Below are 57671 nucleotides of genomic sequence, written 5' to 3'. Positions count from 1 at the left end.
CGTCCTGCGCACAATGCGCGAGGCCAATGGCCATGCTTTTTTCATGATCCCACCTGGGATCGAGGAAGTACGGATCATGTCACGCACGGGCCGCCCGTCAGATATGGTTGGTCCTTATGTGGATGACCGCCGCCATCTGGGTGTATTGGTCAGGAGCATCAAACTGTTTGAAGGCAATATCGCCCGTCCCGTTACGTCCCACCTCGCACCCGACGCACCGGCGGGATGGCATGATGGGGGATATATGCCCTGCAAGGAGCCTTGCCGCTGGACAGATGGGCAGGCCACGCTGCCACTTGGGCACCGGCATCCCACATTGATGGGGCTATTGTGCCTCGAAATCATTGCGGGTGGGCCTTATAATGTCGAAAAAGACAATATTCCCCAAAATGATACGCGCCTGACAGCCTGAACAGGACGCCCCCTGTGTTCTGCCACAGGGGGCGATTCACACGATCATGAAGCCTTCATTTACCCTAAAACCCGGACAGACCTGGACCGGTGCCCCCCCACGCAGCGAAGTGCGTGTCATTGGCAGTGTTGAAAAAAACCATGTCGTCTTTCGCAGGAAAGGAAAACGACGTGCCTTTCTGACCTTGCAGGAAACAACCATCATGGGTTTCCGCAAATGGATCCAGCAAAGTCAGGCCATTTCCAATGATGGGCTGAGCGCAACCGATCTGCACGGTTTTTCACCTTCACGCGAAATCGGGCAACGTATTCAGTTATTGCGCAAGGCTGCGGGATTAAGCCAGAAAGCATTTGCCGAAATGTTGGGTATGTCGCGTGCCGCCGTCTGTTTCTGGGAAACAGGACGTTCCAGCCATATCAGCGAACATGTACCCCGCATTGCGGAAATATTTGGTATCAGCGAAGAAGTTTTCCTAAATGGACAGAATAACGAAACAATACCGATCGAACTTACAAAAGATGAAGAAAATATTATAAAGCTCTATAGATCCCTTTCCATCGAGAACCGTCTTCAGGCGATAAAACGTATGGAAATGCTATATATAAAGGGATAATATCAGGAATTCATAAAATAAATTGAATGTTTTTGAAAAATTTCCATCAAAAAACATTACAATCCCAATATGCGCGGTTCTGTGTTTTTAAAATCATTAGGCAATGACTACCGCCCTTCCAGCTTCTTTCCTCTGGTCACACCAAAAACGATTCCCAGCAAGTTTTGAAACAATATCCGGCGGAAGGACTGGGCGCCGACGCGGAACTTCAACGCGCGCCCTGACTGTATGCAGGCCGGGGGAATTCAGACTTTCATCAAATTTGACAGGTTCTTCGAAATATACATTTTCGAAATCATAGTTGCATGCAGGAAGGTTTAATACATCGCCCAGAATACTCAATGTCCTGGCAGGTTCATGAACCAGGACATCGTAATCTACGACAATGAGGTTATGAGCAAAATCGCTGTAAAATGCTTCGGTAAAGGCACGCCAACAAAACCCGAATGCCCCATTGGCTGAAAGCAGGGAATCCACGCGGCTGTGCAAATTCCCCCTGTGTTCGATCGGGACGATTTTTGAACTTAAAAGAGGGTTTTGCTGCATCACACGTTCAAATGAATCAATAATCCAGACAGGGTCCCTGACACAGCAAATAATCTTTGCTTCTGGGAAAATAGCATTGATCAAACCAAGCCTGGTACACCACAGACGGCTATTATCAATAATCACTGACAGATTATTGGCATTCAGGCATGAATCCCCGCCATAATAATTGAACAATATCCCCCGCAGGAGACGATGCCTTGTGTCCCTGTCAAATTCGGTTTGATACTCCCCCTCCACCATAACGGAACTTAATTTTAACATCATGGGAGCAACAGGAGAAATATGCCCTGCTTTGATGATCGTAGGATTCTGTCGAAGCAATGCCGCAAGCAATGTTGAGCCTGAGCGCGGTAATCCAGACATGAAATGCACAGTAGGGACGAGCATGCACATAAAGGCCATTACAGTTGAACCAAGCCTTTATCGTAGTAAAGTCAGTCTTTAAGATCCTCCTACCTGAACAGGTGGCGCACATATTACATGATGTTACATATGCATCAGGGATGAATCAGGCCCAGGTTGATTGCCTGAACAACAGCCTGAATGCGATTATGGGCCCCCAATTTCTGCATGATATTTTTCAGATGATATTTGACCGTATTGTCACTGATATTAAGGATGGAACTGATTTCCAGAGTATTTTTTCCTTGCGCGACCCACAGCAGGCATTCACGTTCCCTGTCTGAAAGGGAACAGTCTTCTTTAGATGTCCCACCATTGGTAATTTGCATGTAGCAGGCGTGATATTGGTTAATCGCGATTTGCAGTATCGTTCGGTCACGAAAATTGATTTCTTTATCATTAGATGCCATTCCGACTAATAACAGCATAGAAGGGGATACCGGCAGGGGAACTGCATATCCGCTTCTAAAGCCGATATCCTGAAATTCTTGCATCATATTTTTTTGGCTTTTATTACGGACACCTACAGATCCCCAGCCATAGGGCAGGAATTCATGCCTGGCTGTTGCGATTACGGGATCTATATTTTGATAACAATTGTCAATATAATGTTGCATCCAGTCATCAGGATACGTACTGTCAATCAGATAGCATTCCGTAACACGGGTTTTATGCACCAGCCCGGCTGTATGAACAAAATGTTTCAGTTTCGTCAATATACTCCGAAATTCCGCATTCAATTGATTTATATTTTCAGAATTCTGCATACTTTCTACTGAATTCAGGGCATCTTCAAACAGGTGTAACATGCGTAATTTCTTTTTGTCGGGACAACACGGAATCAGGCGTGAAATTATACATGATGCGCATTTATCATTTAAAGAAGGATATGCATAAATATTCCAAAAATATCAAAAATGCCCGTTACAATTTGTCGAAGATGAACATCCATATTTCTGCACTGGACGGACACCGTATTTCGCAATGCACGCACCATGATCCCCACAGGCAGGCTGACACGGGCCTTGAACCACAAGAACACCTGTTCCAGCGCAACCATCTGGCCCGCCTGCCTTGATGACTCCAGACCAAGCACGCGGCCCAGGGCGTCTTTCAGACCAGATCCCATGTATCTGGAACGCGGAGGCGTGATCTGGAGGTCCTTCTTCCGTCGGTTACAGATTTCACCCAGCCCCATCGCTGAGTAAGCTGCCATCCATATGGCTATCCGGAAAATATGCTCTGATGCCACGAGGCTGTATCGTGAACAGGCAACCTGCACAGCCGGTTCTGTGATCGTCCAGTCCCCGCATGGAGTACGTGGAACCTGTCCGCTGAAATGCTTTTTTCGTGTCGGCACTAACATGAGGGATCTCCGGCACAAAACGTTTCAAGGCACCAGAACGCATCAGAAACTGCTATTTTGGAAGCTTCCGTTTGATTTTTTGTCCTCCGGGGGATGGCATTGATACCGCCATTGGCACGTATCCCCGTTCCAGGAGACTGTATTTAAAAGACAGGATCAATAATATATTAAAAATAGAAAAGTTTTAGGTGAAGTTCGTTGCAACAGTCTGACAAGAATATCGCCTTTTAGGGAAAGATACCCCAAAAACTTTTCTATTTTTTTATCAACAGGCTACTTTCAAACAGTATCTGGACGCATGCGGCCCAGCCAGCACGGAACGAACCTGCATGCGATAAAGCCTCCCTGCCTGCTGGCCTTATACCAGTCGCCAGGACTGCGGCCACGGCGCAGGAACCCATCAGGGCAAAACCGTCTTTACCCCGGTGTTGCCGAACCACCCTTCATCACACAGGGCACCTGTGGTGCGAGCTGCGGGACTCGAACCCGCACGCCCTGTTAACGGGCGCAAGATTTTAAGTCTCGTGCGTCTACCATTCCGCCAAGCTCGCATTAAGCGCATCTTCTAGCACACACACCATCCACGACAACTCAACCCGTCGCGGTTTAAGGATATTTTCACACAAAAAATATCCCTCTGCCCCTCCGGGTCATTCCTGCATATCGCGCAACAGGGTGGCCCCTTCGCGGCGTAGCCATAGCTCGGCCATACGCCGATGCGGGGTCAGGCAATCCACCAGCATCCAGAAATCCGGCCCATGGTTCATGTGCCGCAAATGCGCCAGTTCATGGGCCATCACGTAATGCTGCACCTCTGGTGGGGCCATGATCAGACGCCAGCACAGCATGATTGCCCCATCGGCAGTACAACTGCCCCACCGGCTGCGTGTATCGCGCACCGTCAGCCGCGTGGGGCGCAATCCCGCCTGCCGTGACAGCGCGTCCAGCCCCGCCCCAAGGCGGGTCCGCGCCTCCTCCCGCAGGAAAGCCAGCAGGCGTCTTACCAGAAACGCGGCTTCCCCACTGACATGTATCACCTCGCCCTCTATCCACACGCCACGCCGGGCCTGCGGACAATGGCGAATGGCATGGGGCCGTCCATCAATCAGCACCTGCCCCCCATCATGCCATCGCGGGGCCTGCGGTATGCGGGCAAGATTGGCCACCACCCACGCCGAATGTGACCGCAACAACGCCAGTGCATCATCACGCCGGGCGCGTGGCGGCAGGGTCAGGATGACATGACCGCTGCGTGCATCAATCCGCATGGAAATGCGCCGCGCCCGCGCCGAACGACGCCAGCATACCGTGACCTGCCTGCTGGCGATGGCCACGGTTTCGGGGCCATCGGACATCATTCGCGCGACGGAATGTCCGGGGCCTGCGTGCCGTCGGCACCGGGGGGACATTCACCCGGCCATTCAACGACATGATCCTCCAACGCACCGGCACGACGTTCGCTAATGACACGCCCGCTGACCGAAACCCCGGCCTCATGCACCGTATCGGCCCGTCCCGAAACCAGCGGATGCCACCATGGCAGGGGCCGTCCCTCCTGTATCAGACGGTATCCACAGGTGGGAGGAAGCCAGTCGATATCCTTCAGCATGTCCGGCGTCAGGCTGATACAATCCTGAACCTTGCGCTGTCGATGCGGATAATCCTTACACAGGCACGTCGTGGTATCCAGCAGACGACAGGCAACATCGGTAAAGACGATCTCCTCCGTCTCATCATCACGCAGTTTGTGCAGGCAGCACCGGCCACACCCGTCACACAGCGATTCCCATTGCTGGCGCGTCATACGTGACAGCGGAACCGTCATCCAGAACGGACGGTCCCCTCCGTCATTACGGCTATCCATGCCCATTGCCTCCTGTCCCCGTCCCGTCATGTCCCGAGGGTCGCCCCCATATCCACCATGGCGGCCAACACCCCCATCCCCAGTCCCGCGCAGGCAGACAGCACCAGTGACGGCCCAAGCAACGGCAACCACAACAGACGCGCACGCATCCATGGCCCCGCCCCCAGCCCCCATGCCGTGCGCGACACGCTCGCAGGCACGCGCATCAGCGCTCGCAACGGCAGCACCGTCACAAGAGGGCACACAAACACGCCCTGCAATACCGGCCACAGGGCCACATTCCCCGCCCCGCCCCAATGCGGCAGCCACAACACACCGGCCATCCCCGGCACCAGCACCAGCAGCAGCAACACCTGCACCACGGCAGGTCCCCATGGCATGCGACGCCGCATGAACATGCATGCCCCCATGACCACCACCGCCATGATGAACGCCGTCATGGCGCATTCCGCCATATCAGGAAGCAACATCATACCGCCACCACCGCGAACAAAAGACACGTGGCATCACGCGGGTCCACGCAGCCAGTCGGCAAAACGCTGTGACAGGTCCGGCAGGTGCGCACCCCAGAACTCCAGATCCATGGGCAGGTCGACCGAGGGTTCGCCCGCCGGCGACCCGGCGGCAACCTGCCCCATGGGATAAAGGGCGGCAAAACGATCCTGCTGTTCAGGCTGCACTATATAATGCAGCAGATCGCGCGCCTGTCCCGCCATGGCGGGGGATACCCCCTGCACCAGCGCCCATGACAGACATTCGCCCAGGCTCTGCGCCCACTGCACGCCGATATCATGACGACGCGCGGGCAGGCGGGCGATTTCATTGCTGAAGACACTGCCCATCAGCACACTGCCATTTTCAATGATGCGGGCTGATTCCTCTGGCGTGGACCACCATGTAATATACGGGCGCAACTGCGTCAGCTTACGAAATGCCCGGTCGATGCCCGGCCCGGTGGACAGCACGTCATATACGTCATGCGGTGGCACGCCATCGGCCATCAATGCGATTTCCAGCGTCGAGCGCGGGTCACGTCGCAGCCCCCGTTTGCCGGGAAAGCGCACCACATCCCAGAAATCGGCCCAACGTGGGGATGCAGGACGCCACCCGCGATCCCATGCCAGGACGATGGCCGGATGCAGCGCGGCGACACCACATCCGTCGGGATTGTCCGCACTGCCCGCCAGGCGCACCAGGGTGCCCTGTATGCACGATGTACGAATTGCACTGTCTTCGCCAAAGACGACCGCCCATGTGGCGGGCGTGGATTCTGTCGCGGCATGCGCCGCCAGCGTCGTCGCCTGCCCATCCCATGTCCGACGCACGACACGTATCCCCGCCTTCCTTGCAAAAGGCTGGAAATAGGCACGGTCCTGCACCCTGCCCAATGTATCGTCCTGTGTCGCGACGCTCAGGACGGCAAGGCGGTGGTGATGGACGGTGGACACCAGACGGGCGGCCCGCACTTCAGACGCACACACGATGTTCCCCGCCAGCGCCATGATGATGAAAAGACACGACACGCGACGCGGCGACAGGCGGGGCAAAAGGCACGCACTGCTCAACGGAAAGGACAACAGGGAAAACAGCGGGAAAGACCTTCACAAGACGGCATGACCGCCGGTGCGGCCACAGGGATACGGAACATCGGACGCTAGCGCATTTCATGACGGAACGGAAAGGCAATCGCCTGCCCCGCCTGCCACGCCAGCAACGCCGGACGACCGGGTTCCACCCCGCACACGATCTGCAACGGGGGACGGCGCACCAGCAGCTCATCGCCATTCGACAGCCTCATGCGCATGCGGATGTATGTGCCCATGTGACGCATGTCCACCAGGACCGCGGGCAGCATCGCGGATTCGCCATCATCGGTAGCAAGGCTGCCCATCGCCCCCGGTCGCGCGGGAAACAGGGTCGCAATGCGGTCAGGACGCACGCATACGGTGCAAAGGCTGTCTTCCGCCAGGCCGGGCGCCGCCATGGCCTGCACCGTCAACCCGTCGGGCAGGCGGATGACGGCGACATCCTCCTCGATATAGGACACGCGCCCGGTCAGGGCATTCGCCCCGGCAAAACCGGTGGCCACGCGGTCGCATGCCGGACGGTCGAACAGGTCCGCCGCCGCCCCGGTCTGCAAATGTTCTGCACCGTCAAAGAACGCAATACGGTCCCCCACCACCAGCGCATCATCACGATCACAGGTGGCCATCACCACACACAGGTCACGCGCACGGATCAGGCGGCCAAGGAAATTGCGCATCATCCCCCGCCGGTCCGCCGGCAGCGGGGCGAAGGGATCATCCAGCACGATGACCGGCGGCGCGCAGACCATGACCCGCGCCAGTCCGGCGCGCAGGACCTGTTCCGCATCCAGCGCGGCAGGCCGCACATGGCCCAGCCCCTCCAGCCCCAGCAAAGCCATGGCCTGACGCGCACGGTCCGCCGCCTCCGCCCGGGCAATACCACGGACACGCAGCGGAAACAGCAGGTTGTGGAAAACCGTCAGGTGCGCGAACAGCGGATCGCGCGCCCCCCACAGGCCACACATCCGCGTGAGCGGTGGGCGACCCGACACATCGATCCCCCCCACCATGACGTTACCGTCAAGCAATGGCCGCTGCCCCACCAGTGCGTCGGCCACCGCCGACAGGTCCGCACCGCGGTTTCCCAGCAGGGCAAGGCATTCCCCCGCCCCGACACCAAAGGAAAACGGGGCGGTATCGGCAGTTGTGACCAGATTGCGGACAACCAGTCGTGAGGAGAAAGGTGGCATGCGATAACAGAAACCTGACTATCCAAAGAAAGGGTTATAAGTGTTTCCTTCCTCCTTACCAGAGGATCATCGGACCCGCCCCTTTGCAAGGACAAGAAAATGACAAAGACAGACATCAAGCACGTCACGCACGAAGACCTTCAGGCACTGAAGTCCCACGTCGAAAACCTGCTGCAGACGCATGGCAAGCAGGCCCTGCACACCGCCGTCGAAAAGGCGGAACACCTGGCCACCAACGCGCGTGAACTGGCCGAAGCCCCGACCAAGACCCGCTCGCGCGGACGTTCCTTTCTGGCTATCGCCATTTTCTCGGCAATCGGCTACTTTCTTGGCCGCGCCACGAAATAAGGCTTGGTAGCCTGACGAAACCAGAGGACACGCGACAGCAATGAGAATAGGCGAAATCGGCAAGACCATCATTGATGGGGAACTCACCCTACGCAAATTGATGGCCATCCGCCTTGGCCGCCAGGCTGCCTTTCTGGTTGTCGCGGCCGTTTTTGGTGGTTTCGCGACCATAACGGGCCATGGCCTGCTGTGGGCTTTCTGTTACCAGACCCTTGGCCTCAGCGTTCTTGGCGCGTCATGCGCGGTCTTTGCGGTGGATATCATCGCCGCGTGCATGTTCGCCTTCATGGGACGGCGGTCCTATATGACGGCCGAAGAAATCCGTGTCCGCTTCGCCCGCGAACATGCCCTTAATGAACTGCGTCAGACGGTGGCGCTGTCCGCCGTGGTGGGCACCGTCGCCGGGCCGGTGACACGTCACACCGGGCGCGCAATCTGGAACCTGTTCCAGACCGTGACAGGACGCCGCCCCCGCTCCTGATGTGACCATCGGGGGCCGCCGCCCCCGCCGTCATGCATACCATCATGATTGATGCACATCATTGTCAGATGGTATCCATGACGAAATTGCATTGGCTCCCGGACACTTTTTCTGGAAACGTGCGACTGCACGCAATCGTAAGCAGGCAAATAGTTTGCATGCTCATGATTTTTTCCAACCCGGCTGGCAGGATGCAATGGCCGATACCGAGCGCCTTGAACGAGAACGGTCCTTCAGACGCAGGCTGGCGCGCCTTGGCACGGCATGGCGGCGACAGGTGGACCATGACCTGCGCGATTACGGCCTGACCGAAGCCACCTGGCGGCCTGTCCTGTATCTGGGCCTTCTGATGCCGCCGGTACGGCAGACCGACCTTGCCCGCGCCCTTGAGATCGAGGCCCCATCGGTCGCCCGCCTTCTTGATGTGCTTGAACGCCGCGGACTCGTCTTCCGTTCCCGCGACGAGGAAGATCGCCGCTCCAAGCTGGTACGCCTGACGCAGGAGGGGGAGCGGATCGAACGTCAGGTGCGTGACGCGGTGGACGCCGTCTCGCATCGCCTGCTGTCGGGCATTTCGGATTCCGAACTGACGGCGTGCTATTCCGTCTTCGACCGGATTGAGGCCAACCTGTACACGGATCGCATGGCGACCGGGGCCTCCGTCCGTTCATGAGGCTGATCCCCCCCCACGGCGCGCTGTCGCGGCCCCTGCTCCGGCTGGGAACCTTTGTTTTCCCCGACTGGAAAACGGTGCGCCCCACGATTGCCTACAGCATCCGTACGTTGCTGGCGGTGGGGCTTGCACTGTTCCTGGCCTTCGACCTGCAACTCCAGACACCGATGTCTTCGGTCACGACGGTGTTGATCGTCGCCAATCCCGTCGTGGGCGCAATGGTGTCGAAAAGCGTGTGGCGTATTTTCGGCACGATCATCGGCGCGACCTCCGCCATCGCGCTGATGGCGCTTTTTCCACAATCGCCCGTGCTGTATTTCATGGGGCTGTCGTTCATCATCGGGCTGGCATGCTGCGTGTCCACCCTGCTGCGCTTTTACAAGGCGTATGCAGCAGTGCTGACGGGTTATACCATCATCCTGATTTCCGTTTCCGCCTTCAGCGAACCGGACCATATCTTCATGGCCGCGATGTCACGCCTGTCGGCGGTGACGGTGGGCATCCTGAGTACCGCATTCGTCTTCCTGCTGACAAATATCAGCCATCCTGAAAAGGTCATACGCCAGATCGACCAGGTGTTGCGCAACATCACCTCCCATTTCGCGCAGCCAAGCGATCCGTCATGGAATGACGCAACCTCCATGCCCGATGACGCGGGACAGCCCCTGTCCTTCCGCGCCATGTCGATCACATCATATGACCAGCGTGCGCGCCTGCTGTCGCAGGCCAACGCCCTGGTGGAGGCCATCGAATACGCCGCAGCCGACAATTACAGCGTCAGCCTGCGCGCGCGTGGCCTGCGTGGGGGGGTGGCGCGTCTTTTGGGGTTGCTGAGCGCGCATCATCCCATCTGGCAGGATGAACCGCCGATGACCCGGCAGGCGCGGACGGCGCGGCATATCCGCCAGGAGATCATGCGGCATTTCGCGACCCTGCCGCCAGAGGACCTGCATCTGGAAGCGCGCGACAACATGCGCCCCATCCGTCGGCGCATCCGCGCGGCGATGACAGAACTCGACGAACTCGGCGAACAGACGCAGGACCTGCCGACCATCGCCTTCATCGACAATGAACGCGACGTACTGGCGCAGCTCTGTGCGGCGCTTGATGATTTCATGGGACCACAGGAACATGTCCGCGCCATCGGCCTGAAACTGTATTTCGACTGGCCCGCCGCCCTGCGCAACGGTACGCGCGGCGCGTTCGTCACCCTGCTGGGTTGCATGTTCTGGTATATCTGCCGCTGGACACACGGGGCGAACATGCTGACCTACCTGATCCCGGCATCATGCCTGCTGGCGACAAGCCCGCTGGCGTCACGTGCCAGCGTCATGTTCGCAAGCGGCACATTCGCGGCCATTCCCGCCGCCTTCATCTGCCAGACCTTTTTGTTGCCGCGCATCGACGGCTACCCGCTGCTGTGGCTGTCGCTGTCACTGTGCCTGCTGCCGGGGATATGGTTGCAGTTCCATCCACGCCACGCCATGCGCGGATTCGGCTATGCGGTGTTCTTCAACGCCATGGTACAGGTGCGCAACCCCATCACCTATGACGACCTGTCGCTGATGAATACATGGATGGCCTTCGCGCTGGGCGTGGTGTCCATCGCACTGGTGTTCCGCGTCATCCTGCCCGCCAACCACCGCCTCGACTCGGGGCGGCTGGTGGCCTCCATCGCACGCGCGACCGAACATCTGGCCCGCCAGCCACTGGGCCAGCATGTCGAATGGCCGGTGTGGGAAAACCTGCAGATGCAAAAAATACTGCGCATCATACAACGCTTCTCCCTCGTATCGTCACCGGGGCGGGTCTATGAACTGACGGATGCGGCGTTCATGGCCGTATCGCTGGGCCGGGTGCTGGTCCGGTTGCGCACCCTTGTCACGTCCCCTGCAATTCACGCAGAAGACCGCGAACGCGTGACGCAGGCGCTTGGCGCGTTCCGTTACCTGCGTTCCGACCCGGCGCTTACGGTCCAGACGTTGCGCGCAACCGCGCTGACGCTTCTGTCCCACCTTGAACGCCGGGGGATGCCGGCACATACGCCCACACGCCGTATCGCCGCCTGCCTGGAACAGGCATCGCTGCTGATTGGGGCAATCCCCGGTTTCTTCCATCGCCATGGTCCGCTACAGATGGCGGCGGATATGCCCGGCGCCAATAACCGCCTGACCCTTCCCGTATTGTCCACGACTGGCCCGTTCGGAATGAGAACCGCCTGATGCTGACCGAATTCAATCTCTTCGGTGTCTTCATGGCACCGATTGTCGTCTATGCCATTGCGGCGCTGCCTGTGACCATGCTGCTGCGCTCCCTTTTATGGTGGAGCGGCATCATGAAATGGTTCTGGCATCTCGCCCTGTTCGAGGTCGCGCTCTACACTTGCGTCCTCTGCCTGATGATCCTGTACATCTGACTGTCGCCGAAAAGGTTCGAGAATCCACCATGCCTCTCTTGCGCACCCTGATCCGTGTGGTACTGACCCTGGCGGTCGTGGCGATGGCCATCGTCATGGGCGTCACCTTATGGGACACCTACATGATTGCCCCGTGGACACGTGACGGACGTGTGCGCGTCTATGTGGTCGATGTTGCCCCCGAAGTTTCCGGCACGGTGGTCCAGCTACCGGTGGTGGACAACCAGTATGTCCACAAGGGCGACCCGCTGTTCGTGCTTGACCCGGTCCGCTTCCACCTGGCCATCCGCGAGGCGCAGGCCCGCCTTGACGGTGCGCTCGAAGACCTGAAGCTCAAGCAGAATGACGCCCGGCGCCGCATGGGCCTTGGCGGTATCGTCTCTGCCGAAGAACAGGAGGTTTTCAACTCCAACGTGGCGACGCAGATCGCGTCGGTGGATGCGGCCCGTGCGGCCCTTGATCTGGCCAAGCTGAACCTCCAGCGCTCCATCCTGTATTCGCCGGTCAATGGCAACATCACCAACCTGAACCTGCGGGTGGGCGATTACGTCACGGCCGGGCATGCCCGCCTTGCGGTGATTGACTCCGACTCCTACTGGGTCAACGGGTATTTCGAGGAAACGAAGATGTGGGGCGTCCATGTCGGGGACGAAGCACGCGTCAAGCTGATGGGATACAAGGACATCCTGCCTGGCCATGTCGTCAGTATCGCACGTGGCATCAATGACCAGAACGGCAAGCCCGATGGCCTGGGCCTGCAGGACGTCAGCCCGATCTTCACCTGGGTCCGTCTGGCACAGCGTATCCCGGTGCGCATCCATCTGGACCATGTTCCCGACAGCATCACCCTTGCCGCAGGCATGACGGCGACCATCAGCGTCGGCCCGCAGTCCCGTACCCAACGCGGCCATCTGACGACGTGGTTGCAAGACCACCTGTAAGGCGCCAGGCACAACAATGAATATCACCACGATCACCCGCAAGACCGGCCTGTTCCTGAGCGCCGCCCTGGTGCTGGCCGGTTGCACGGTCGGACCGCGTTACCAGCCCGACCGCATGAAGCTGCCCGCCCGCTTCACCGAGGATGACCATCCCGCCACCAAGGAAGAGATCGAGGACACCGACCGGGAGCTGAAACAGTGGTGGCACCTGTTCAAGGACCCCGAGCTGGACAAGCTGGTCGATAAGGCGATCACAGGGAATTATGACCTGCAGGCGGCGGGGCAGCACATCCTTGCGGAACGCGCGATCCGCGATGTGCAGGCGTCGCAATGGTATCCACAGATGGATGCCGATGCGGGTGGTGGTAATGTCCGGTATTCGATCAACATCGAGAACTGGCCGATACGTCCAGGCAACCCGGCCAACCACCCGGATGCGAATTACCTGACCTATGGCATGGCAGGCAGTTGGCAACTTGACGTTTTCGGGCGTATCCGCCGCAGTGTGGAGGCGCAGAAATACGCCGTCGAAGCCACGATTGAGGAACGTCGCGCCCTGATGGTCATGATCCTGTCCGAAGTGGCCAGCGATTACATGATGCTGCGCGACCAGCAATTGCGGCTGGAAATTGCGAACAATAACATCCGTGTGGCCCAGGATGCCTATGACCTGACCAACCGCCTCTACCTCGAAGGGGTGGGCAACACCATGCAGATCGCGCAGGCCAAGGCAGAGCTGGATTCCCAGACCGCCGCGCGCGAACCGCTCAAGACCCATATCTCCCAGATCACGCATGCGCTTGATGTTCTGATGGGGCAGATGCCCGGGACTTCCGAAATCGAACTGAAGGTGGCCAGGCCCCTGCCCAAGGTGCCAGAATTCCCGGCCACCCTGCCATCCATCGTCCTGGCCAACCGCCCGGACATCCGCACGGCCGAACGCCAGTATGCGGAGGCCACGGCACGGATCGGCATGGCCGTGTCACAGCTTTATCCCAATTTCAGCATCCCCATCAGCTTCAACCCGAATGCCTCGGTCATGTCGCAGATGACAGAAGCTGCGACCATGAGCTGGCAGTTCCTGATGATGGCTTCGCTGCCGCTGATGCATGGGGGCAAGCTGACTTCGCAGGTGCGCGCGACACAGGCCGCGGCCGAAGCAAGCCGCCTGAATTACCGCCAGACCGTCCTCAAGGGCTTTAAGGAAGTCGAAGACGCAATGGCCGCCTGGCATGATGATGAGGAACATACCGAACTGCTGGCCAAGGCCGCCGAAGACAGTACACTGGCAAGTGAGCGCGCGCGCAAGCTGTATGGCGCGGGACTGGTCGGCTTCCTCGAAGTCCTGACTACGGAACGCACCACCCTGAACGCGCAAAATGCCGAAGCCATGGCACGGCTGGAACGGTTGCAGGATGCGATCAACCTGTATACCGCCATCGGCGCAGGCTGGCAGGGTGTGGCACTGACCAACACCACGCTGCCGATCTCGCTGGAGAAACAGAACTTCCTTGCGCACCTGTTCCAGCAGTAATCCACACGGGATTACATGGGTCACGAACTGATTATGATGCCCGTTTCCAGTTGCATGAAAATAACTGGAAACGGGTATTTTTATATTATGCAGGACGTGTCTTCTTGTTTGCAGAAACAATGAAAAAAGACGTTCATGTCATAACCACAAGAAGATTTCAGGAAATATTTCCATAAGAACTTTGAAAATATTTCCTGTTTTCAAAATTGGTCATGACAGGAAAATACCGCCCGAAAAAAATACCGGCAGCAAGCCATGCTCACTGCCGGTACCAGAAGATCACAGCCGGATCAGATGATCCGGGTCAGCGCCGACAAACCTTATGACCAGCGCCAGTTCCGCACTTCCGGCAGGTCCTGCCCGTATTGCGCGACATAACGCTTATGCTCGTTCAGCTTGTCATTGATCAACTGGTTGGCATAGGCCGCCTTGACCGCAAGGGCGGGCACGCGGCGGATCACGTTCTGCACCAGATGGAACCGGTCCAGATTGTTGCGCACCGTCATGTCGAACGGTGTCGTGGTCGAACCTTCCTCACGATAGCCATGAACGTGGAAGTTGCGGCAGTTGGTCCGCTTGTAGATCAGCTTGTGAATCAGCGCGGGATAGCCATGGAAGGCGAAGATCACCGGCTTGTCCACGGTGAACAGGCTGTCGAACACTGCATCGTCCAGACCGTCGGGATGTTCCTGCGGGGTCTGCAACGTCAGCAGGTTCACCACATTGATGACACGGATTTTCAGGTCCGGCAGATGTTCATTCAGGATCTGCGTCGCGGCCAGTGCCTCGATGGTGGGGACATCACCGGCGCAGGCGATCACGACATCGGGCTCACCCCCCTTGTCATTGCTGGCCCATTCCCAGATGCCAATTCCCTGCGCGCAATGTTCAATGGCGGCATTCATATCCAGCCACTGTGGCTCCGGCTGCTTGCCCGCCACGATAACGTTCACGCGGTCACGACTTTCCAGACAGGTCTTGGCCGTGCATAGCAGCGTGTTCGCATCGGGCGGCAGGTACACGCGGACGGTCTTGGCCTTCTTGTTCAGGACATGGTCGATGAAACCCGGGTCCTGATGGCTGAACCCGTTATGGTCCTGACGCCAGACATGCGATGTCAGCAGATAGTTAAGCGAGGCGATCGGCGCACGCCATGCCACTTCATCAGCCTGCTTGATCCACTTGGCATGCTGGTTGACCATCGAGTCGACAATGTGAATGAACGCCTCGTAGCACGACATGAAGCCATGGCGGCCCGTCAGCAGGTAACCTTCCAGCCAGCCCTGACAGGTATGCTCGCTAAGGATTTCCATCACATGGCCATCAACGGACAGATGGTCATCGTAATCGAACGTCTCGGCGTTCCATGCGCGGTTCGTAACGTCAAGCACAGCGTTAAGGCGGTTCGAATTGTTCTCATCGGGTGCCAGCACGCGGAAATTGCGTGATGACAGGTTTTCCTTCATCACGTCACGCAGCCACGATCCCAGCACGCGCGTCCCCTCACCCAGCGCATGGCCTGGCGCTTCCACCGTCACGGCATAGGGCGCCACGTCCGGCAGGCGCAGGTCGCGACGCAGCAGGCCGCCATTCGCATGGGGGTTGGCACTCATACGGCGGTTGCCCTTGGGCGCAAGCGCCGCAATTTCGGGCATCAGCGTGCCGTTTTCGTCAAACAGTTCCTCTGGCCTGTAGCTGTGCAGCCATTCATCAAGCAGCTTGAGGTGCGCAGGATTGCCAAGGTCGGTAAAGGGCACCTGATGGGCGCGCCAGTATCCTTCGACCCGCTGGCCGTCCACCGTCTTGGGGCAGGTCCAGCCCTTGGGCGTGCGCATGATGATCATGGGCCATATGGGCCGTTCGGTCCTGCCTTCGGTGCGGGCGGCCGTCTGGATGGCGTCGATGCGGGCAAACGCCGTGTTCATCGCATTCGCCATGGCCTGATGCACCACGTCGGGCACGTCACCTTCGACCACGATCGGGTCATAGCCATAGCCCTTGAACAGGGAGACCAGTTCCTCGGGCGAGATACGCGCCAGAACGGTGGGGTTCGCGATCTTGTAGCCATTGAGGTGCAGGATCGGCAGGACCGCGCCATCGGTCTTGGGGTCAAGGAACTTGTTGCTGTGCCACGATGTCGCCAGCGGCCCGGTTTCCGCCTCGCCATCACCGACGACGCAGGCGGCGATCAGGTCGGGGTTGTCGAACACCGCACCATAGGCATGCGACAGGGAATATCCCAGTTCGCCACCTTCGTTGATGGAACCCGGCGTGGTGGGGGCAGCATGGCTGGGGATGCCACCGGGGAAGGAGAACTGCTTGACCAGCCGCGCCAGCCCGTCCGCGTCCTGCGACACTTCGGGGAAATACTCGCTATAGGTGCCTTCAAGATAGGTGTTGGCAATCACACCCGGCGCCCCGTGGCCCGGCCCCGCGATGAACAGGATGCTGCGATCCTGTTCACGAATGATGCGGTTGAGGTGGAGATACAGGAAATTCAGCCCCGGCGTGGTGCCCCAGTGCCCCAGCAGGCGTGGCTTGGTATCCTCAAGCTTCAGCGGCTCGCGCAGGAGCGGATTGGCCAGCAGGTAGATCTGCGCGATCGACAGATAGTTGGCCGCGTGCCACCATTTGTTGAATAATGCCAGTTCCTGTGCCGATAATGGCGTGGTGGATGCTGTCTCACTCATCTGCGTCCCCTTCGAAACAAATTGTCCGTGTCCGTTACGCCAGACACATCATCACATGGCGGCGGATCGTCGTTTCCTCATCCGTCGGAATGACCCGCACCTCGACCTTGCTGTCGGATGTGCTGATAATTTCGCTGTTCGCGATATTCGCGGCAGCATCGAGCCGCACGCCCAGCCATTGCAGCCGCGCACAGATCGCAGCACGCACGATGGCGTCATTTTCCCCAATGCCCGCCGTGAAGACCAGTCCGTCCAGCCCCTGCAACGACGCGGCCATCATGCCCGCTTCCTGCACAAAGCGATAGACGAACAGCTCCAGCGCCGCGCTGACGGCGGGATCGTGGGCGGCGCGCGCATGCAGGTCACGCATGTCATTGGACACCCCCGAAACCCCCAGCAGGCCGGAGTCGTGGTACAGCACCTTTTCGATCGCTGCTGCGTCCAGCCCTTCTTCCCTGAGCATGTAAAGGATCACACCCGGGTCAAGATGACCGCAGCGTGTGCCCATCATCAGCCCGTCCAGCACCGAAAACCCCATCGTGGTATCGATACTGTGCCCTTCATGCATGGCGCACAGGCTGGCACCGCTGCCGACATGCGCCACGATACAGCGACCACCCGCCAGATGCGGCGCGCGCGCGCGCAGCCAGTTGGCGATATATTCATATGACAACCCATGGAAACCATACCGCCGCACGCCCTTGGCGGCATAGGAACGCGGCAGGGCCTGTGCCTGCGCGACAGGGGGCATGGTATGGTGAAAGGCCGTATCGAAACACGCGACCTGCGGCAGGTCGGGCCGCTGTGCCATCAGCGCGCGCGCGGGCGCCAGACTGCCGGGCTGATGCAGGGGGGCAAACGGCGTCAGCGCCGTCAGGGCGGCCAGCACATCGGGTGTGATGCGCACCGGGCGGATGAAATCCGGCCCGCCATGGACAACACGGTGCCCCACCCCCATCAGTTCGACATGACCCAGATGTTCGCCCACCCACTCCATCAGGGTGGCCATGGGGCCATGATGCGCATCAGGCGTCCCCGCTTCCTGGGCGTCCCAGCTTTCATCAAGCAGGACCTTGCCGTCCGCATCCCTGGCGCGGAAATGCGGATGGGTGCCAATGCCCTCCACCTCGCCCGAGGCGATGCGGTGGCTGGGACTTGTGGGGGTATCGGTCGGGTCAATGCGGAACAGGGCGAATTTCAGGCTGGACGACCCTGCATTCAACGCCAGAACAGCCTTTGTCATGCCCGTCTTTCCTTTCCCGACACCCACCGACATCCTATCGACTATCGACCCTGCGACACATTGACGCGAATCAATTCCGCATCGCCGCCGCTGCATCGCGAACGTGCGGCATCAGCGCCGGATTGCTGTCATTCTTTGAAACATAGCGCAAAAACAGCAGGATATTCCACAGATGGCTGATGCCCGGTACCTGCATGGGAACACACATGTCGCCCATGCGTGGTGACACACCCTCTGCAAGGGCGCAGCCCTTGACCCGCCCAAAGGGCATCGCCCTCTGAAAACCGGCCATTCAGAGGTTTTTAAAAAAGAAAGACCCCATAACTTCCTGAGATATTATAAGTTTTTTTAGTGAAGCTTTCCCCGAAAAGCTTCAAAAAGAGTGTCATCTTCTTAAAGATTTCTTGAAAACAAATCATTGATAGAAAATCAGAAAAGTTTTTGGGTGCCGCCTTTTTTCAAAAAGGCGGCGTCTTCTGAAGATTTTTGGAAAAAGCTTCACCAAAAACCTTTATGATTTTCAAACCACCTCTTTAAAGACAAAGAAGGCAGCATATCAGTCCGGGTCAAACCGCCGCCGCAACATGGCGCGCGCGGCCTTGCGGGCCATACCCGCATCCCGTCCCACTTCGATCAGGGCCGGGATCTGCCCCGGATGGGCCAGCACATTGCGCAGGATCGCGCCCAGTGCGATCCCCCCGCCCGGCTGCAACGCCACCACGGCGGCGGGGGGCAAGGTGCGGTCCGCCGGGTCGCACACGACACGCAGGACCGCGAACGCAACCTTGCGCTCGGAACACAGCGTCGCCACCACGCCACTTTCCATATCCAGCCCTTCGCACCCGCTCTGCGCAAACAGTTCGGCTTTCTCCTGCCGGTCGGAGACGATCACATCACTGTGTAGCAGATCCCCGCGCTGCACCGTCCGCAGCCCCTGCCCCAGCCAGTCGGAAAAGGCCGGATCGGTGGGGATACGCGCCCCATCGACCACAACATGACGTGGCAACAGGACAATCCCCGGATACAGCGCCGGGTCCAGACCCGCGGCCAGCCCGAACGACAGAACCGCATCCACCCCGGACGTCAGCAGGATGGAGGTCGCACGCCGTGCGCCATCAAGCGTCGCGCCACTGATGCCAAAGCGCGCGGCGGGGAAGAACGGGCGGATCAGGGCGGCCTCCGCCTCCATCCCGACCACGATCCCAAGACGGGTGAAGGGCACCACAACCGTGGCCTGCATGCTGTTATCCATAATCAGAATCCATACCCCACGCGGCCACTATTGCTGTTTTGCAGGTTGCGATAGCGCGACAGCGCCATCAGCGGAAAAAACTGTCGGTAGCCATGATACCGCAGGTAAAACACCTTGGGAAAACCGACGGCATTATACGGCTCTTCGGCCCACTCGCCATCCGTACCCTGCGTCCGGGCCAGATACGCCACACCACGCGCAACCGCCGCATCATCCTTCAGGCCCGCAGCCATCATGCCCAGCACGGCCCATGCGGTCTGCGACGGCAGGCTCTGGCCATATTCACCATGGGGGCCACCTTCGTAGGATTCACATCCCTCACCCCAGCCACCATCCGCGCGTTGCCTGCACCGCAGCCAGTCTGTGGCGCGGACGACCATCGGGTCGTCCTTTGCCACATTCGCCGCGTTCAGCGCACACAGCACCGACCAGGTGCCATAGATGTAATTGGTGCCCCAGCGGCCGAACCATGACCCGTCCGCCTCCTGCTCCGTGCGCAGGTAATCAAGACCGCGTTCGATGCACGGGCGATCCACACCATGGCCAAGCTGCGCAAGGAAGGAAATGCAACGTGCCGTCACATCGGCGGTCGGCGGGTCAAGCAGCGCCCCATGATCGGCGAAAGGAATGTGGTTGAGCACATCAAGGTCGTTATCAATGTCAAACGCCCCCCAACCGCCATTGCTGCTTTGCATGCCAATGATCCAGTGGCGTGCGCGCTCCAGCGCTTCGGCATTGGCCGGATCGCCCGCACGGTGCAGCAGCATGCCCACCACCGCCGTGTCGTCCACGTCGGGGTAGTAGTCATTGTTGTACTGGAACGCCCAGCCACCGGGCTTCACATCCGGGCAGTTCATCGCCCAGTCACCCTTGACGTCAAGGATCTGGCGTCCACGCAGCCATTGGGCAGCCTTCGCCAGCTTCTCCTTCGTCGCCTGTGGTGCAATGCCATCAGGACCGGTGGCGGATTCGATCATGGCGTGCCCCGCAAGGCCGGTGTCCCATATGGGGGACGCGCAGGGCTGGCAATAGGTTTCCCTGCCCTGATTGACCAGCAGGCGCTGCACCGCTTCCCACGCTGTCGCGGCGCGGGGGTCGGTATCGGGCACGCCCAGTGCGCGGAACATCATGACGGTATTGGCCATGGCGGGATAGATCGCGCCCAGCCCATCCACGCCATTAAGGCGTTTTTCAACGAAGTCCACGGCGGCACGGATCGCACGACGGCGCGTTTTACGCGGGAAAAAACGTTCCGCTGGATGCAGTACCCTGTCCAGATACTGAAACACATGCCCCCAACGGGAACGGTACGGCCCCCGGACCCAATCGCGCACCCTGTCGGGCGGGGTTACGAACAGTTCGGGGATATGGACACCGCGCGGGTTCAGCGCACAGGGCCGCACGGCCCCCAGCACCAGCAGGGGCGCGATGACCGTCCGCGACCAGTACGACATGTTCCATACCGAAAACAGCGCCTTGCGCGGCATCAGCATCAGTTCGACCGGCATGGCGGGTGCGGCGTGCCATGGCACCTCCCCAAACAGCGCAAGCTGCAGGCGAGTGAACACGTTGGTGCGTTCCGCACCACCATGATGCAGGATTGCCGCCCGGGCACGGATCATGTGCGGGGCATTGATGTCGTCGCCAATGGCCTTGAGGGCAAAATACGCCTTGACCGACGCGGAAAGGTCGAACCTGCCATTTTCATACAGGGGCCAACCACCATGCGCGCCCTGGATACGACGCAGATAGATGCCAATCCGCTTTTCCAGCGCCGGGTCGATCCGATCAAGGAAATGTTCGAGCAAGACATATTCAGCCGGAATGGTGGCGTCCGCCTCCAGGGGGAAAACCCAGTGGCCGTCTTCCTTCTGTCGCTGTCCCAACGCGGCCTGCGCACGGGTGACGGCCGCATCAAGGTCCGCCGCCGCCAATGGCGCATCAGGTCTGACCACCTTTGTGGCGGTGCGCCTGCGTGTCGTCGTGGTCTTGCGGGCCGGGGCCTTGCGGGTCGTCGTCGTTTCAGGTTTCTGCGCCATAATCCCATATTCCCCCATTATCCGGCAGGGGCCTGTTCCAGATTCAAAAAAATTTCCGGTGTGGCCTTCTGAAACACGCGTCAAAAGACGTCATATTTTTGGAAAAAGGCCGCACCCGAAAACTTTTTTCTTTATCAAGCAGCTATTTTCAAACAGCCGTTCATGCACCGTGGCGCTGCCGGACGGCCTGCGCCGCGGCAACACCAGAACGGATCGCGCCCTCGATCGTGGCGGGCAGGCCGGTTTCCGTCCAGTCCCCGGCCAGCATCAGGTTGGGCAACATCGTGCGCGTGGCGGGCCGCAGCCGATCCTGCGCCGGGGTTGCGGCGAAGGTCGCGCGCTTTTCACGCACGATGCGCATCGGCGGCATGTCCACCGGCAGGGCCATCGTCAACGCGGGGTCAAGGGCTGCGCGCACCTCCCCCCAGATGGTGCGGGCCAGAGCGTCGGTGTCATATGCGGCATAACGGTTGGCGGCGCTGACGGTCACAGACAGGATGTGCCCCTTGATGAACACCCATTCGCTGATCCCTCCCACCAGACCGATAAAGCGCGCCTGCGCCAGCGCACCGGTCGCCACGGGCACATAAGGCATGGCGAAATGCGCGTTCACGATGGCCTCGAACTGGTCCGGGGCGCTGAACCCGGGAAGCTGTCCCTCCAGCAGGGAGGCCGCGACCGGTGCAGGCGTTGCCATGATCACCGCGTCCCCCGGACCAATGGCGATATCCTGCCCCGTTGCGCGCAGCATGGTGACGCGCCCGTCCCCGGCCTCCACCGCACTGATGCGCACGCCGGTCTGGACCTGTGCCTTCATCAGCGCGAGGTGCGACAGCGCCGGATCAACGAAACTTTCGGACAGCCCGTCCTGCGGGAAGCGTGGCAGGCAATGCCGCCCCCCCTGCGCCAGGCTTTCACGCACCACTGCGCCCAGCAATGCCGCACTGCCGACGTCGGGCATGGTGTTGAGGACGGAAATCGCAAACGGTTCCAGCAGGCGCGACGACAGCGCACCGGGCATCAGGCAGTCCGACACCACGATATCGGGGGCTGCCTCCATCAGGCGCATCAGGCTGCGCAGTTCCCCCAGCCGCATGCCCGGCACACGGCGCCGGCGCGACAGCACCCACAACGGAACCTTCCCGCGCGACAGGTCCAGCGTCCAGCGCGCACGGTCCGCAAGGTCGATGAAGGGGAAGACCGGGCGTGACGGCCCCGTCAACGTATCCTGCGCGCCAATCAGCCCAAGATAGCGGTTGACCGCCCGATTGCCCGACAGCAGCAGGTGGTTGCCATTGTCGATGCGACAGCCAAGATGTTTGTCCACATATGAACGCGCCCGCCCGCCACAGGCCGGTCCGGCCTCGTACACCGTGACGCGTTCCCCGGCACCCGCCAGTTCAACGGCCGCCGACAGGCCCGCAAGGCCGCCGCCGACGATATGGATATGTCCGCTCATGCGTTCAGGCCACCAGCGCGCGGGCTGCAATCAGCAGCTTGCGCGGGCGCGACAGCGAAACACGGTGCGACAGGTCGCGCCACCCATGGCGTTCCTGCGCGGACAGGATCGCGGCATAGGTCGCGCCCATCACGCGCGCAGGGCGCATGGCCCGGCGGTTGCACCGGCGCATCGCGGCATCCGCGGCGCGGAAATGGTCATGTGCCCGTCCCGCCAGAATGCGTCCCACCGCATCCAGTCCCGCCGCATGGCATGCCCCCTGCGGGGTCAGCGGCACATCGAAACGCGACAGCAGTTCAGCAGGCAGGTACAGCCGCCCGATCCGCGCGTCCTCCGCCACGTCACGCAGGATATTGGTAATCTGCAACGCACGGCCAAGGTGATGGGCCACCTTGTCCGCCTCGGCCGAGGCATCGCCGAACACACGCACAGACAGACGCCCCACGGCAGAGGCGACACGATCGCAATACAGGTCAAACGTCGCCTCGTCCGGGGCGACGATGGGGCCACGCGCATCCATTTCCATGCCGTCGATCACGGCATTGAAATCCTCCTGCCGCAGACCGAACATACGGATGGTGGACAGAAGTACACGATCCAGCGCATCGTCCGCCTGTCCCGCATACAGCCGCGCGATACGTGCCCGCCATGCATCAAGCCGGTCGCATTTGTCCCGGGCTTCGCCTTCGTCATCGGCCACGTCATCCACCAGGCGACAGAAGGCATACACGGCATACATCCCATACCGCCGGTCCGGCGGCAGGATCTGCATACCCTTGCCAAAGGACGTGCCCGACGCCGTTACCACCGCCTCGACCTGCATCAGGTCCGTGGGGTCGCATCCCAGTGGGGCCGTGCCATGTGGGGTCGTGCCATCATGCCGCGCGCGCAAAAAAACCATCCCCGCGTTTTCCGTTCCATCCAAGGTTCACAATGTCTGCCGGACGTTCTTTAACGGCAATTACCCTAACGGCAAAATCCGCCTGCCGACATGCGCGGCATCAGCGGCGGATGACACGCAGCGCACCGCCCATCGCCGCCAGCATGTCGCCACGTGACAGCTTGACCCGCCCCGCCAGCGGGTCCTCACGCCGCAGGCGGGCGGCAAGACGCTTTGACAGGCCAACGATCACCGCACATTCCATGCGCATACGCCGGTCATGCACCAGCGCGGGCAGGCGGGATGCTTCGTCATTGAGGCGGTCCACACCGTCCAGCATCGCGTCGAACACACGGCGCAGGGCAGGCAGGGCATAGGGGCCATACAGATCCTCCACCTGCGCGCCCTCGCGCGCCATCCATTCGCGCGGCAGGTAACAACGATCGAGCGCACGCAGGTCATCCGCACAATCCTGCAGGTGGTTGATGACCTGCAACGCCGTGCATAACGCATCGGACGGACCTGCCGTCTCCGGCCCCTCACCATGCAGCGCCAGCAGGAACCGCCCCACCGGATTGGCGGAATAGCGGCAGTATTCCAACAGTTCGTCCCACGTGTCGTACCGGTTCTTGACCGCATCCTGACGGAAGGCGACGATCAGGTCGGTTGCGGTTTCAACCGGCACGCCCGTACGCGCAAACATCTCGCGCACCCTTGCCGCCGTCTGTGCATCGGGACGGGCGGGGGCGGCCACGGTGCCGCGCACCACACCCTCCATGGCATCAAGGCGGTCGATCTTCGCCTGCGGGTCAAGCTTCGTGCTGTCCACGATATCGTCGATGACACGGGCAAAATCATAATAGGCATGGACATGCGGACGCTGGTCGCGGCTGATCAGCAGGGAGCCGACAGGAAAATTCTCATCCCCCGCCCCCTTGCCAGACGAGACGTCCTCGCTTCCCCATGCGTCGTGTTCGGCTTTACTCACCCTATGTCATCCCCTGTCATTGTCCTGTTCATGACCGCACCACCGGCTTCGGGATGGGTATAGGTCGAAATCGCCCCATCGGCATCGGTATAGGCACGGCTTTTCCACACCACGCCCCGTCCCCGATGGTGATTGATGGCCGACCCGATGGTCGCCAGTGTATAAAAACCCGCCACAACCGGCAGCAACAGCGCCCACGCGGGCATCAGGTTGAACCGGCGCAGCGTGGGGGTGTACGACGCCATCGACATAACCCACGCCGCAGCCCCCAACAGGCAGGCCGCGCCATGGGTAAACAGGGCAAGTTCCATCGGCACGATCCACACCACGATCATCCCGATCACCGTCGCAAGCAGCCTCCACGGCGAATATCGCAGTTGCACATATGCCGTGCGCGCCACCATGCGCCAGATATCATGCGGGTGGGGATAGGGCCGGATGGAACGGGCAAGGCAGCTATGCCCCAGATAGATCTTCCCGCCCCCATGCTTGATACGCGCGGCAAGCGTGCAATCGTCGATCAGTGCGCCGCGCAGGCTGTCGATCCCGCCAATCCGTGCAAGCGCCGTCCGACGCACAAGAATTGTCCCACCGGCGGCCCCGGCGGTTTTGCTGCGCGGATCGTTGACGCTGGCGAAGGGATAGAGCAGGGCAAAGAAAAAGACGAAGGCCGGGACCAGCATGCGTTCGGCGGGACTGACGCAGTGGAGCTGCACCATTTCCGACACCTGATCGAGGCCGCTCCCCTCCGCCCAGGCCACAAGGGTGGAGACATGGCGCGCATCATGGGTGATGTCCGCATCCGTCAGCAGGACGAACCCATCGGTCGCGGGACACAGGCGCGCGACCTCCGCCATGCCCTGGCTTACAGCCCAGAGCTTACCGCTCCACCCCGCGGGGCGGGGCCTGCCGGCCACGACCGTCAGGCGTTTTTTCGGATCGGCCACCTTGCGCGCCAGTCGTCCCGTCCCATCGGTGCTGCCATCATCAACGACGATGACATGCAACCGCCCCGGATAATCCTGCGCCAGCAGGGACGAAAGACATTGCGTGATCGCCGCGGCCTCATCACGCGCGGGCACCACGACACAGACGTCGGGGCATCGCCTGCGGTCAAGCTGCCTGCCACCCACCGGGGCAAGGATCGGGCCAGCCTGCCAGAAACGCCCGTGGAAGAAGATCAGCCACCCCCATATGGCCAGCGCCAGCCCCGCAATGGCGATAAGCAGCATGCCGCGGACCTCAATCCAGCATACCATGCTGGCGGAACCAGTCGATGGCGTCCTTTACGGCGTCCCGCGCGGGACGGGGGGAATAGCCCAGTTCCCGGATCGCCTTGTCAGAGGAAAAGAACATCTTCTTGTGCGACATCGCCAGCATTTCGCGCGTGACGCGCGGGGCGATGCCGAACATGCGCGACAGCCATTCGCTGACGATCGCAACGGGCCAGATCACCGCCTGTGGCAGGCGGACGCGCGGGGGCGCCACCCCGGCAAGTTCCGCCGTCATCGCAAACAGGTCGCGCAGAAGGTAATTCTGCCCGCCCAGGATATATTTCTCCCCCACGCGCCCACGTTCCAGCGCCAGCGCATGCCCCTCGGCCACGTCATCAACATGGACGATATTCACACCCGTATCGACATAGGCAGGCATCCGCCCCGCGGCACAGTCGAGGATCATCTGCCCCGTGGGCGTGGGCTTGATGTCGCGCGGGCCGACAGGGGTGGAGGGGTTGACGATCACGGCAGGCAGCGCACGTTCATGGACCAGGCGCAGGACTTCCTGCTCCGCGCGGTATTTGGAACGCTTGTAGATCCCGATCACGCCATGTTCATGGACCGGCGTTTCCTCGTCGCACACCGTCCCGTCCCCGATCAGGCCAAGCGCCGCAACGGAGGAACAGTAGACGATCTTTTCCACGCCCGCGCGCTGCGCCGCAAGCATGAGCTGGCGTGTCCCCTCCACATTGGCGATCATCATGGGGACGGGATCGGGCACCCACAGGCGGTAATCCGCGGCCACATGAAACACATACCGGCACCCGCGCACCGCAGCGTCAAAGGTGGACGGGGTGGACAGGTCCCCTTCCACCAGTTCGCATGGCAGGTCGCGCAGGTTGGTGAGATCACTGCCCTTGCGCACCATAAGGCGCAGCGAATGGCCACGTTCCAGCAGGTTGCGGGCGACAGCAGAGCCGACAAAACCGGTTGCACCGGTGACGAGCGTTGGGGCAGTCATGACCTGAACGAGCACTCCGTGACAGAATTCAAGATTGCGATACGGACTCGCAACCAGCAAGAAGTACCATTTATCCCGACACCTCGCGGTGGCGCCAGACCCTGTCGTGGTGTAAGTCAGGCGCGCACTGTCACTTCGGGCGGACATTGCGACCGCTTTTCGGCTTAACAGACGCATTACGGATCTTTCTTGAGAAAGCTTACCATCCTGCTGGCCTTCCTTGGCCTGGCCTTCCTTACCGGTTGCACGGCGTGGCTTGGCGCGGGCTCCGTCATGAAGGCGATCGTGTCGATCGGCTTCGTCGGATTCATGGCAACCGTGCTGGCGCAGCTTGCAGTCGATGCAATACTGGGTCTTGCATGGCACGCGGCTTGTCGTGACATTTCTGTCCGGCAACTGCTGGTATCGCGCATGATCCGTGATGCGGCGGCGTCATGCCTGCCCTTCTCCCAGCTTGGGGGGATGGTGATCGGCATCCGCGCGACCTGTTCAAGCCACCTGTTCGCGGGACGTCGCGGACGCACCATCAGCGGGCCGGAAGCCGCGTGCGCGAACCTGGTGGACATCACGACAGAGGTGATGGGCCAGATCCTGTTCATCCTCACCGCCGTGCTGTGCCTTGTCGCCCACCAGCAATCCAGCCCCTTCGCCAAGCCGGTGATCATCGGTCTTGTGTTGCTGACGATGGGAATTGGCGGCTTCATCTGGACACAACAGCACGGGGGGTCGCTGCTCAAGCGTGCGGGCCGCATGCTGGGCCATAACATGGCGACGCAGTGGCAGGATGCGATGATGAGCAGCGCCGACAGCCTGCAGGAACGTTTTGACGAGATCTGGTCGCACCCGCGCCGCATCGCAGAGGCCGCGTTCCTGCACTATCTGGGCTGGCTGGGCAGTGCGGGCACGATCTGGGTTGCGTATTATTTCCTTGGCGCGAAGCTCAGCTTCAGCGGCGCGATCGCCATCGAGGGCGTGGCCTGCGGTATCATGTCCGTCTCATTCCTTGTCCCCGCCGGGCTGGGCGTGCAGGAAGCGGCCTATATCGCGCTGGGTTCGGCCTTTGGCATTGCGCCGTCCGTCTCGCTTGGGCTGTCACTGCTGCGACGCGGGCGTGAACTGGTGATCGGCATCCCGATGCTGCTGGGATGGCAGGCCATGGAAATGCGTGGCCTGCGCACGACGCCGCAGGCCACGCCTCCCGACGCCAAGGACGCCGCCCCCGCCGCAACCCCGTCCACCACCACCCCACCGGGCGAATAACCCGCCCCCATCCCCGCACAGCTTTGACCCGGTGCCGCCATGACCGCCACGCCCTTCGTCCCCCCCCTGTTTGACAAGCTGGTCATCATTGGACCGGGCCTGATCGGTTCGTCCATCCTGCGCCGTGCGATGATGGACCGTGACATTGCGCGTGAAATCGTCGCCAGCGATATCGACCCGAAGGTCTGTGCGCGCGTGCGTGAACTCGGCATTGCCGACCAGGTGGAGCCCGACGCCACACAGGCGGTGCGGGATGCGGACTGCGTGATCCTGTGCGTGCCGGTGGGCGTGATTGGCGAGGTCGCGGCACAGGTCGTCCCGGCCATGAAACCCGGCGCGATCCTGAGCGAGGTGGGATCGACCAAGGTTTCGGTCATCAACGCCGTACTGCCCGCGCTGGCGTCACGCCCCGATATCGCCTTCGTCCCCGCGCACCCGATGGCGGGGACGGAATATTCCGGCCCCGACGCGGGGTTTCCCAGCCTGTTTGAAAACCGCTGGTGCCTGCTTCTGCCGTTGCAGGACACGCCCGCCGACGCGGTGGCGCGGATTTGCGCCATGTGGGAGGCGATGGGCGCGCGCCTGCGCACCATGACGCCCGAACATCATGACCGGGTGTGCGCCATCGTCAGCCACCTGCCGCACCTGCTGGCGTTCACCATCTGCGGCACGGCGGATGACCTGGCGGATGAAACACGTTCCGAAGTGCTGGATTTCGCGGCATCGGGCTTTCGCGATTTCACCCGCATCGCGGCGTCCGACCCGACGATGTGGCGTGACATCTTCCTGAACAACCGCGAAGCACTGCTGGAGATGCTTGAACGTTTCATGACCGACGCACAGGTCATGGCCGACGCCATCCGCAGGGGCGACGACACGATCATCGTCGATCGCATCGCACGCGGGCGCGCCATCCGGCGCACCCTCATTGAAAACCATCAGGCCTGATCGTCAGGGCTGATCATCAGGTCTGCGGCCCCTTCTGGCTGTTTCGTAAAAATACTGCCGGTCACAGGGCAGAAAGAAGAGGTTTGGGGGCAGGAGGCTTGAGAGACTGTCTGGAAAGTCACCCTCGATAACATACTGAAATCCTAAAGGTTTTTTGTGAAGCTTTTTCCAAAAAGCTTCGAAAGACGCCGCCTTTTTGAAAAAAGGCGGCACCCAAAAACTTTTTTTGTTTTTTACCGGTGACCAGTGGGGCCTGACCCTACTGCACCCGCGCCACACGCAAGGTGTTGGTACTGCCGGTCACACCAAAGGGCAGACCGGCGGCAATGACCACAGCATCCCCCGGCCCCGCGCACCGGGCCTGCGTCGCGGCTTCAAGGGCCTGGTCCACCACGGTCTCGATCCCATAGACCGGAACTTCCTGCCCCGCCGAAAGCGCAACCACGCCCCATGCGATACACAGCCTGCGCGCGATTTCATCCGTGGGCGTCAGGCCAATCACCACGCAGTCGGGCCGTTCACGCGAAATGCGCAACGCCGTGCGCCCCCCCAGCGTAAAGGCCACGATGACCGGGGCATCCACCGATACCGCCACCTGCCGTGACGCGGCGGCGATCGCATCGGCGACGGTACTTTCGGCAGGTGATGGGGTGGCGGCCTGCATCGTCAGGTTCCATCCCGCATCGCCTTCCACGCTGCGTACGATACGATCCATGATCGCCACCGCCTCACGCGGGTAATCGCCCACGGCGGTCTCCGCCGACAGCATGACCGCATCCGCCCCATCAAACACCGCCGTCGCCACATCCGACGCTTCCGCCCGGGTGGGGGTAGGGGCGTGGACCATGCTTTCAAGCATCTGCGTCGCAACAATCACCGGGCGGCCCATGCGGCGTGCAACGCGGATGATCCGCTTTTGCGCCACCGGCACCTGTTCTGGCGGCAGTTCGACGCCAAGGTCGCCACGCGCGACCATCACCACGTCCGACAGGGCCACAATCTCGTCCACGCTGTCCATGGCCTGCGGCTTTTCCATCTTGGTCAGTATCCAGGCCTGCCCCCCGACAAGTTCACGCGCATCGCGCACGTCCTGCGGGCGCTGGACAAAGGACAGGCCAACATATTCCACCCCGAGTTCCAGGGCGAAGGCCAGATCATCGCGGTCCTTTGTGGTAATGGCGGGGATGGGCAGGACCACATCGGGAACATTGACGCCCTTGCGATCCGACAGGCGCCCCCCGACCACCACCTGCGTCAGGAGGTGATCCGCCCCCTTTTCACGTACCTCCAGCCGGAGCCTGCCGTCATCAAGCAGAAGGCTGCTGCCGATGGCGGCGGCCTCCACGATTTCGGGGTGCGGCAGATGGACGCGCGTCTCGTCCCCCGGATGGGGTTCAAGGTCAAGGCGGAACATCGCGCCGGGGCGCAGGGTCACGCCACCGTCGGCAAAGGTGCCAACCCGCAGCTTCGGCCCCTGAAGGTCGGCCAGAATGCCCAGCGGTCGCTGGATCTCGGCTTCCACCGCGCGGATGGTCGCATGGCGCTGCGCGTGTTCGGCGTGCAGCCCGTGGGAGAAATTGAGGCGGAACACATCGACGCCGGCATCCGCCAGCGCGCGTATGGTCCCGTAACTGGAGGTGGCCGGTCCCAGCGTCGCCACAATCTTGGTCCGTCGCTGGTCATGCGCGAATATAGGGTCCATCGGGAATCCTCTTTGCCGGACGGACGCAATGCGCGCCGTTCGCGGCCCTTGCCTGAACCGGCATTCCCGATGCGCGCACGGCATGGGAAATGCCTGCCACCGCGCACGCCAGACCGCGATCAGGCCAGAGCGCGATCAGGACGGCGAGATGACTTCCTGCGGCAGCAGCCCCCACAGCGACTGCCGTTCCAGCCAGCCGGAGTACTGCTTGACCGTTACCTGGCACCAGCCCGAACCTGCCGGACACTGGCGCAGCGTCCCCACCACTCCGGGCTTGAGCACCGCGACAATGGGGGACGCGGGATCTGCCTTGCCACGCAGCATGACACCACCCGGCACGGCCGCCGCCTGCGTGGCGTCGGCCACATGCCCGATGATGCGGCTGTCGGCCCGACCGATGACATCCGTTTCCTTTGCGGATGGCTGGCCTGCCTGCTGCGCATCACCCTGGACTGGCTGTCCCGGTATGACGAACGTGCGTGTCCCCACCAGGGTTGCCTGATGGACCCACCCTTTCTGTCCGTCCGCATCCTCCACCAGTCGCCAGACATCGAATTCACGTTCGATTTTCACCGGCAGCCCACGGCGGTGATACACCCAGTCGATGGGATAACGCTGTCCCGGCCCGGCGCGCAGGTTGACCTCGTCCGCGCGGAACGCGGCAAAGCGCGGCAGCGGCAGGCCGGTCGCACTGCCCTTGTCAGGGGACATCCCCGCCGCTGCACCGGCGGGCGCCGCAGCAGCAGTGGTACCTGCCGCCGCCGTGGCCGCAACCGCGGCCCCCGCCGCGACGGGGGCCGCCACGGCGGCGGCATGGGCGTGATGATGTGCCGGCGCAACAGGCATGGCGGCGGCATGTTCATGCCTGTGGGCGGCGGATATGCCCTTGCCCTTATGCCCGGCATGGGCCGCATGGACCTTGCTGGCCTGTGCGCCTTTCTTTTCCGCCGCGACCCCCTTGTGATGGTGTGCGCCGTGATGCGGGGCATGGTGCGCGCCCGCCTGTGCCGCCGGGGCAGTGGCCGCCGCCTGCGCCCCATGGACACCTGCCATCACGCCCCCACCGAACAGGGCCAGCATGGTGGCGGCCCGCGCCGCGCCCCACAGGTGACGCGAACGCATCCCGATGGGGGAAGCCGCCCGATTGCCCACCGTCCGCGCGGTGGAAACATGCGGTGCACAAACATGCCGCGTGCCTTGCGCCATCGCGTTCCTCAATCCTTTTATAACGTTATGACCTGCCGCCCACGGGCGGCATCCAGGAATGTCGGCACCCCCGCGACACGCACCGATGGCAACAGCGCCTCATGCCCCAGACCACATAGCCTCAGTCCCGCCTCGCACGCCAGCAGGGTACATTCCAGTTCCACCACCGCATCGCGCAGTGTTGCAAACGTGGCGACACCGCGCGCGGCCATTTCCGCATCCTGTCGCACATCACGCAACCCCCGCCAGTCCCGCGCCAGCGCATGCACGCCCCGCCCGGCCGCGAACAGCACGACCGACCGCCCCAGCGCAAGGCCCGACGCCGCAAGGACCAGCGCATAATGTGCCCGTTCATACCCCCCGTCGAGCAGCAGGATCGCAAGATCCCCCGACGCGGACGCATTGTCACACGCCGATGGCGTCCCGTTTACGGCGTCACTCATGACGGCGCCATCGCATCATGCCCGCAAGCCGCGCCATGGACGGCGGCAGAGGCGGCGGCAGGGGCATGGCCCGACAGGTCATGGATGGTCGCATGCCCCCCACACAGGCGGCAGTCCGGGTCGCGGGACAGGCGGATAGTATGAAACCGCATCGCCAGCGCGTCCCACACCAGCAGGCGCCCCGACAGCCCTTCGCCAATGCCCAGGATTTCCTTGAGCACCTCTGTCGCCTGCAGGGTACCCATCACGCCGGTCACGGCGCCAAACACCCCGGCCTGCGCGCATGACGGCACCATCCCGGCAGGCGGGGCGGATGGATACAGGCAGCGATAGCACGGCCCCCCGTCATGCGGGCGAAAGGTCGAAAGCTGTCCCTCAAACCGCAGTACCGCCGCCGAAACCAGCGTCCGGCGTTCCAACACGCACGCATCAGCCAGCAGGTAGCGGGTGGCGAAATTGTCGCACCCATCGCACACGATATCGTATCCACGCACCAGTTCGCGCACGTTATCCGGGCCAAGGCGGATGTTATGACAATCGACCGTCACACCGGGATTGAGCGCGCGCATCGCCTCCGCCGCCGATTCGACTTTTGCATGGCCGACCCGCGCCGTGACGTGGGCGATCTGGCGTTGCAGGTTCGACAGGTCCACCACATCATCATCCACCAGACCGATCCGCCCCACGCCAGCGGCGGCAAGGTAAAGGGCAAGCGGGGACCCAAGACCGCCGGCCCCGATGATGAGGACACGGGCCTTCAGCAGGGTTTCCTGTCCCGTGCCCCCCACCTCCGGCAGGAGGATATGGCGCGCATAGCGCTGTATCTCGTCTTCGGAAAAATCCATCCGTCACCCCCGGCCTGGTGTTGTTTCAAAGCCCACGGGCCCCTGCATGAAATCACAATTTCGTGATGCCATGGGTGCCATTTCATGAAACCAATGCATGCCCGATATGTTTCCAGTATAATGCGGGCTGACCGCGAACCACCATGGGGGAATATAAAACAATGTCTTCTCTTTCCCGCATGAAAATCCCGTCGTCGCTACCGGAAATGCGCAGGCAGCAGGCGCGCTGGATATGTGCCGGGACGTTCGCTGCGGCAACATCACTGTATGCCGCATCGCCTTTTGTCACATTGTGGTCAATTTCATCCGCCATCCAGAACCATGACATGCACGAACTGGGCGAAAGCATGCGATGGAATTCCGTACGCGACAGCCTCAAGACACAGGCGGTGGATGAACTTCTTGGCCCCAGGCCCGCCGAAGACGACCTGCCGGCCTTCGGGGCCTCCTTCGCCAGTACCGCCGTGTCGAACGCGATTGATACACGCGTGAACGAAAACAACCTTGGCGATATCGTCGACCACCTTGTCCCGCAGGGACAGGCGGCGACCTTCACCCCACTGGCATTCGTGCAGCGCGTGCATGCGCGATTCGTCAAGCCCGGCCTGTTCGAAACCAGCATCGTCATGCCCGGCCATGAAGGCGAGACACCGTTGCGCGTGCAAATGCGCATTCACGCGTTCCAGTGGCAGATCCATCGCATTGACCTGCCAACATCGCGCCAGCCGCTGATGGAAGCCTCCGCCACGCAGGCACAGCCCCCCGCCATTACCCGGCACTGACCCGCGCGGGCCAGGGGCAGGGCTGTGGCGCGGGGCCTGATGCCGGGGCGCAGGGATCAGCGCGCGGGTGGCAGGTCTTCTTCGAGTACTGTCATATGCACGGCATAGGACACCTCGCCTTCGTCCTCGTCACGATGGATGGTTCCCACCACTTCGCCATTGACGGCCAGTTCGACCGACAGGCCCGCGCGCGGCGGGGCATTAACCGTCAGGCCGGGCGAACCCAGCAGGCGGCGCAGGCAGGTCTGAAGGCGGCTGATCTCGGATGTGGAAATGGCGCTCATTGCTCTTGTCTCTCCTTGGGGGACGGATATGGCGGGGTCACAAACATGCCCTTAACGGGGCCGGATGCAAAACCGGGCCCCCAGCCCGCCGGACCGCGTCCGATACCAGATGATGAAATACGGATATTGCCGCACGCTATAGGCACATGGCGTTTTCCCCGCAACCGCCCCGTGCCCATGATTTACCCCATCCTTGCCCCGTGATTGCCACGAAGTCCCGGTCTTTTGCCACTTACGGGTTCAACAACAACGCCATAGGAAAAAAGTTTGCGGCTACGCTCCCTCCCACGCCTTGTGCTGTTCTGGCTGCTTCTTGCGCTGCCCATCGGGCTGACCGCGCTGGCGGCCGGCACACCCACGACGCCCGGCGCCCCGGTGGAGGCATCGCGCGTCCTGACGGCACGCGGGCTGGCGACGCGCATCCGCGATACGGGGGCACGTGAAAGTGTAAGGCAGCTTGAACGGCAGCAGGCATGGCCACATGTGATCCGCGCCGTTTCCGCCGGATGGGGGGGATGGATCGCACTGGTGCCCGACCTGATCGCCAATACCGACAGCGCACATGTCAGCGCCCTGCAGGCCGCGCTTCGGCGGGGGCTTGCGCATAATCCGCGCGCGGTGATGCAGATCCTTGATCCCGGCAATGGGGCATTGCTGGGTGGGGGGCGCATCTGCGTGGATACCGGCATGACCCGGCGCTGGCGCACGGGCGTGATCACGGGGCTGCGCGCCATGCATGACATACACCTGAACCATCAGGTGTCAGACTGCCTGGCCGCGCTGCATGCGCCCCCTACTGAAATGGCAGATAGCGGAAAGTGACATAGATCGTGTTGCCCCCGGTTTTCGGGTCGATCCTGCCCCCCGCACCATTGGTGCCGGAAAATGCGATCTTCTGCACATAGGTATACTGCACACCGGTCATCACCGCGCCATAACGGCCCTGCAACATATGCCACCAGCCCCCCACCGTCATGTCGGCCACGGTGCGCGTCTGCGCATTACAGGTGCTGGTCGTGATCTGTTCGATATCGCATGAGGCGAGATCAAGGTCACTGACGCCATAGCCGTACTGGCGTCCATCAAGACCACGATAGCTGCGTCGGCCCGCCGTTTCGATCCCACCATACAGATAGAGCAGCACATTATCCGTCGGATGCCCGATCAGCCCGAGGCTGCCAATCAGTTCGGGAATGGGCGCGGGCGTGCCATCAGCCTTGAACGTGGCGTCGGAAATCATGGATGGCCCATAGCGCCCGATTCCCTTCCCCGCGAGGACATTGCCCGTCACCTGCAGGTATTTGGGAATGGCATGAACGGTGATGTCGCCACCGACACCCCCGGCAAAGGAAATCCGTTCGCGGATCGAATTGCTGCCATAAGCCTTTTCCAGTGCCTTGAACCAGCGCGCCAGGCCGTACACCTCATAATGGGCCAGTTTCGTATCCAGCGCGCCCTTGAGCACAAGGTCCGGCGCCACATCCATGCTGTATTTGGCATTGGGGTTCAGCATACCCGTCCCGGTATTGTTATACAGGACATCCGTGCCGCCACGCATGCCCACGCCCGGCTGCAACGTGCCATCGTCCAGCATGCCGTCAGATTCCGCAAAGGCGACCTGCGGGGCCTCGATCGACAGGCCCACCCACCATTTACGCCCGAAATCCTTGATAAAGCGGATCTGGGGCACGCGGGTAAACACGATACCGGGGATCTGGTTGTTATCCACCACGGGGGGCAACTGCTCATGCCGCGACAAAAGCCCCTGTGTATAGCCGGTCGTCAGGCTCCACGCCTGTCCGGCAAGGACATGGAACCCCCATTTCGTATCGCTATAGGTCATGTAGGCCTGGCGGATACGCGGGGTATAGCTGTTGGTCTGATAACTGTTGGCGGTACCGGCAGCACCACCGAAATCGGTCTCGATATACGCCGAAAGCACCTGGTGGTCCGTCGGCGTTCCCTGCAGCAGCACACTCAGGCGCGTCAGCTGTGCGGAGGGACGGTATTCCCCGGTATGGGCGTTGGGGCTGTTGGCATAGGGAAAGCTGCCCCAGCTTGTGGCGGGACCGCTGGTCAGGTTCTTGCTGCGGTAGATGTTGGAAAAGTCGATGAACCCGCCAAGCCGCACCGACACGCCGCCGATGCGGAACACGGGCGGCAGGCTGTCCACACCGGTCTGGGTGATCGACAGGGGGCTGGAGGAATCCATGTTCAGTTGCGGCTGCTGCTGCGCATTGGTGTCCTGAAGCGCCGCGTTGGCTTCCTCCGCCGCGGTCTGGCTGTCGGCGGAAACGGCGGGACCGCCGATCGACAGGTGGCGCAGGTCGGGCACGGCACCGGGGTCGATGGGATGCGTGTGCGCACCGCCATCCGACAGGCTGTTCTGCCGTGTGCCATGGCGTGCGAACAGGTGGCCACCCCCATTGCCCGCCGCATGGGCATGGTGCGATTCCAGCCGTTCGACCTTGGCCTCCAGCCTGCGCATCTCCTCGCGGATGGCCTGGATTTCGCTCAGGTCATCGGCACGGGCCGGAAGGGCGATACAGGCCGCGAACACCCCGGACAGCACCATGGCCACGCCCCGCACCGCCGTCCGGTGGGCGCACCGGTGGACGCACCCGCCATCGCGGTGACGGACAGGATCATGTATTTTCTGCCAACAGCACATCGTTCCGGCACGCAGTCCCTAAAGCAGATACAAGAACATCATCGCATCGTGACAACAGCCACAGATGGATATGGCCGCGCACGAGTATTTCATGCCATGAAAGTGTTTTTTTCGCATACACTTTGCAGCATGTTGCCTCATCAATAAAAATAAGAAGAACTGTTATTTAATTATTATTGGATTCAGCATCTTATATTCACATGATTATATATATTTCATAACATTTCTTCCTGTAGACAAGGGGCCTACGCCCATTTTCCGGGGTACAGCCCTGTCACAGCCATGGAAGAAGGCGGCATGAACACCCTTCCTGCTTCATCATCCCCCGCGACAGCCCCCCACACACAGGAGGACCGCCCCCTGTCAGGTGCGGCCCACCCCGACCATCCCCTGCACTGGACATTGTATGGGTGTGAAATGGTGGCCACCGCGACCCTGATGATATGCGGCGTCATCTCGGTCGCGGTCCTGACGGCGCCACAGGGTGCGGTGGGGGCATTCCTTGCCCCCCATCCGATCATCCAGATTGCATTGTGCGGCCTGTTTTTCGGCCTGTCGGGCACGGTCGCGGCCATGACCCCGTTTGGCAGGGTCAGCGGCGCGCATGTGAACCCGTCGGTCTCCCTGGCATTTGCCCTGTCGGGAAAGCTGGGGTGGGTGGACCTGTGCGGTTATGTCATCGCACAGATGGTTGGCGCATGCCTTGGCACATGGCTTCTGGCATGCGCGGCAGTACTGTTCCCGTCATGGGGGCATCTGGTGACGACAGCGGGATACGCGGCAACGGTGCCTGCGCCCCATGTCGCCATCATGTGGCCGCTGATGACGGAACTGGTGCTGACGGCGCTGCTGATCCTCATGCTTTACGGGCTGGCGGGGCATCCGCGTTTCAAGGAACTGACGCCATGGGCGGGGGGCCTGTTCTTCCTCTTGCTCAATCCCGTCTCCGCATGGCTGTCGGGCAACAGTTCCAATCTGGCGCGCAGTTTTGCGCCCGCCCTGTTTTCGGGACAATGGACGTCTTTCTGGATCTATGCCATCGGGCCGTTCGTGGGCGCATCCCTGTCTGTGCTGGCGATCCGCATGCGCCTGTTCGGTCATCTGGAGGTGGAAGAAGCGCGCCTGGTCAATTTCGGCCACCATGGGCGTGTCCCCTCCCTGTTCCACCCAATGCGCCGACACGCAGAGAGGCAGGAAGCGAAGATACAGGGAAAAGAAGGATAGCAAGGCACGGTGGGGGATCTTGCACCGCCTCTGCCCCATGGCGGCAAAGGGGCATGCCTGTGGGGTGGGTTTCACGACAGCAGGTCCGGGTGAATCCGTGTGAAAACGCCTCTTGGGGAATGTGATCGGGGACAGGGCTTGCAATTGCCTGTCATTCTTCCCAAACTATAGGCCAAGTTGATGGGTCGGTTCATGGGAACCGGCCCGCAGACGTTCTCGGGGCGGGGTGCAATTCCCCACCGGCGGTGTTTGACGGGGCGTAACAGTCCCGCCATCAGTCCGCGAGCGCCTGGCGGCATCAGCCGACAGGGTCAGCAGATCCGGTGAGACCCCGGAACCGACGGTTACAGTCCGGATGATAGAGAACGAACGCATGTCAGGATGTCCGCACCCGTTAACGGGTGCGGCATGCAGGCGTCGTGCGCCCTGGGTCCGTCCGCATAGTGGATGGAGAGTATCGTCGTGGACATGTCGGCTGGACATGCACGCACGGGGACAAGGGCAGGCGGGCTTCCCCCCCATATCGAACGGGCCTTCCGCGCGGCGGTGGCGGACGCGGTGCGCCATGTCGGCGCGACCGCACCCAACCCGCCCGTGGGCTGCGCGATCCTCGACGCTGCGGGGACGATCCTGTGCACTGGCGCGCATCACCGCGCGGGCACCCCCCATGCGGAGGCACGGGCCATCGCCCTGTGCCGTGAACGCGGCCTGATCGAACGTGCCCATACCATCGTCGTGACGCTGGAGCCGTGCAACCACACCGGGCGCACCGGCCCGTGTTCGCAGGCCATCATGCATACCCCCATCCGCACCGTCTGGATCGGGGCGACGGACCCCAACCCCAATGTCGCGGGTGGCGGGGCGGATTTCCTGCGTGACCACGGGTGCGATGTACGCCTCCTGTCCGATATGGGCACATATGACGCAGCAGAACTGGCCCGGCTGTGCCGGGGCCTGATTACACCCTTTGCCCATCTGGCACGTACGGGCCGCGCATGGGTCACGGTCAAACAGGCCGTTGACGCCGCGGGGTCCATGCGCCCGCCCGCCGGACGCACGACCTTTACCTCCGCCACAGCACTCGACCTTGCACACCGCCTGCGCCGCGCGACGGATGCGGTCGTCACCGCCACCGGCACGATCGCGGCGGACCGCCCGGGACTCGATGTCCGGCGCGTACCCGACCATCCGGGCCGCGCGTCACGACTGCTGGTGATATGCACCACACGCGGGCAGGTCGATGAACAGTATGCCACGCAGGCCCGCGCGCGCGGGTTCGATGTGCGGACCTGCACCGACATCCGCCACCTGCCGGACCTGCTGGGCCGGGCCGGGGCGATGTGGGCGCTGGTGGAGGCCGGGCCGGGCCTGCTGTCGGCAATACGTGAACATGCAACATGGGATGACTGGCTGACGGTTACGGTCCGCCCCGACGGGACGGAGGCCATGGAGGTCAGCGTACGCACGGGCGGGGACACGCCGCTGTGCCTGTTCCCCGAACTGGATATCCCGAAAGGAGCGACATGTTTTCAGGGATCATAGAGCATCTGGGCACCATCACCACCACACAGCGGGGCGAACGCGACCTTGAGGTGCAGGTGGCGACCGGGATCACGGACCTGTCGCTGGGCGAAAGCATCGCGGTCAATGGCGTGTGCCTGACGGTGACGGCATTCGACACGGCAGGTAACGCCACGTTCTTCATCAGCCCGGAGACGCTGGAATGTACATCGCTGCGCCAGCTTGCGCCGGGGCGTCGCGTCAACCTGGAACGCGCGGTGACACCTGCCACCCGCCTGTCGGGCCATATCGTGCAGGGCCACGTGGACGCCACCGCCCGCCTGCTGTCGGTCACACCCGAAGGGGAGGCGCGTCATATCGCATTCGCCGTCCCCGCGCGCCTGCGCCGTTATCTCGTGGACAAGGGGTCGATCACCCTTGACGGCATCAGCCTGACCCTCAACGCCGTCGGCGCACCGGGCGAAGACGCAGGGCCGGACGCCTTTCGCATCGAACTCATGATCATCCCCCATACATGGGAACACACGACGCTGGGCACACTGACGCCCGGCGCGGACGTGAACGTGGAAGTGGATGTCATCGCAAAATACGTGGAGACATTATGCCAGTACCGTTGATGCCCCCCCGGCTGGAACACGCGGTCGCGACCATACGGCGTGGCGGAATGGTCATCCTTGTCGATGATGAAGACCGCGAGAACGAGGGCGACCTTGTGATGGCGGCGGAACTCGTCACGCCAGAGGCGATCAATTTCATGATCACCCATGCCCGTGGCCTGGTGTGCATGCCACTTGCCCCCGCCCTGATCACACAGCTTGGCCTGCCGATGATGACGCAGGTCAATACCTGCCCGCGCGGCACGGCGTTCACCGTCTCCATCGAGGCGCGCGAAGGCGTGACCACCGGCATTTCAGCCGCCGACCGCGCACGCACCATCCTTGCCGCCGTGGCCCCGGATGCACGGCCATCGGACCTTGTCTCCCCCGGGCATATCTTTCCCCTGCGCGCCAAGCCGGGCGGAACGCTGGAACGTGATGGCCATACCGAGGCATCGGTGGACCTCGCACGCCTTGCCGGGCTGATGCCTGCCGCCGTGATCTGCGAAATCACGAACGATGACGGCACCATGTCGCGCATGGACGACCTGCGCCCCTATGCCGAAAGGCACGGGCTGCCGATCCTTTCCATCGCCGAACTTGCGGCGTGGCTGCGCGCACGGGCCGACGCGGCCGCCACACCGGACGGAACCGATACGCCCCTGCCCCGCGTCGAACAGGTGGCGCAGGCAAAGCTGCCGAGTCGCTTTGGCGGGGAGGACATGATTATCCATGCCTTCCGCGCGCCCGATGGCACGGAACATGTGGCAATGGTCAAGGGCCAGCCGGACGCGGCGGGATGCGTGCCGTTGGTGCGGCTGCATTCCGAATGCGTCACGGGCGATGCGCTTGGTTCGCTGCGCTGCGATTGCGGGGCGCAGCTTCAGGCGGCGCTGGAACGGATCGACCGCGCGGATACCGGCGTGCTGGTGTACCTGCAGGGGCACGAGGGACGCGGCATCGGGCTGGCGAACAAAATCCGCGCCTATGCACTGCAGGACATGGGACTCGACACCGTGGATGCGAACCACCGCCTTGGCTTCGACACGGATACACGCGACTGGAACGTGGCGGCTGACATCCTGCGTGCGCTGGGAATCGGGACACTGGACCTGATGACCAACAATCCAGACAAGGTCAGCGCCCTGACGCAGCGCGGCTTTACCGTGCGTCACCGCGTGGCGCTCGACATCGCGCCCAACCCCTTCAACCGTGCCTATCTGGATGCCAAGCGCACCCGCATGGGCCATAAGCTCTGCCTGCCCGTGACTGCCCCGGTCGCGGAATAAAGGCCCCTTCAGGAACCTGTTCCCATGAGTACAAACATTCCCTCCACCACCGTGGACCTGACCTTCGCACATCCGCCACGCCTTGCCATCGTGGTCAGCCGGTTCAATGAAAATGTGACGCATGGCCTGCGTGACGGCGCGCTGGCGTGGCTGCGTGAACATGATATTGCCATGCGCGATGACGATGTCATGTATGCCCCCGGTGCGTACGAACTGCCGCTGCTGGCACAGACGCTGGCGAAAACCGGACGTTACGACGGGGTTGTCTGCCTTGGCTGCGTCATCAAGGGTGAAACCGCGCATTTCGAATTCATCAGCCTTGGCGCTGCTGTCGGCCTGATGCAGGCATCGCTGTCAACAGAAGTACCGGTCGCGTTCGGGGTGGTGACAACCTATACCGACCAACAGGCGATCGTGCGTTCGCGTGACGACGTGCATAACAAGGGACGCGAGGCCGTGGCTGCCTGTGTCGAAAGTCTTGCATTGATACAGAAAATAAGAGGCTGTTAAGGTCGTAGCATCTTCGCGCGCGGCAGCCCCGCGCGCGACATGGACAACGGCGCGCGACAAGGGGACGGCGGATGAGGCTGATCACTTTCATCGCCGGGACATTCGGGATCGGGCTGACGGTATGGATGCTCTCCCGTTTCGGCCTGCATGACATCCTTGCCCTGATCGCCACGGGCGGGTGGAGCCTTGCCGCCGTCATCATCTTTCACGCCACACAGGTCTGCGCCTCCGCCCTGGCGTGGAAGATCCTTGCCGAAAGCCATCGTCGCCCCCTGCCGCTGGGTGATTTCCTTGTCCTGCGCTGCGCGCGCGAGGGGATCAACAACCTGCTGCCGGTGGCGCAGGTAGGGGGCGAGGTCATTACCGCACGCCTGCTGTCACGCCGTCATGGGGTGGGCCTGCGCCGTGCGGCGGCCTCGACCATCTGCGACCTGACGATCGAACTGCTCAGCCAGGTGACATTCACGCTTATCGGGCTGGGGGCCCTGTTCTGCCTCGTCAACCGTTCCGCCGTGACGGACGAACTGATGGAAAGCGCGGGCGCTGCCCTGCTGCTTGGCGCGGTATTCCTTGGCAGCCAGTATCTGGGCGCGGTTTCCCTGATCGAGGGGCTGCTGATGCGCATCGCATCGCATCTTGGCTGGGGCGGGATGGAGGATATCCGCGGCCTGCATCATGAAATCATCACGCTGTACAAAACACGGTCAAGCGCGCTTCGCGCGGGGGCACTGCAACTGCTGGGATGGTCACTGGGCACGTTTGAGGTCAGCATCATCATGCACGGCGTGGGCCACCCGCTGTCACTGGGGCAGTGCCTGGTGATCGAGAGCGTGGGACAGGCGGCGAAATCCGCCGGCTTTGCCGTGCCCGGCGCGCTTGGTGTATCCGAAGGCGGGTATATCATCATCGCCGGCCTGTTCGGGGTGTCACCACAGGTGGCCATTGCGCTGTCACTGATCAAACGATTGCGTGAGATCGCATGGGGCCTGCCGTCTCTGATGGGATGGCAATGGATGGAGCTGCACTGGATTATCCCCACGAATACGAAAAACCCCGCACGGGGAAAAGAGATTCCCGAACAGTCATAATGGCGTCATCCGGCGGGCCGCCGCCTCTGATGGGCGCGGCGCGGGGGCATGACAAAAGCCCAGGCCACCATTACGTGCGTCACACCGCCATGTTCATGACACGGATGGCGGCCACGGTAACAAAGAACCGCCTTGCATCACACGTGCTTCATGGGCCAAACCGAGGCTCTTCCACCCGGTGCCAGGACGAAATACGCATCGGCAACGGTTTCTGAAGGGCTGAATAACTCGTCATGCTATCGGTACCCCTTGGGCGTCTTGTCGCGTTCTGTTCCAACCGGGCCATTACGGTGGTCCTGGCCTTTGCCATTCTGGTCGGGGGGGCAGTCTTTGCAAGCTATACGCAACTGGGCGTCACCACCGACACGGGCATGATGTTTTCATCCGACCTGCCATGGAAACAGCGTTCGGATGAAATGGGGCGGCTGTTCCCGCAAAAACAGGACCAGCTTGTCGCGGTGATCGACGCGGTCCTGCCCGAAGAGGCGCAGCAGACCGCCATAGACCTTGCCGCGCGGCTGAAGAACGACCACGTACATTTCAATTACGTCACCACCCCGCAGACCGATCCCTACCTTGTACGCAACGGGCTGATGTTCCTTGACCCCAAGGCGCTGGACCGGGTGCTGGATACCACGATCACCGCGCAACCCTTCCTGGGGCAGCTTGCGGCGGACCCGTCGGGACGCGGCCTGTTCGGTGCCCTGTCGATGATCGCACTGGGTATCGAGCATGGTGAAGGCGACCTCAAAGGGTTCCAGTCCGCGCTCTCGGGCTTTGCCACCACGCTGGAGCATGCCGCGCAGGGCCATCCAGAGACGATGTCGTGGGAGCGTCTGCTTGCGGGCGACCTTGCCGACCTTGGCGGCAAGTACCAGTTCGTCGTGACACAGCCCAAGCTTGATTACGATTCGTTCCAACCCGGTGGCGCCGCCGCCGACGCCATGCGTGACGCCGCGCGTGACCTGCCATTCGTCAAGTCCGGGCGCGCGCACATCCATATCACCGGCGACATCCAGATCGCGGACGAGGAATTCGCCACTGTGGCCGAAGGTATGGTCGCGGGCCTGCTGGGGTCGCTGGTGCTGGTGACGCTGTGGCTGGTGCTTGCGGTCCATACGTGGCGGCTGATCGCACCGATCATCATCACGCTGGTGGCTGGCCTGTTGCTGACCACGGGTTTCGCCGCGCTGGCGGTGGGCAAGCTGAACCTGATTTCCGTGGCGTTCGCCATCCTGTTCGTCGGCATCGCAGTGGATTTCGCCATCCAGTTCTGCGTGCGTTTCCGCGCACAGTCGCTGCCCGATGGGGGCGTGCCAAGCCTGCATGACGCGCTGGAGCGGACCGGAAACGAAACCGGGCACCAGATCCTTGTGGCCGCGACCGCGACCTCCGCCGGGTTCCTTGCCTTTACGCCCACCGCCTTTGTCGGCGTGGCGCAACTGGGCCTGATCGCCGGTTTTGGCATGATCTTCGCCTTCGTCTGCACGCTGACGCTGCTGCCTGCGCTGCTGCGGATCTTTCGCCCGACCTCCGGCCATGGGGCGGTCGGGTTCGTCGCCGCACGGCCCATCGACATCAGCATCCGCCATCATCGCAAGCCCATCCTGGGCGTATTCGCCTGCCTTGCCCTGCTGGGCGCGGGCCTGATCCCGACCCTGACATTCGACGCCGACCCGCTGCATACCAAGAACCCCAAATCCGAGGGCATGGTCACGCTGGGCATGCTGATGTCGGAACCGCAATATTCGCCCTATTCCGTCGATGTGCTGATGCACAGCCTGGACCAGGCGCATGTCATGTCGGACAGGCTGTCGCAGTTGCCACTGGTGCATGACGCGCTGTGGCTGGGATCGCTGGTGCCATCAGACCAGACCACCAAGCTGCCGATGATCCAGGATGCGGCGAACATCATGCTGCCCACCCTGATCGTCCCCAATCCCAAGCCCGCGCCGGACGCCAACGCCCTGCGTGAAGCGGCGGCAAAAACGGCGGCGGACCTTGGCGGCGTGCTGGACAAACTGGCCCCGAACGACCCGCTGCGCCAGATCCAGTCCACGCTTGCACGTCTGTCGCACGCGGATGACCAGACGATCCTTGCCACCAACGAGGCACTGGTCCATTTCCTGCCGATGCAACTGGACATGCTGCGCACCATGCTGCAGGCCAAGCCGGTATCCATTTCCGACGTGCCGCCCATCCTTGCCAACGATTACCTGCTGCCTGACGGGCGCGCCCTGGTGGAGGTCCACCCCACCAAGGAAATGACCGGCAACGCAGCGCTGCACCGGTATGTGGGCGAAATCCAGAAGATCGCCCCCACGGCAGCAGGCAGCGCCATCGACATCGTCGAAAGCGCGGCAACCATGGTCCATGCCTTTGTCATGGCCGCGTGCGCCGCGATCGTGATGATCGGCATCATCCTGTCGGTCGCCCTGCGCCGCCTGCTGGATTCGGCGCTGGTGCTGGCACCGTTGCTGCTGTCGGCGCTGATGACGGTCATCCTGATCGTGTTCGTGCCCGAACAGCTTAACTTTGCCAACATCATCGCCCTGCCCCTGCTGCTGGGTGTCGGCGTGTCGTTCAACATCTATTTCGTCATGAACTGGCGCGCGGGCGTGAAGATGCCGCTGTCGAGTCCCACGGCACGCGCGGTGCTGTTTTCCGCCCTGACAACCGGTACGGCGTTCGGTTCACTCGCCGCGTCGCACCACCCGGGCACCGCCAGCATGGGGCGGCTCCTGCTGCTGTCACTGGCATGCACGCTGGTCGCGACGCTGGTTTTTGTGCCAGCACTTCTGCCCAAACGGGCAATTGACGAGGAATAAGCCTCAGGGGCTCTGCCCCTGAAACCCCGCCAAAGGTCACGGGCCTTTGGAAACCATGACTTTATAAACGAATCAGGGTGCAGGGATCGTGATCCCTGCCGGGTCCGGGCAGAGAGCCCGGCCGTCGCCCGCGCGGAACTTCCTTCGCGGGGGCAGCAAATCAATCCTTGATCCAGACCTCGACCGGGCCGCGCACCAGCATGGTCATCGGGTTGCCGTGGCGATCGGTGCTCTTGCCCACGGCAAGGCGGACCCAGCCTTCGCTGATGCAGTATTCCTCGACATTGTTCTTCTCGATCCCCTTGAAGCGGACGCCAATACCGCGCTCAAGCAGGGCTTCGTTATAAAACGGGCTGGAGGGATTGGCCGACAGGCGATCGGGAACGGTCTCGGTCATGTGCGTTCTCTTTCAATATGCAGGAACTTCAAGCGTGCCTGACATAGCGGCTTCGCCCCGGTAATCCAAGCAGCGGATAAGACCATGGTGGACATGCATGCAGCGCCCCTCCGTCATGTCGCACCGGAACATATCGCGGTGCATGAAAACATGGACAAACACCCCCGAAACCACGGATATGAAAACCCGAAGTCACCCGTCACGCCGACCGTCACATTCGCTGTGCCGCCCGCCCTGCCCCAGAGCCACGTTCCAATGCCCATTGCCGCCCCGACCACATCCTCCCGTCCTGTCCTGTCCGCCCTGCCGCCACTCATGCCGATGTGGATGATCGGGCTTTTGGGAATGCTGACCGCGATCGGGCCGCTTTCGACCGACATGTACCTGCCCGCCTTCCCCGTGCTGGACCTCGAACTTGCGAATGGCCGCAATGGGGCCAGCCAGATCACGCTGGCGGCATGGTTCGCCGGGCTGGCGGTGGGACAGTTCAGCATGGGGCCACTGTCTGACCGGCTGGGACGGCGGATTCCCCTGATCGGGGGACTTGCCGTATTTATGCTGGCCTCCATCGGGTGTGCCTGCGCCACCACGCTGGACCTGTTCTGCGTATGTCGTTTTGTCGCCGCACTGGGCGGGTCCGCGTGTTCGGTAGTACCGCGCGCCATCGTGCGGGATGTCGCAACAGGGCAACAGGGCGCGAAAATCATGTCGCAACTGACACTGGTCTTCGGCCTTATGCCGATCCTTGCCCCCTCCTTAGGCGGTCTTGTGCTGTCGGTCGGGCATTGGCGGTGGATTTTCTGGATTGCGGTTCTCTATTCCGCGCTGGGGCTGGTGGCGGTGGCCGCGGCAATGCCCGACACCATGCCCCACGCACGGCGCATCCCGCTATCTGCATCGGGCATCGCCTCGCGCTATATGGGGCTGGTGCGTGAACCGGTCTTTATGTCCAGCGCGCTGATCACCAGCTTTTCGTCATTCGTCATGTTCGCCTACCTTACGGCGTCGCCCATACTGTTTGAAAAGCTGCTGCACTTCACACCGCTACAGTTCGGGATGTTTTTCGGCATCAACGCCGCATTCTTCATCGCCGGGGCGCAGCTTAACGGATGGCTGGTGCATCACCATTCCCTGACGCGATTGCTGAACGCTGGCATCGTGGTGTGCCTGTGTACCAGCACGCTGTGCCTTGCGCTGTCGCTGTCGGGTTTTGCCGGGCCGCAACATCCGGTCGTGATCTGTCTGCTGATCATGGGGATTACCGGCACGCTTGGCTTTATCGGACCGAACGCGATGGTTCTGGCCTTTACCCACCATGGCCATCAGGCCGGAAGCGCATCGGCACTGATGGGCACGATCCAATTCTCACTCGCGGCATTCAGCGGATTTGTGCTGGGGCATGTGACATTCCATACGCCCGTGCCTCTGGCGGTCACGATGATGGCGGGGGTAATCGCGATGGTGGCGTGCAATATCTGGCGGCATATATGTGATAAAAAAGTATCACATGCATCCCTTTCTGGCACTTCTGCTTGACACCGGTCGATCGCTTTTTCCATCCTTGGGGGCGAAGCCGCATGACGTGTGTGCTTCATGGACGTTTCCTCCCTAAACTCTGGCGGCGTCTCACGACGCCGCCTTTTTTTTGGCGCGGGGCCCCGATACAACCGTCGCGACCATCGTCGGGGCCATGGGGCTCACGCGGTTTGGCTTTGACGCCATGACAATCCCGCGCTACGGCAGGAAGATGTCCGCTTTCCTCTCCCGCTCCGTGCCGCAGCCCCGTCGGGAGCGCGCGCATGGATAAAATCCTCGATTTCATCGCAGGCATCGGCCGTACACTGCTCGACATGGTCCGCATGGCGGGGCAGGTGGCACTGTTCGGGCTGCTGGCGGTTTCACACCTTGTGCGCCCCCCTTTCTACTGGCGGACCTTCTGCGGGTCACTGATCGAGATCGGGTATTTCTCCCTTCCCGTCGTCGCGCTGACGGCGCTGTTTTCGGGCGGCGTCATCGCACTGCAATCCTATACCGGTTTTGCGCAGTACCATGCGCAAAGCGCGATCGCAGGCATTGTCATTCTGGCCGTCACGCGTGAACTTGGCCCGGTGCTGGCGGGGTTGATGGTGGCGGGGCGCGTCGGCGCCGCAATGTCGGCGGAAATCGGCACAATGCGCGTCACCAACCAGATCGACGCGCTCAGCACACTTTCGACCAACCCGATCAAATACCTTGTCACCCCACGCCTGCTGGCCGGGACGCTGGCGCTGCCGTTCCTGGTCATCATCGCCGATATCCTTGGCGTCATGGGGGGCTTTATCGTCTGTGTCATGAAGCTCAACTTCGTACCACAGGCCTATATCTCCGCCACCATCGCGTCGTTCAAGATGATGGACGTGACCGTGGGACTGGCAAAGGCCGCGATCTTCGGCTTCCTGATCGCGCTGATGGGGTGCTACCACGGCTATCACAGCCGTGGCGGGGCCGAAGGCGTGGGGGCGGCCACGACGGCGGCGGTTGTCGCGGCGTCGATCCTGCTGCTGACCTTTGATTACCTCCTGACGGATGTGTTCTTTTCGCAATGACCGGACCGACACCGAAAATCCGCATTCGCGGCCTGTGCAAATCCTTTGGCCCGAAGATGGTGCTCAACGGGGTGGACCTTGATGTGATGGAGGGGACGTCCTTCGTCATCATCGGCGGGTCCGGCACCGGCAAGTCGGTGCTGCTGCGCTGTATCCTCGGGCTGGTGACGCCGGATGCAGGTACGATCGAAATCGACGGCGTGGATGTCACCGCACTGTCGCCACGCCACCGTGAACCATATATGGAAAAGATCGGCATGCTGTTCCAGAATGCCGCCCTGTTCGACAGTCTGACGGTATGGGAAAATGTGGCGTTCGGCCTGATGGCGGCAGGACGGCAGCACAAACATAAAATCAGCCGCGCGGATGCAAAGAAACGCGCGGGCGAGCTGCTTGAACAGGTGGGCATGGACCCGGGTGTTGGCGCGTTGTCGCCTGCTGAACTGTCAGGCGGAATGCAAAAGCGCGTGGGCCTTGCGCGCGCAATCGCGGCACGGCCGGAAATCCTGTTCTTTGACGAACCGACCACCGGCCTTGATCCCATCATGGGGGCGGTGATTGACGGGCTGATCGTCGATTGCGTGCGCAAGCTGGGCTCGACCGCGATTGCGATCACCCATGACATGGCCTCCGCCCAGCGGATCGGCGATCAGGCGGCGATGCTGTATGAAGGCAGGCTGATCTGGCAGGGGGCGGCGACATCGCTGCTTGCCAGTGGCAACCCGATTGTTGACCAGTTCACCCATGGTCGCCGCGAGGGACCGATCAAGGTGGATGTCCGCGTCTGAGGGACTGTCTGTAAAATGTTAAAAGTTTTTGGGTGCCGCCTTTTTTCAAAAAGGCGGCGTCTTTGAAGCTTTTTGCAAAAAGCTTCACCAAAAACCTTTATGATTTCAGTATATTGTCGGCCCGATCTTTTCAGACAGTCCCGGCACGACAGATCCGCCGCCTTTTCACAAGCTGAGGAATCAAGATGGCCCGCCGCCCTGCCAACCGTTTCGTATGCCAGTCCTGTGGCGCGGTTTTTCCGAAATGGTCGGGTCGGTGCGACGCGTGCGGCGCATGGAACAGCATCGTGGAGGAAACGGTCGAACCCACGGCAGGAGGTGCCGTCGCCCCCCGCCGCAGCCGGGGCAAACGCATCGAACTGGTCGGGTTGGATGGGGACACGCCGCCGCCCGAACGGATCGAGACACGGATCAGCGAACTCGACCGCGTGCTGGGCGGTGGTATGGTCCCGGCCTCTGTCGTGCTGGTGGGCGGTGATCCGGGCATCGGCAAATCGACCCTGCTGCTTCAGGGGGCCTGCGCACTGGCGGCGATGGGGCGCAGGGTCATGTATATCTCTGGCGAGGAAGCAGTGGACCAGATCCGCCTGCGCGCACGACGCCTTGGGCTGGACACGCCGGGACTGGAACTGGCGGCGGCGATCAACGTCGCGGACATCACCGCGACGTTGGAAGGTGAGCGCGACGTGGCGCTGGTGGTCATCGACTCCATCCAGACCATGTGGATGGAAACGGTCGAAAGCGCGCCGGGCACCGTAAGCCAGGTCCGTTCCTCCGCCTTTGAACTGATCCGCCTGGCCAAGCAGCGCGGTTTCTGCCTGATGCTGGTGGGCCATGTGACCAAGGAAGGCGCGCTGGCGGGGCCACGCGTGCTGGAACATATGGTTGACGCGGTGATGTATTTCGAGGGCGATCGCGGGCATCAGTTCCGCATCCTGCGCGCGGCAAAAAACCGTTTTGGTGCAACAGATGAAATCGGCGTCTTCGCCATGACCGATCAGGGATTGGTGGAGGTGCCCAACCCTTCCGCCCTGTTCCTGGCTGAACGGCGCGGGCATATCGCGGGATCGGCGGTCTTTGCCGGGATGGAGGGCACGCGGCCCGTCCTGCTGGAGGTGCAGGCACTGCTATCGCCCAAGGCAGGCGATGGCGCACCACGTCGCGCCGTGGTCGGGTGGGAGACGGCGCGGCTGAACATGCTGCTTGCGGTGCTGGAATCACGTTGCGGGATGAAGCTGAACGCCATGGATGTCCACCTGAACATTGCAGGCGGACTGCGGGTGATGGAGCCTGCCGCCGACCTTGCGGTGGCGGCGGCGCTGGTTTCGGCGGCGACGGGACAGCCGACGCATGCGGGCGCAGTGTATTTCGGCGAAGTCGGCCTGTCGGGGGAAGTGCGTCAGGTCTCGCTATCCGACACACGCCTGAAGGAAGCGCACAAGCTGGGGTTCGAGAGCGCCTACCTGCCGCGTCGCATTGCACGGGGGAACCGCCGTCCCAGTGCCCCCGAAGGCATGCAGTTGCATGAGATAGGCCACCTTGGCGATCTGGTCAGCCTGTTCGCCACAGAGGAGGAGTGACCCCGGCGTGAGCGGGACATCCCTGATCCTGACACAGCAGGTGATGCTGGAACGTGAAGTCCGAAAAAGCCTGTTCCTGGCGCAGGCGGCCCCCGTATCCTCGGCCGAGGCGGCAATGGCGTTCATCGCCGATGTCAGCGATCCCGATGCCACCCATAACTGCTGGGCCTATCGCATCGGGCAGTCCTATCGCAGCGATGATGACGGCGAACCCGGAGGCACGGCGGGGCGGCCCATCCTGCAGGTGATCGAGGGACAGGGCTTCGACCACACCGTGGTCGTGGTCACGCGCTGGTTCGGGGGCATCAAGTTGGGCGCGGGCGGGCTGGTCCGGGCCTATGGCGGGACGGCGGCGGAATGTCTGCGTACCGCGCCGTCACGGCCCATCGTGCCGATGGTGGGGCTGAGGTTCCACTGCGGCTTTTCCGACCATGCCCTGATCCGTGCGCGCCTTCTGGCGATGGACGCCACGATTGATGAGGAGACATTCGGCGCGGATGGCGTGGACCTGCGCATCACCCTGCCGCAGGTGCGCGAAGAAGAAGCGCGGGCGCGGATCACCGACATCACGCGCGGGCAGGCCGTTATCCGGGCGGTGGAAGATTAGGCGGCACGTTTGGACAATATATGCCAGATTACAGCCATCACAGAATCAGAAGATATTGCATTTTCCAGAAATTTTTCCGTGCCATGACCATAAATCTACCATGATTCCATACCATAATATCACGAAATACGTTAATCACGACCAATCACATCCGAAAATTATTTCGGATTATGAAATGAAGATATCAGAAGCTGGACAACAGGCAAACGGCCGGAACATATATCACGCCAAAATGGCAGTTCTTTCTGACGTTCAGCAGGTAGCTATTGATTCCAGAAACAGATTTTCATATGCGTTCATCCTAACTATGTATTAGGTATTGCACTCACCAGATCGGGCTCATGAATATCATTCTCGCTGACGGAATCATCTGCGATCGGGATGAAATGGCCAAGGTCTTTCCATATACGCGGCTTCTTGGACTTCGTGTTGTATTATGCGACGACATGCGGAAAAGACTTCCTGATTCCGGTCAGGATCGCCGGAATTTCCGTGAACCGCCTGCCTCATATATGTCGTCCCCCTCCCCCCTACACCATGACAGCCATACCAGACAGGGCGGACAGGGCGGACAGGGCGGACATTATGGATGCACCGTTCCAGACGAAGGACCATCGCATAACAACCAGCCTGTACAGCCTGTTGTTTCCATGTCCCCAAGACGAGGCCACCTCATAGATATGGGCACAAGGCCAAGATAAATCCACGGGTTTCCCGAAAGCAAAACATAAACAACGTAAAGTGATGGATTCTGATTTATGCGCTATTTCGTAACCGGTGGAGCAGGCTTCGTAGGCAGTCATGTATGTCTGGAATTTCTTGAGGCCGGACATGAAGTCATTATTCTTGATGATCTCAGCACCGGTCACAGATCCGCCGTTCCCAAAGGCGCACGATTTATCGAAGGAAGTGTGCTTGATTCCGAACTGATCAACAAGATACTTTCCGATGGACAGTGGGACGGTGTGCTGCATTTTGCTGCTCTCTGCCTCGTCGGTGACAGCATGCGAAATCCCATCGAATATATGCGCAATAACGGGCTGGGGGGGTTTATCGTAATTGATGCCTGCGTTCGCCATGGGATACCCAGGTTCATCCTGTCCTCCACCGCATCGCTGTTCAGCAATGTGGATGACAGCCTGATTGATGAAAGCTGTACCATTGATCCCGCGTCCCCTTATGGGGAAAGTAAATTCGTGGTGGAAAGGGCACTGCACTGGGCAGACCGCGCCCATGGCCTGAAAAGCGCCTGTCTGCGCTACTTCAATGCTGCCGGGGCCGACCCGTTGGGACGATTGGGTGAAGACCATAACCCGGAGACGCATTTATTACCGTTAATCATCGATGCCGGGTTGGGACGTCGCCCTCCCCTCGTCTTGTTCGGGAATGACTATCCCACACCGGATGGGACATGTATCCGCGATTATATCCATGTCACGGATCTTGCATCCGCACATCTGGATGTCATGATGAGCCTGAATGAAAAAAGCGTTTCCTATAATATAGGAACGGGGAAAGGTCATTCAAATCTGGAACTCATACATGCCGTTGAAAAAGTAACAGGCATTCCTGTTCCATACTCGGTTGGCGACCGCCGGGAAGGAGATCCCGCCATCCTGATTGCCAACCCCGACAAAATCAAAAAAGAAGTGAACTGGTTCCCTAAATATGCCAACATAGAAGAAATTATCGCCCATACTTACAAATGGCGCGTTGCCAACCCAGGTGGTTATGGAAATGCATAACCCATAGGCATCATCCGAGGATCAACACCCAGCATAACCCGATATAAATGCCAAGCTGGTCTTCACATTAAATCTATGTGCCATAGCCATCCCTGCACATGGCGCAATGTTCGCGATAGTGCCGTGCATGGAAATATTATATGGATATAAAATAAATAAGTAGAAATTATACCTAATAAAATTACAATTATTAATCGTTACAACAGATATAAATCTGCAATTCTAATTTTATCTAAAGATACCCCCAAAGACAGCCCATATCGTAACATTATATTTCATTATAAAAATATATAAATTGATAAAATTTACCTATGAATTCTAGACATTTTCCTACCTGATGATAGTCTCGAACTATTGTTATGTAAGGAACGTCACGAGATGACTCGTTATAGAAAATTTCTGGGCGCTGAATTGCCTAGTGCAGTTGGTCGTAACGAGAAAGGGGGACTTCGCGTTGCAGACGGGCAGGAGGGCCATTTAAGTTTTGGTCCTTACATGACGCTGGAAGCGGGAGACTATGTCGCTGGCATATATATGCGTCGGATTGGTTCCGCACACCCGGCGAATGTTTCGATTGACGTCGTAACCGATCCCAATGAGATTGAAATCGCTCATCTGAATGTTCCCCATCGCGAAATCCTTGATAAAATCGCGGGGATGATTGCAGTTCCCTTTTCTCTTTACGGGGATGCCAAAAATCTTCAGATCCGAGTATTTGTCCCTGCTGGCGTTATGATAGAGATCGAAGAGCTTGTGATTATTCCAATGCGTGCCCGTCGCTGGACGGTATGATGTGAGGGCATAATGAAGAAAATATTTCAAAAACCCGCCGGAATTATACCTCCTTTGCCTGTTCGGGAATGGGTCGAAAAAAGGGTTCAGTTCGCAATTGCTGAATCAGTTGCACAGGCTCACCAAGAGAGCAAACAGCAACTTGCAGAAGTTAAATCTGAAATCCAGGATTATTTGCAATCTTCCATTGCTGAATCGATTGCACAGGCATATCAGAACAGCAAACAAGAAATTGCAGAATTTAATTCTAAAATACAGGCTGATCTGCAATCTTCTATTACTGAATCAGTTGCACGGGCACATCAGGATAACAAGCACCAGATTGCGGAATTTAAATCTGAAATTCAGGCTGATCTGCAATCCTCTATTACTGAATCAGTTGCACGGGCACATCAGGACAGCAAACAGCAGATTGCAGAATTTGACTCCAAGATACAAGCTTCCATTGCAGATCTGGCAGATAAATCATATGTGGAGCGTCGCGTAAAACTATCTATACTTGAGGTTCAAGGTTTTTTTGACCAGAACGTAGAAACAGTCAGTACTAGCCTTCGTGCTATTGGTAAAGTAATTTGTGAACTTCAAGACCTTACCAAAGAAAACTCTCGTATCGTACCTAAAATTCAGAACGAAATTCAAGAGTTACAAGAAAAAGTAAAAAACATCTCACATTTCCTTAAATCCATGCAGATGGAAAATTTTGGTGAAGGACATGTGAAACTTGACAATGCCAGTTCTTCCACCAATCAGCCACCTTCTGCTCCCAAAATCATCAATCAGGCAAAACTTGATGCCATGAAACCAGACGGCATACGGCTCAATGTTGGTTGTGACCATATTCCTCTTGAAGGATATTTGAACGTTAATGGCCGGGAGCTGCCCGGTATTGATATCGTTTGCGATGCACATTCAATACCATTTGAGAATGGGAGCATAAAAGAAATACTCTCCGTGCATCTTGTTGAACATTTTCCTGCCAATGTCTTGGAATCTGTCATTTTACCGCACTGGTTCACTCTCCTGGAAACAGGTGGGACGCTGGTAACTGTGGCACCAGATGGTGGGGCCATGCTTGAAGCCGTGAATGCGGGCACAATGAGCTATGAGGATTTCCGGGAAGTCCTGTTCGGTGGTCAGGAATACGATAATGATTTTCACTATAATATGCTGACAGTAGATAGTTTTTCTGCGCTGCTCAATCATGTTGGATTTTCAGATGTCAAACTTGAATATTCAGGGAAACGAAACGGAAAGTGTTTCGAATTCCGGGTTACAGCCCGTAAGCCATAAGCCTGCCATGCCCCTTACCTTTTCAGTGGTCATCAACACCAATGGGCGCTTGGAGTATCTCAAGCGCACATTATCTGGCCTTAAATACCTGACTTATCCCCATTTTGAAGTTTGTGTCGTTGCAGGCCCCACGGCGGACGGAACCGTGGAATATCTGCAAAGCCTACAAGGACAAATAAAGATAGAGCATTGTCCAGAATTTAATCTGTCGATATCGCGCAATATCGGAATCGCCATGTCGGATGGCGATGTTGTCGCCTTTATCGACGATGATTCCGTGCCAGAGCCGGAATGGCTTGCGGATCTGGCCAAATCCTATACTGACGACAGCGTTGGCGCGGTGGGAGGGTTCGTTTACGACCATACCGGCATTGAATTTCAGGCACGCTATGTAACGACGAACCGCCGGGCATATGCAAGCGATTGGGATGTACCCACCCCCCACCTGAATTTTCCTTTGAGTCTGGATGTGCCCCACCTGCTGGGCACAAACTGTTCCTTCAGTCGCAAGGCCCTTCTGAAAATTGGTGGATTTGACGAAGAGTATGAATATTTTCTCGATGAAACCGATGTGTGCTGCCGCATAAACGATGCAGGTTACGCCATCGTACAAAGACCCGATGCATTCGTGCATCATAAATATGCCCCCAGCCATCTTCGCGATGAAAAAAAGGTTATCAAAAATTGGTATCCCCTTATTAAAAATCGCATCTATTTTGGTATGCGCAACGGCCTGTATCACCATACCGTCGCAGAAGTCGTCCAGGCTGGTATTGATGATGTAAATTCCAGGGGACAATCTGTAAAGCATGGTGAAAGTGAAGGAATTTATACAAAAGAAGACGTTGATAGATTCTTAGAGCAGGCAGACAAGGCAATCATTGATGGCCTTACCCGCGGAGCCCAGCCTGCGAAATATCTACGTGACGCGACGCTTGAAAAATATCATTCACAATTTTTACAGTACCCACGACTTTGCCCTGTCGGCACCAGACGTGTCATATGTTTCGTAACACAGGATTATCCGCCAGGCCAGAATGGCGGTATTGCACGTAATATTGCCCAGTTCGCACGGTCACTGGCGGCGTTAGGCCATTATGTTCATGTATTTACGAAAATGCGCATTGCACCAGCCGTGGATTATGAAGACGGCGTATGGGTCCATCGCGTTGCAATCAACCATCACGAACTCCCTCCTGTCTCACCTCTCGAAGATTGCAATATCCCCCAGCATATCTGGGATTATAGCCAAACCATGCTGCAGGAGATCTGTAATCTCAATGAGAAGCGCAAGATAGACGTCGTATATTGTCCACTATGGGATTGCGAACCGATCGCCTTTGTCCTTGATGGCACATTCCCGCTGATTGTGGCCTTGCAAACAACAATGCACTTCTGGCTCGACAGCCAGCCGTTAAAGGCCATGGATACCGAATGGATGCGGGCCTATGGCCATCCCATTATGGAAATGGAAAAATTCATTATTTCTCATACACCACTCCTGCATGCGAACAGCCACGCAATCG

Annotated in this window: 54 protein-coding genes, 1 tRNA gene and 1 riboswitch (2 of these 56 running past the window's edge); of the genes, 29 read left to right on the top strand and 26 right to left on the bottom strand. The window is 60.4% G+C overall.

Annotation, left to right across the window (positions count from 1 at the left end; translation table 11 throughout):
• Both IFJ82_RS01490 and IFJ82_RS01485 read left to right on the top strand, forming a co-directional pair.
• On the top strand, nt 1–412 hold the end of the coding sequence (locus IFJ82_RS01490; RefSeq protein ID WP_062809672.1) for a Hint domain-containing protein. 1343 nt of this gene lie to the left of the window's left edge; 412 of the gene's 1755 nt are visible here — the last part of the coding sequence; the start codon falls outside the window, past its left edge; it ends in the stop codon at nt 410–412.
• 46 nt (nt 413–458) lie between these two features.
• A complete protein-coding gene (locus tag IFJ82_RS01485; protein WP_192265353.1) occupies nt 459–1025 on the top strand; it encodes a helix-turn-helix domain-containing protein in 567 nt (188 codons plus the stop codon).
• Between the two features lie 96 nt (nt 1026–1121).
• Here the strand turns inward: IFJ82_RS01485 and IFJ82_RS01480 are convergent, their stop codons facing one another.
• The 9 genes from IFJ82_RS01480 to IFJ82_RS01440 form a co-directional block, all read right to left on the bottom strand.
• A complete protein-coding gene (locus tag IFJ82_RS01480; RefSeq protein ID WP_225578728.1) occupies nt 1122–1937 on the bottom strand; it encodes a sulfotransferase in 816 nt (271 codons plus the stop codon).
• A gap of 134 nt (nt 1938–2071) precedes the next feature.
• Nucleotides 2072–2785, bottom strand: coding sequence for a helix-turn-helix transcriptional regulator (locus tag IFJ82_RS01475; RefSeq protein WP_075595501.1), 714 nt, complete (start codon nt 2783–2785; stop codon nt 2072–2074).
• 68 nt (nt 2786–2853) lie between these two features.
• Complete coding sequence (locus IFJ82_RS01470; protein ID WP_192265349.1) at nt 2854–3192, bottom strand: hypothetical protein; 339 nt, start codon at nt 3190–3192, stop codon at nt 2854–2856.
• A gap of 612 nt (nt 3193–3804) precedes the next feature.
• A tRNA-Leu gene (locus IFJ82_RS01465) sits at nt 3805–3893 on the bottom strand.
• 99 nt (nt 3894–3992) lie between these two features.
• Nucleotides 3993–4697, bottom strand: a complete 705-nt coding sequence (locus tag IFJ82_RS01460; protein WP_075624936.1) for a M48 family metallopeptidase — start codon at nt 4695–4697, stop codon at nt 3993–3995.
• On the bottom strand, nt 4697–5212 hold the full coding sequence (locus IFJ82_RS01455; RefSeq protein WP_003616561.1) for a YcgN family cysteine cluster protein: 516 nt from the start codon (nt 5210–5212) through the stop codon (nt 4697–4699). Before IFJ82_RS01455 ends, IFJ82_RS01460 begins: the two co-directional genes overlap by 1 nt.
• 20 nt (nt 5213–5232) lie before the next feature.
• Nucleotides 5233–5706, bottom strand: a complete 474-nt coding sequence (locus IFJ82_RS01450; protein ID WP_143455940.1) for a hypothetical protein — start codon at nt 5704–5706, stop codon at nt 5233–5235.
• Nucleotides 5707–5712: 6 nt separating this feature from the next.
• Nucleotides 5713–6753, bottom strand: a complete 1041-nt coding sequence (locus IFJ82_RS01445) for an extracellular solute-binding protein (RefSeq protein ID WP_062809692.1) — start codon at nt 6751–6753, stop codon at nt 5713–5715.
• A 107-nt stretch (nt 6754–6860) separates the two neighbouring features.
• Nucleotides 6861–7982 (bottom strand): ABC transporter ATP-binding protein, encoded by a 1122-nt coding sequence (locus tag IFJ82_RS01440; protein WP_003616567.1) that lies wholly within the window; start codon nt 7980–7982, stop codon nt 6861–6863.
• A gap of 99 nt (nt 7983–8081) precedes the next feature.
• Between IFJ82_RS01440 and IFJ82_RS01435 the strand changes: the two genes are divergently transcribed.
• The 7 genes from IFJ82_RS01435 to IFJ82_RS01405 all read left to right on the top strand — a co-directional run bounded on the left by IFJ82_RS01435 (nt 8082) and on the right by IFJ82_RS01405 (nt 14375).
• Complete coding sequence (locus IFJ82_RS01435; protein WP_003616569.1) at nt 8082–8330, top strand: hypothetical protein; 249 nt, start codon at nt 8082–8084, stop codon at nt 8328–8330.
• Nucleotides 8331–8370: 40 nt separating this feature from the next.
• Nucleotides 8371–8811, top strand: a complete 441-nt coding sequence (locus tag IFJ82_RS01430; RefSeq protein ID WP_003616570.1) for a hypothetical protein — start codon at nt 8371–8373, stop codon at nt 8809–8811.
• Nucleotides 8812–9007: 196 nt separating this feature from the next.
• The gene (locus tag IFJ82_RS01425) at nt 9008–9484 is read left to right on the top strand and encodes a MarR family winged helix-turn-helix transcriptional regulator (RefSeq protein ID WP_003616572.1); all 477 of its coding nucleotides are present in this window, start codon (nt 9008–9010) and stop codon (nt 9482–9484) included.
• Nucleotides 9481–11706, top strand: a complete 2226-nt coding sequence (locus IFJ82_RS01420; RefSeq protein ID WP_003616574.1) for an FUSC family protein — start codon at nt 9481–9483, stop codon at nt 11704–11706. Before IFJ82_RS01425 ends, IFJ82_RS01420 begins: the two co-directional genes overlap by 4 nt.
• The gene (locus tag IFJ82_RS01415) at nt 11706–11900 is read left to right on the top strand and encodes a DUF1656 domain-containing protein (protein WP_003616576.1); all 195 of its coding nucleotides are present in this window, start codon (nt 11706–11708) and stop codon (nt 11898–11900) included. Before IFJ82_RS01420 ends, IFJ82_RS01415 begins: the two co-directional genes overlap by 1 nt.
• Before the next feature lie 29 nt (nt 11901–11929).
• The gene (locus IFJ82_RS01410; RefSeq protein WP_003616579.1) at nt 11930–12841 is read left to right on the top strand and encodes a biotin/lipoyl-binding protein; all 912 of its coding nucleotides are present in this window, start codon (nt 11930–11932) and stop codon (nt 12839–12841) included.
• Nucleotides 12842–12857: 16 nt separating this feature from the next.
• Nucleotides 12858–14375 (top strand): efflux transporter outer membrane subunit, encoded by a 1518-nt coding sequence (locus tag IFJ82_RS01405; protein WP_003616582.1) that lies wholly within the window; start codon nt 12858–12860, stop codon nt 14373–14375.
• Between the two features lie 320 nt (nt 14376–14695).
• Here the strand turns inward: IFJ82_RS01405 and IFJ82_RS01400 are convergent, their stop codons facing one another.
• The 10 genes from IFJ82_RS01400 to hpnA form a co-directional block, all read right to left on the bottom strand.
• Nucleotides 14696–17065, bottom strand: coding sequence for a phosphoketolase family protein (locus IFJ82_RS01400; protein ID WP_192265348.1), 2370 nt, complete (start codon nt 17063–17065; stop codon nt 14696–14698).
• Nucleotides 17066–17099: 34 nt separating this feature from the next.
• On the bottom strand, nt 17100–18308 hold the full coding sequence (locus IFJ82_RS01395) for an acetate/propionate family kinase (protein WP_192265346.1): 1209 nt from the start codon (nt 18306–18308) through the stop codon (nt 17100–17102).
• A gap of 70 nt (nt 18309–18378) precedes the next feature.
• Nucleotides 18379–18504: a hypothetical protein gene (locus IFJ82_RS15855; RefSeq protein WP_275403446.1), complete on the bottom strand. Its 126-nt coding sequence runs from the start codon at nt 18502–18504 to the stop codon at nt 18379–18381.
• A gap of 360 nt (nt 18505–18864) precedes the next feature.
• Nucleotides 18865–19560: a phosphorylase family protein gene (locus IFJ82_RS01390; RefSeq protein WP_081254529.1), complete on the bottom strand. Its 696-nt coding sequence runs from the start codon at nt 19558–19560 to the stop codon at nt 18865–18867.
• Nucleotides 19561–19562: 2 nt separating this feature from the next.
• Complete coding sequence (shc, locus tag IFJ82_RS01385) at nt 19563–21599, bottom strand: squalene--hopene cyclase (protein ID WP_080545483.1); 2037 nt, start codon at nt 21597–21599, stop codon at nt 19563–19565.
• Between the two features lie 160 nt (nt 21600–21759).
• Complete coding sequence (gene hpnE / locus IFJ82_RS01380) at nt 21760–23058, bottom strand: hydroxysqualene dehydroxylase HpnE (protein ID WP_003616596.1); 1299 nt, start codon at nt 23056–23058, stop codon at nt 21760–21762.
• 4 nt (nt 23059–23062) lie between these two features.
• A complete protein-coding gene (gene hpnD / locus IFJ82_RS01375) occupies nt 23063–23959 on the bottom strand; it encodes a presqualene diphosphate synthase HpnD (protein WP_075631590.1) in 897 nt (298 codons plus the stop codon).
• 100 nt (nt 23960–24059) lie between these two features.
• Nucleotides 24060–24926 (bottom strand): squalene synthase HpnC, encoded by an 867-nt coding sequence (gene hpnC / locus IFJ82_RS01370; RefSeq protein WP_003616600.1) that lies wholly within the window; start codon nt 24924–24926, stop codon nt 24060–24062.
• Nucleotides 24923–26158 carry a glycosyltransferase gene (locus tag IFJ82_RS01365; RefSeq protein WP_192265344.1) on the bottom strand — a complete coding sequence of 412 codons (1236 nt, stop codon included), beginning with the start codon at nt 26156–26158 and terminating at the stop codon, nt 24923–24925. Before IFJ82_RS01365 ends, hpnC begins: the two co-directional genes overlap by 4 nt.
• A gap of 10 nt (nt 26159–26168) precedes the next feature.
• Nucleotides 26169–27164, bottom strand: coding sequence for a hopanoid-associated sugar epimerase (gene hpnA / locus IFJ82_RS01360; protein ID WP_003616603.1), 996 nt, complete (start codon nt 27162–27164; stop codon nt 26169–26171).
• Between the two features lie 189 nt (nt 27165–27353).
• Between hpnA and IFJ82_RS01355 the strand changes: the two genes are divergently transcribed.
• Together IFJ82_RS01355 and IFJ82_RS01350 are read left to right on the top strand one after the other, a co-directional pair.
• The gene (locus tag IFJ82_RS01355) at nt 27354–28424 is read left to right on the top strand and encodes a lysylphosphatidylglycerol synthase domain-containing protein (protein WP_192265343.1); all 1071 of its coding nucleotides are present in this window, start codon (nt 27354–27356) and stop codon (nt 28422–28424) included.
• A gap of 39 nt (nt 28425–28463) precedes the next feature.
• On the top strand, nt 28464–29372 hold the full coding sequence (locus IFJ82_RS01350) for a prephenate dehydrogenase/arogenate dehydrogenase family protein (RefSeq protein ID WP_003616607.1): 909 nt from the start codon (nt 28464–28466) through the stop codon (nt 29370–29372).
• Between the two features lie 259 nt (nt 29373–29631).
• Here the strand turns inward: IFJ82_RS01350 and pyk are convergent, their stop codons facing one another.
• From pyk to IFJ82_RS01330, 4 genes are all read right to left on the bottom strand, one after another.
• Entirely contained in the window at nt 29632–31074 is a 1443-nt protein-coding gene (gene pyk, locus IFJ82_RS01345) for a pyruvate kinase (RefSeq protein WP_003616608.1), read from the bottom strand.
• Between the two features lie 135 nt (nt 31075–31209).
• On the bottom strand, nt 31210–32280 hold the full coding sequence (locus tag IFJ82_RS01340; RefSeq protein WP_192265340.1) for an SH3 domain-containing protein: 1071 nt from the start codon (nt 32278–32280) through the stop codon (nt 31210–31212).
• A 17-nt stretch (nt 32281–32297) separates the two neighbouring features.
• On the bottom strand, nt 32298–32723 hold the full coding sequence (locus tag IFJ82_RS01335; RefSeq protein WP_062809701.1) for a DsrE family protein: 426 nt from the start codon (nt 32721–32723) through the stop codon (nt 32298–32300).
• Nucleotides 32720–33568, bottom strand: coding sequence for a HesA/MoeB/ThiF family protein (locus IFJ82_RS01330; RefSeq protein WP_062809702.1), 849 nt, complete (start codon nt 33566–33568; stop codon nt 32720–32722). The genes IFJ82_RS01335 and IFJ82_RS01330 overlap by 4 nt, the downstream gene beginning before the upstream one ends.
• Before the next feature lie 161 nt (nt 33569–33729).
• Here IFJ82_RS01330 and IFJ82_RS01325 point away from each other — a divergent pair, with 161 nt between their 5' ends.
• Complete coding sequence (locus IFJ82_RS01325; RefSeq protein WP_003616616.1) at nt 33730–34350, top strand: DUF2939 domain-containing protein; 621 nt, start codon at nt 33730–33732, stop codon at nt 34348–34350.
• 56 nt (nt 34351–34406) lie between these two features.
• Here IFJ82_RS01325 and IFJ82_RS01320 read toward each other — a convergent pair whose 3' ends face one another.
• A complete protein-coding gene (locus IFJ82_RS01320; RefSeq protein WP_003616619.1) occupies nt 34407–34634 on the bottom strand; it encodes a DUF3126 family protein in 228 nt (75 codons plus the stop codon).
• A gap of 267 nt (nt 34635–34901) precedes the next feature.
• On the opposite strand from IFJ82_RS01320, the gene IFJ82_RS01315 reads away from it, so the two are divergent.
• Nucleotides 34902–35456 (top strand): hypothetical protein, encoded by a 555-nt coding sequence (locus tag IFJ82_RS01315; RefSeq protein WP_040510282.1) that lies wholly within the window; start codon nt 34902–34904, stop codon nt 35454–35456.
• Here the strand turns inward: IFJ82_RS01315 and IFJ82_RS01310 are convergent.
• Complete coding sequence (locus IFJ82_RS01310; protein WP_003616622.1) at nt 35428–37209, bottom strand: hypothetical protein; 1782 nt, start codon at nt 37207–37209, stop codon at nt 35428–35430. The two genes, IFJ82_RS01315 and IFJ82_RS01310, sit on opposite strands and share 29 nt — an antisense overlap.
• 393 nt (nt 37210–37602) lie before the next feature.
• On the opposite strand from IFJ82_RS01310, the gene IFJ82_RS01305 reads away from it, so the two are divergent.
• The 7 genes from IFJ82_RS01305 (at nt 37603) to IFJ82_RS01275 (ending at nt 46361) form a co-directional block, all read left to right on the top strand.
• Nucleotides 37603–38529 (top strand): MIP/aquaporin family protein, encoded by a 927-nt coding sequence (locus tag IFJ82_RS01305; RefSeq protein WP_192265339.1) that lies wholly within the window; start codon nt 37603–37605, stop codon nt 38527–38529.
• 208 nt (nt 38530–38737) lie between these two features.
• Nucleotides 38738–38900, top strand: a riboswitch (FMN riboswitch).
• Between the two features lie 97 nt (nt 38901–38997).
• Nucleotides 38998–40071, top strand: a complete 1074-nt coding sequence (gene ribD / locus IFJ82_RS01300; RefSeq protein ID WP_075624940.1) for a bifunctional diaminohydroxyphosphoribosylaminopyrimidine deaminase/5-amino-6-(5-phosphoribosylamino)uracil reductase RibD — start codon at nt 38998–39000, stop codon at nt 40069–40071.
• On the top strand, nt 40053–40667 hold the full coding sequence (locus IFJ82_RS01295; protein ID WP_062809703.1) for a riboflavin synthase: 615 nt from the start codon (nt 40053–40055) through the stop codon (nt 40665–40667). The genes ribD and IFJ82_RS01295 overlap by 19 nt, the downstream gene beginning before the upstream one ends.
• Nucleotides 40667–41935, top strand: a complete 1269-nt coding sequence (gene ribB, locus IFJ82_RS01290) for a 3,4-dihydroxy-2-butanone-4-phosphate synthase (RefSeq protein ID WP_192266253.1) — start codon at nt 40667–40669, stop codon at nt 41933–41935. The genes IFJ82_RS01295 and ribB overlap by 1 nt, the downstream gene beginning before the upstream one ends.
• A 24-nt stretch (nt 41936–41959) precedes the next feature.
• The gene (ribH, locus tag IFJ82_RS01285; protein ID WP_003616631.1) at nt 41960–42445 is read left to right on the top strand and encodes a 6,7-dimethyl-8-ribityllumazine synthase; all 486 of its coding nucleotides are present in this window, start codon (nt 41960–41962) and stop codon (nt 42443–42445) included.
• A 71-nt stretch (nt 42446–42516) separates the two neighbouring features.
• Nucleotides 42517–43533: a lysylphosphatidylglycerol synthase domain-containing protein gene (locus IFJ82_RS01280; RefSeq protein ID WP_003616633.1), complete on the top strand. Its 1017-nt coding sequence runs from the start codon at nt 42517–42519 to the stop codon at nt 43531–43533.
• 233 nt (nt 43534–43766) lie between these two features.
• The gene (locus IFJ82_RS01275) at nt 43767–46361 is read left to right on the top strand and encodes an MMPL family transporter (RefSeq protein ID WP_192265337.1); all 2595 of its coding nucleotides are present in this window, start codon (nt 43767–43769) and stop codon (nt 46359–46361) included.
• A gap of 160 nt (nt 46362–46521) precedes the next feature.
• Here IFJ82_RS01275 and IFJ82_RS01270 read toward each other — a convergent pair whose 3' ends face one another.
• On the bottom strand, nt 46522–46758 hold the full coding sequence (locus tag IFJ82_RS01270) for a DUF3297 family protein (RefSeq protein ID WP_003616637.1): 237 nt from the start codon (nt 46756–46758) through the stop codon (nt 46522–46524).
• Nucleotides 46759–47013: 255 nt separating this feature from the next.
• Here IFJ82_RS01270 and IFJ82_RS01265 point away from each other — a divergent pair, with 255 nt between their 5' ends.
• The 9 genes from IFJ82_RS01265 to IFJ82_RS01225 all read left to right on the top strand — a co-directional run.
• The gene (locus IFJ82_RS01265) at nt 47014–48294 is read left to right on the top strand and encodes a multidrug effflux MFS transporter (RefSeq protein ID WP_192266251.1); all 1281 of its coding nucleotides are present in this window, start codon (nt 47014–47016) and stop codon (nt 48292–48294) included.
• Between the two features lie 263 nt (nt 48295–48557).
• The gene (locus IFJ82_RS01260) at nt 48558–49343 is read left to right on the top strand and encodes an MlaE family ABC transporter permease (protein ID WP_062809708.1); all 786 of its coding nucleotides are present in this window, start codon (nt 48558–48560) and stop codon (nt 49341–49343) included.
• The gene (locus tag IFJ82_RS01255) at nt 49340–50131 is read left to right on the top strand and encodes an ABC transporter ATP-binding protein (protein ID WP_192265329.1); all 792 of its coding nucleotides are present in this window, start codon (nt 49340–49342) and stop codon (nt 50129–50131) included. Before IFJ82_RS01260 ends, IFJ82_RS01255 begins: the two co-directional genes overlap by 4 nt.
• Before the next feature lie 185 nt (nt 50132–50316).
• The gene (gene radA / locus IFJ82_RS01250; protein WP_192265326.1) at nt 50317–51711 is read left to right on the top strand and encodes a DNA repair protein RadA; all 1395 of its coding nucleotides are present in this window, start codon (nt 50317–50319) and stop codon (nt 51709–51711) included.
• Nucleotides 51712–51754: 43 nt separating this feature from the next.
• Nucleotides 51755–52318, top strand: coding sequence for an IMPACT family protein (locus tag IFJ82_RS01245; protein ID WP_192266249.1), 564 nt, complete (start codon nt 51755–51757; stop codon nt 52316–52318).
• Nucleotides 52319–53076: 758 nt separating this feature from the next.
• Complete coding sequence (gene galE / locus IFJ82_RS01240; RefSeq protein WP_192265324.1) at nt 53077–54063, top strand: UDP-glucose 4-epimerase GalE; 987 nt, start codon at nt 53077–53079, stop codon at nt 54061–54063.
• Between the two features lie 378 nt (nt 54064–54441).
• The gene (locus tag IFJ82_RS01235; RefSeq protein ID WP_075624927.1) at nt 54442–54855 is read left to right on the top strand and encodes a hypothetical protein; all 414 of its coding nucleotides are present in this window, start codon (nt 54442–54444) and stop codon (nt 54853–54855) included.
• A 12-nt stretch (nt 54856–54867) separates the two neighbouring features.
• On the top strand, nt 54868–56145 hold the full coding sequence (locus IFJ82_RS01230) for a hypothetical protein (protein ID WP_192265322.1): 1278 nt from the start codon (nt 54868–54870) through the stop codon (nt 56143–56145).
• Nucleotides 56057–57671 carry the 5' portion of a glycosyltransferase gene (locus IFJ82_RS01225; protein ID WP_192265320.1) on the top strand. The gene runs 701 nt beyond the window's last position, so only the first 1615 of its 2316 coding nucleotides appear in the window; the start codon lies at nt 56057–56059; its stop codon lies beyond the right edge, outside the window. Before IFJ82_RS01230 ends, IFJ82_RS01225 begins: the two co-directional genes overlap by 89 nt.

The organism is Novacetimonas hansenii (assembly GCF_014843995.1).
Classification (GTDB): domain Bacteria; phylum Pseudomonadota; class Alphaproteobacteria; order Acetobacterales; family Acetobacteraceae; genus Novacetimonas; species Novacetimonas hansenii.
The sequence above is the reverse complement of the archived record's forward strand: the minus strand, read 5'-3'. Positions and strand labels throughout refer to the sequence as shown.

What these genes read in the sequence shown, in the direction of transcription:
- ribB (WP_192266253.1), top strand. Translation starts at nt 40,667, where the DNA reads ATGCCCCCCCGGCTGGAACACGCGGTCGCGACCATACGGCGTGGCGGA.
- IFJ82_RS01425 (WP_003616572.1), top strand. Translation starts at nt 9,008, where the DNA reads ATGGCCGATACCGAGCGCCTTGAACGAGAACGGTCCTTCAGACGCAGG.
- IFJ82_RS01410 (WP_003616579.1), top strand. Translation starts at nt 11,930, where the DNA reads ATGCCTCTCTTGCGCACCCTGATCCGTGTGGTACTGACCCTGGCGGTC.
- IFJ82_RS01365 (WP_192265344.1), bottom strand. Translation starts at nt 26,158, where the DNA reads ATGCTGCTTATCGCCATTGCGGGGCTGGCGCTGGCCATATGGGGGTGG.
- IFJ82_RS01435 (WP_003616569.1), top strand. Translation starts at nt 8,082, where the DNA reads ATGACAAAGACAGACATCAAGCACGTCACGCACGAAGACCTTCAGGCA.
- shc (WP_080545483.1), bottom strand. Translation starts at nt 21,599, where the DNA reads ATGGCGCAGAAACCTGAAACGACGACGACCCGCAAGGCCCCGGCCCGC.
- IFJ82_RS01325 (WP_003616616.1), top strand. Translation starts at nt 33,730, where the DNA reads ATGTCTTCTCTTTCCCGCATGAAAATCCCGTCGTCGCTACCGGAAATG.
- IFJ82_RS01480 (WP_225578728.1), bottom strand. Translation starts at nt 1,937, where the DNA reads ATGTCTGGATTACCGCGCTCAGGCTCAACATTGCTTGCGGCATTGCTT.
- IFJ82_RS01245 (WP_192266249.1), top strand. Translation starts at nt 51,755, where the DNA reads ATGCTGGAACGTGAAGTCCGAAAAAGCCTGTTCCTGGCGCAGGCGGCC.
- IFJ82_RS01485 (WP_192265353.1), top strand. Translation starts at nt 459, where the DNA reads ATGAAGCCTTCATTTACCCTAAAACCCGGACAGACCTGGACCGGTGCC.
- IFJ82_RS01310 (WP_003616622.1), bottom strand. Translation starts at nt 37,209, where the DNA reads ATGGTGCTGTCCGGGGTGTTCGCGGCCTGTATCGCCCTTCCGGCCCGT.
- hpnA (WP_003616603.1), bottom strand. Translation starts at nt 27,164, where the DNA reads ATGACTGCCCCAACGCTCGTCACCGGTGCAACCGGTTTTGTCGGCTCT.
- IFJ82_RS01405 (WP_003616582.1), top strand. Translation starts at nt 12,858, where the DNA reads ATGAATATCACCACGATCACCCGCAAGACCGGCCTGTTCCTGAGCGCC.
- IFJ82_RS01295 (WP_062809703.1), top strand. Translation starts at nt 40,053, where the DNA reads ATGTTTTCAGGGATCATAGAGCATCTGGGCACCATCACCACCACACAG.
- IFJ82_RS01230 (WP_192265322.1), top strand. Translation starts at nt 54,868, where the DNA reads ATGAAGAAAATATTTCAAAAACCCGCCGGAATTATACCTCCTTTGCCT.
- IFJ82_RS01235 (WP_075624927.1), top strand. Translation starts at nt 54,442, where the DNA reads ATGACTCGTTATAGAAAATTTCTGGGCGCTGAATTGCCTAGTGCAGTT.
- IFJ82_RS01280 (WP_003616633.1), top strand. Translation starts at nt 42,517, where the DNA reads ATGAGGCTGATCACTTTCATCGCCGGGACATTCGGGATCGGGCTGACG.
- IFJ82_RS01270 (WP_003616637.1), bottom strand. Translation starts at nt 46,758, where the DNA reads ATGACCGAGACCGTTCCCGATCGCCTGTCGGCCAATCCCTCCAGCCCG.
- IFJ82_RS01340 (WP_192265340.1), bottom strand. Translation starts at nt 32,280, where the DNA reads ATGGCGCAAGGCACGCGGCATGTTTGTGCACCGCATGTTTCCACCGCG.
- hpnE (WP_003616596.1), bottom strand. Translation starts at nt 23,058, where the DNA reads ATGAGCGGACATATCCATATCGTCGGCGGCGGCCTTGCGGGCCTGTCG.
- ribD (WP_075624940.1), top strand. Translation starts at nt 38,998, where the DNA reads ATGTCGGCTGGACATGCACGCACGGGGACAAGGGCAGGCGGGCTTCCC.
- IFJ82_RS01275 (WP_192265337.1), top strand. Translation starts at nt 43,767, where the DNA reads ATGCTATCGGTACCCCTTGGGCGTCTTGTCGCGTTCTGTTCCAACCGG.
- IFJ82_RS01475 (WP_075595501.1), bottom strand. Translation starts at nt 2,785, where the DNA reads ATGTTACACCTGTTTGAAGATGCCCTGAATTCAGTAGAAAGTATGCAG.
- IFJ82_RS01440 (WP_003616567.1), bottom strand. Translation starts at nt 7,982, where the DNA reads ATGCCACCTTTCTCCTCACGACTGGTTGTCCGCAATCTGGTCACAACT.
- ribH (WP_003616631.1), top strand. Translation starts at nt 41,960, where the DNA reads ATGAGTACAAACATTCCCTCCACCACCGTGGACCTGACCTTCGCACAT.
- IFJ82_RS01470 (WP_192265349.1), bottom strand. Translation starts at nt 3,192, where the DNA reads ATGGCAGCTTACTCAGCGATGGGGCTGGGTGAAATCTGTAACCGACGG.
- IFJ82_RS01330 (WP_062809702.1), bottom strand. Translation starts at nt 33,568, where the DNA reads ATGGATTTTTCCGAAGACGAGATACAGCGCTATGCGCGCCATATCCTC.
- IFJ82_RS01455 (WP_003616561.1), bottom strand. Translation starts at nt 5,212, where the DNA reads ATGGGCATGGATAGCCGTAATGACGGAGGGGACCGTCCGTTCTGGATG.
- radA (WP_192265326.1), top strand. Translation starts at nt 50,317, where the DNA reads ATGGCCCGCCGCCCTGCCAACCGTTTCGTATGCCAGTCCTGTGGCGCG.
- IFJ82_RS01400 (WP_192265348.1), bottom strand. Translation starts at nt 17,065, where the DNA reads ATGAGTGAGACAGCATCCACCACGCCATTATCGGCACAGGAACTGGCA.
- IFJ82_RS01395 (WP_192265346.1), bottom strand. Translation starts at nt 18,308, where the DNA reads ATGACAAAGGCTGTTCTGGCGTTGAATGCAGGGTCGTCCAGCCTGAAA.
- galE (WP_192265324.1), top strand. Translation starts at nt 53,077, where the DNA reads ATGCGCTATTTCGTAACCGGTGGAGCAGGCTTCGTAGGCAGTCATGTA.
- IFJ82_RS01430 (WP_003616570.1), top strand. Translation starts at nt 8,371, where the DNA reads ATGAGAATAGGCGAAATCGGCAAGACCATCATTGATGGGGAACTCACC.
- IFJ82_RS01305 (WP_192265339.1), top strand. Translation starts at nt 37,603, where the DNA reads ATGAACACCCTTCCTGCTTCATCATCCCCCGCGACAGCCCCCCACACA.
- IFJ82_RS01420 (WP_003616574.1), top strand. Translation starts at nt 9,481, where the DNA reads ATGAGGCTGATCCCCCCCCACGGCGCGCTGTCGCGGCCCCTGCTCCGG.
- IFJ82_RS01320 (WP_003616619.1), bottom strand. Translation starts at nt 34,634, where the DNA reads ATGAGCGCCATTTCCACATCCGAGATCAGCCGCCTTCAGACCTGCCTG.
- pyk (WP_003616608.1), bottom strand. Translation starts at nt 31,074, where the DNA reads ATGGACCCTATATTCGCGCATGACCAGCGACGGACCAAGATTGTGGCG.
- IFJ82_RS01460 (WP_075624936.1), bottom strand. Translation starts at nt 4,697, where the DNA reads ATGTCCGATGGCCCCGAAACCGTGGCCATCGCCAGCAGGCAGGTCACG.
- IFJ82_RS01415 (WP_003616576.1), top strand. Translation starts at nt 11,706, where the DNA reads ATGCTGACCGAATTCAATCTCTTCGGTGTCTTCATGGCACCGATTGTC.
- IFJ82_RS01390 (WP_081254529.1), bottom strand. Translation starts at nt 19,560, where the DNA reads ATGGATAACAGCATGCAGGCCACGGTTGTGGTGCCCTTCACCCGTCTT.
- IFJ82_RS01335 (WP_062809701.1), bottom strand. Translation starts at nt 32,723, where the DNA reads ATGAGTGACGCCGTAAACGGGACGCCATCGGCGTGTGACAATGCGTCC.
- IFJ82_RS01265 (WP_192266251.1), top strand. Translation starts at nt 47,014, where the DNA reads ATGCCCATTGCCGCCCCGACCACATCCTCCCGTCCTGTCCTGTCCGCC.
- IFJ82_RS01350 (WP_003616607.1), top strand. Translation starts at nt 28,464, where the DNA reads ATGACCGCCACGCCCTTCGTCCCCCCCCTGTTTGACAAGCTGGTCATC.
- IFJ82_RS15855 (WP_275403446.1), bottom strand. Translation starts at nt 18,504, where the DNA reads ATGCAGGTACCGGGCATCAGCCATCTGTGGAATATCCTGCTGTTTTTG.
- hpnD (WP_075631590.1), bottom strand. Translation starts at nt 23,959, where the DNA reads ATGGTTTTTTTGCGCGCGCGGCATGATGGCACGACCCCACATGGCACG.
- IFJ82_RS01255 (WP_192265329.1), top strand. Translation starts at nt 49,340, where the DNA reads ATGACCGGACCGACACCGAAAATCCGCATTCGCGGCCTGTGCAAATCC.
- IFJ82_RS01260 (WP_062809708.1), top strand. Translation starts at nt 48,558, where the DNA reads ATGGATAAAATCCTCGATTTCATCGCAGGCATCGGCCGTACACTGCTC.